Origin of the sequence: Propionivibrio soli, assembly GCF_025770765.1 — a bacterium.
Lineage (GTDB): Bacteria > Pseudomonadota > Gammaproteobacteria > Burkholderiales > Rhodocyclaceae > Propionivibrio > Propionivibrio soli.
On record NZ_JANZKY010000016.1, the window covers coordinates 1 to 57,306 of the forward strand.

Below are 57,306 nucleotides of genomic sequence, written 5' to 3' on the forward strand. Positions count from 1 at the left end.
CAAACCAAACTGCTCGGGCATCTGCGAAGCCTGCAAAAACAGCCTGAACGGATTCGGTCGTACTTCAAACACGAAAAAATTCGCTATGCCGCCTGAGCTGTTTGGTAATTTGTTGCCGGGTTAATAGCAATCATCACCCAGCCCTGTTACACTTCCCTCGGCACGCATGCGTAACTGTGGATAACAGATCAAATAAAGCATAAGCAACATTTCGATTTCATCGGGGGAAGTCGAATGAATAAGGCGCTAAAGCTGCACAAGGGGCACATTCGTGTGGGGAAGCCGTTGCCTTGGGACGTTTACGACAGCGCGGATCAGTTGCTTCTCAGTCGGGGTTTCGTGATCGACAAAGAGAGTCAACTCGAAGCCTTGCTCGATCGCGGCATGTACGTCGACGCGGCCGATCTGGAAGCGGCAGTGGAAAAGCCCCACCCTGTCGCCAACGACCCATTCTGGATATGGGACGATCTGACCGCGAAGCTCGGCTACCACCTCGCCCACCCATATAGCGATAACGGTTTTGCGCGCCGGACCGGAGAACTCGCGCACGCGGTTCAGGCGCTGGTACAGAAGAGCTCGGATGCCACCATTGCGATCATCATGACGACGATGGACCACCGGCGTTATCCGATCGTACATGGGTTGCAGGTTGCTGCACTCTGCGAACTCGTCGCCGCGCGCCTTGGCTGGGAGAAGGAACGCCGGCGTGACCTGGTTTGTGCTGCACTGACCATGAACATCGGCATGCTCGAACTGCAACAGCAACTCACGAATCATCGCGGACCACTGACGCCGGAACAGCATCATGAGGTTCGTGAGCACCCCTTGCGCGGCACTCAAATTCTTCGCGATGCAGGTGTCGAATCGGGAAGCTGGCTGACGACTGTCGAAAACCACCACGAGACGGCCAAAGGTACGGGATACCCGCGCGGAATCAGGGAACTCAATGAAGAAGCGTTGCTGCTGAGAACGCTCGACGTTTATTGCGCGAAGATCAGCCCACGCATGCACCGCAAGCCGATGACCGGTACGCAGGCTGAGCGCATGATCTTCACGGATGCAGAGATGGCCTGCGACAATCCGTTCATTCCCACGCTCATCAAGGAGATCGGCGTTTATCCCCCTGGTACTTTCGTCAGGCTACTCAACGGCGAGATCGCGATCGTCCATAAACGATCAGGCAGCATAAAGACCCCTCAGGTGTTGAGCCTGATCAACGCCAAAGGGGAGCCGCTTATCGAACCGATTCGCCGCGACACCTCGCGCGACGGATATACCGTGAGCAATGACGTGCCGCGCGAAGTCATCCTGATCAGCATCAACCCGGCGAGATTCTGGCAGGAACGTTCCGGTATCGCGGAAATGCGTCACTGGGGGTGACTTCAACGACCTTATGGTCGATTGGCCCCGCTGTGTCACTCGGCTCACCACGTTGATCGCCGCGTAAGCAGTGACTACGGAGACGAGGTGCGCCACAGGGTGCGTTTGTTCATACCCTCTTTGAACGTTAGCTATTAGCTAGTCAAACGCGCTTGGCTGATTCTTCGACTCGCGACGAAAGATGAACCGATTCGGCGCTTTTCGGTCATTACGATGGACGCAATCGAACAAAAGGACTTCATCGAAATGAAACCGGCCAGGGAAGAACCACAGCATTCGGACGCCCTTGTGCTTTTTGGCGTTACCGGCGACCTCGTCTACAAAAAGCTGTTCCCCGCCATCTATGCGATGGCCAAGCGCGGCGCGCTCAACGTCCCCGTCGTCGGCGTCGCCTCGTCAAAATGGTCGCTGCAGCAGTTGCACGAACGGGCGGCCAACAGCATCCGGGACGCCGGAGGCATCGACAACCCGCAAGCCCTTGACCATCTGCTTTCAAGGCTTAAGTACGTCAGCGGCAACTACAACGACCCCAAGACATTTGCGGCGCTTCGCGAAGCGCTCGGCGACGCTCGGCGCCCCGCGCATTATCTCGCCATCCCACCCGCCATGTTCGAGACGATGATCCAAGGCCTTGGCACCTCGGGTCTTGCCGACAATGCACGCGTCATCGTTGAAAAGCCGTTCGGTCGTGACCTGTGTTCGGCCCGAGAACTCAATCGGATCGCGCATATGGTTTTCCCTGAGGATGCCATCTTTCGCATCGATCACTTCCTCGGCAAGGAGGCGATCATGAACATCCTCTATTTCCGGTTCGCCAATTCTTTCCTCGAGCCGATCTGGAATCGGGATCATGTGAGCAGCGTCCAGGTCACTCTCTCGGAGAACTTCGGTGTCGGAAGCCGTGGAGCCTTCTACGAGACGGCCGGGTGCCTGCGCGACGTTATTCAGAACCATCTTTTTCAGATCGTCGCTTTGCTCGCCATGGAGCCGCCGCCTTATCGGGGCTTCGGCGCGGTACACAAACAGACTGCCGATGTTTTTCGGGCCATGCGCCCGCTCTCACCTTCCGATCTCGTGCGCGGCCAATACACCGGCTATCGCGGGGAGCCGGGGATCAAGGCGGACTCAGACGTGGAAACATTCTGTGCGTTGCGCCTCTTTATCGACTCCTGGCGTTGGCAAGGCGTTCCCTGGTATCTGCGTTCCGGCAAATGCCTGCCGGAAACGGCCTGTGAAGTCACGGTGCAGATGAAGCCGCCGCCCCAGCGCCTGTTTGCCGATTCGGCGCCCGAGGATGGCACCGCTAATTACCTGCGCTTCCGGCTATCGCCGAATTCCGCGATAGCGTTGGCCGCTCGTGTAAAGCGTTTCGGCAAGGATTTCATCGGCGATCAGCGTGAGCTGCTGCTTGTCGATGAGCGGCCGGCGGAAGAAACACCTTACGAGCGGCTGATTGGAGATGCAATGGCAGGTAACGGTGCCCTATTCATCCGGCAGGATGCTGTTGAAGCCGCGTGGGAAGTCGTCGACCCGGTGCTGGAAAACCACGCGCCGATCTATCCGTATGCGCCCGGCACCTGGGGTCCCTGTCAAGCCGACTCGCTGATCGCTGTCGACGGTCGTTGGCACAACCCCGTGGTACACCTGGAGACAGGAAAGCCGGGCACAACGACCCGGCCGCTTTGAAAACGAGGCGGAATGGAACGATGCTCTCGCTCCTTCCCGCCCTTGCCGCTATTTTCCTGCTGCCGCGGCCCGCGCGATTTCCTGCGCCTGAATCGCCGTCAACGCGATCGTGAACACGATGTCGTCGACTAGAGCGCCGCGGGAAAGATCGTTGACCGGCTTACGTAGCCCCTGCAGCATCGGCCCGACGGAGAGCACGTTGGCGCTGCGCTGAACGGCCTTGTAAGTGGTGTTGCCGGTATTCAGATCGGGGAAGATGAAAACCGTGGCCTGCCCGGCCACCGGACTGTTCGGCGCCTTCTGCCGGCCAACGTCCGCCACCGAGGCCGCGTCGTACTGCATCGGCCCGTCGAGGACCAGATCCGGGAAGTCCCGGCGCGCGATCTCTGTTGCTTCACGCACTTTCTCGACGTCCTGCCCGGCACCGGAACTGCCCGTGCTATAGCTGATCATCGCCACCTTCGGGGTAATGCCAAACGCCGCCGCGCTATCCGATGTCTGCTTGGCGATCTGCGCCAGTTCTTCAGCGGTCGGGTTCGGATTGATCGCGCAGTCGGCATAGGCCAGCACCTGGTCCGGCATCAGCATGAAGAACACCGACGAGACGATGGACGAGCCCGGCGCCGTTTTGATCAATTGCAGGGCCGGGCGCACCGTATTTGCCGTCGTATGTACGGCCCCCGAAACGAGGCCGTCCACTTCGCCAATCGCCAACATCATGGTCCCGAGGACAACCGTATCCTCGAGCTGAGCGGCCGCCATCTGGGGCGTCAGCCCTTTTGACTTGCGCAGTTCGACCATCGGCGCGATGTACCGCTCGCGGACACTGTCCGGATCGAGTATTTCGAGATTCTTCGACGGCAGCGTAATTCCCTGCGAGGCCGCCACGGTTTCGATCGTTTCGCGCTTCCCAAGCAAAACGCAGTGTGCGATGCCTTTCTCCGCGCAGATCGTCGCGGCGCGAACCGTACGCGGCTCGTCGCCTTCCGGCAGCACGATGCGCTTCTGTTCGGCACGGGCCTTTTGGATAAGCTGATAGCGGAAAGCCGGCGGCGAAAGCTTGATGCTTTCCGGAATCCGGAAAGAAGCCGTCATGGTCTGCGTATCCAGGTGTTCGGCCACCGTATCCAGCGCGGCGTTCATACGTCCCAGATCATCGCGTGGCACAGCATCCGGGATGTGGCTCACCAGCCGCGCCGTGGCATAGCTGTCGCCGCCCGTGCGCAGAATCGGCAAGCCGGTGTTGAGCGCCGGGCCGGCGAGATCCATCACCTGCGGCGAGATGGAGCTGTTATGCGTCAGGAGCAATCCGGCCAACGGAATCCCGCGGCTCGCTGCCAAGGCGACGGTCATCATGATGTCGTCGCGGTCGCCGGTCGCTATCACCAGCGTCCCGGGGCGCAGGCGCGGAATGAAGTTAGCGGCCGAACGCGCGGTGATGATCGTATCCGTCACCCGACGTGTGGCTATCTCGCCTTCGACGATGGTTTCCGCATTAATGTGGCGCGCGACATCAAGGGTACGCGGCGCGCGCAGAAGCGCATTCTCATGCACGACGCCCCAGATGGCAGTATTGCCGAGTTGGCGCTTCGCCGCCTCGACGTCGAAGTCCTCCGGGGCCTTGTTGAAGATCGCGCCGGCGACCTTGCACCCGCTGTTCGCCGCTTGCCGGGCGCCGAGGCGAAGGTCGGCAATGGCCGTGGGAACGGAGGCATCGGCGACGACTATAACCTCGGCATTCAGGCTGCGCGCGATGTCGAGGTTGAGTTGCGACGTAAAGGAGTGTGACGAATCGGAATGCAGCCCCTCAACCACAAGCACGGTGGCGTCGGCGCCCGCCTTCATGCATAGCGCCATCACCTGTTCCAGGAGTTCGCTCCCCTGGTTGGCCGCAATCCGCTCCGATGCCTCCTCGAGCGAAATGGCGTCCGGAACCGGAACCTGGAAGATTTCCCGGGCAAAGAACGTGGAACTGTCGTCCGTCTCCTGAGCGACCGGCTTTGCGAAGCCGACGGCGACCCCGAGACGCTGCAATGCACGCACGATCCCCAGGGACACCGAAGTCAGCCCGACTCCCTGGCGGGCTGGCGTCACCAGGAATGTTTGCGTAAACCGCTGATTCATCTGCTACTCCTTCACGTGAACGGAACCCCGGTGGGCCGGGGATTAGTATTTGTAGTCGTCGTGGGGACTCCATCGGATTGGGCGAAAGCTTGCTCGGGCACCGTCGTCGTCAACCGCATTCGAGGCGGTTCCGGGCCATCCATGCGCCCTGCATGGACAAGGCGCGATTATACTCCGCCCCTCCTACGCAGCCGCATCGCGCGGACAATCTGCGGGGTAGAACGATGGGCCGGCGGCCATCAAACGCCCCCTGCCACCTTCCCATGAACGGTCCGCCGTGTCGCCGTACGAGCCTTGAAGACAGGACGTAGAAACGCAAGAAAGAAGGCGGGCCTTAACGAAAAGACCCGCTGAGCAGCGAGATCGCCCTACAAGGTGAAGCGCTCGCCGGCTTGAGGAAGCCGCACGTTGCCCCACCCGAGCTGAGCGTGGATCGCTTCAGCGAACGCCGCCGACGCCAGACCTTCACCATGCACGACAAACGTGTTGCGCGGCGCCTTATGGAAGCCGCGCAGCCAATCGAGCAACGTGGGTTGATCCGCATGCGCCGACAATCCGCCGACCGTGTAAATCCGCGCACGCACGGAAACCGGCTCTCCAAAGATGCGCACCATTCGCGCGCCGTCCACCAACCGGCGCCCGAGCGTCCCTGCGGCCTGGAAACCGGCGATCAGGATGCTGCATTCGCTACGCGGCAAGTTCTCCCGCAAGTGATACTTGATGCGGCCGGCTTCACACATCCCGCTGGCCGAAATGATCACCGCTCCTGACCGGACATTGTTAAGGGCTCGCGAGTGCTCCACGTCGGAGACGAAGTCGATCTTCACCTTGCCCGGGTTGGCCTCAAGCCAGCGCAGCAGATCCCCGGTCTCTGCGTCGAGCAATTCCGGATGCGACAACGTGATGCGAGTTGCCGTGTTCGCCATTGGCGAATCGACGTAAATGTGTAGAGGACGAAGCCGCTCGCGCCTGACCAGATCGGCTAACACGTAGATGATCTCTTGCGTGCGTCCAACGGCGAACGACGGGATGACAAGGTTTCCGTGCGTCGCCTGCGTTCGGTTGAAGGCGGCGACGATTTCGTCCTCCGTTTCGTGCATCGAACGGTGCTGGCGATTGCCGTATGTGGACTCGATGACGAGAACGTCGGCGTCGGCGATCACCTTTTCGGGGTCCTTGAGCACGGGACGACCGTACATGCCAAGATCGCCCGAAAAAACCAGCTTGCGCGGTTTGCCTTCGTCACTCACCGTGATCTCGATCCACGCCGACCCGAGAATGTGTCCGGCCTCATGAAAACAAACCTTGACCTTTTCCGCCGGTTGAATCGTCTCTCCGCAGCGGACCGCCTTGAGTAGCTTCAAGGCCGCCATGGCCTCTACCACCGTATAAAGCGGCGCATTGACGGCGCGCTCGTCCTTTCCCCGGCGATGCTTATTACGCAATTGCCACTCGGTTTCCTTTTCCTGGATGTGCGCGCTGTCCGGAAGCAACACGGCAAGCAGGTCAACCGTCGCCGGCGTGGCGTAGATCGGTCCCCGGTAGCCGAGCACGGCCAAACGGGGAATCAGGCCGGTATGGTCGATGTGCGCGTGGGTCAGCAACACGAAATCGAGCTGGCGCACATCGAAACCGAAATTTAGCGCGCGCAGGTTCTTCACTCGCGCCTCAGGCCCACCTTGGAACATCCCGCAATCGACCAGGAAGCGTACTCCGCCCGTCTCCACAAGCGTGCACGATCCCGTCACCTCACCCGCTGCCCCCATGAATCCCAGCCGCATTCTTCTCTCTCCCCGGTTTTAGTCGCGGCGTAGCATGAACCGCTTCGCCGTCGAAAGCAAACGTCGCTGAGCAGGCTCACCGCCTGCTCTCGACATACAAAGGTTTGTAACATCTTCTGCTCTTGCGATCCCTCATTCAACGCTTTACCCAAACGGTCGCCTTTTCTTACATGAGGCGTACCGCAGTGTTCGAAGTCACCCTTATTTCGTGAAAACGTTCACGGGAATTGCCCCGTGGCACGTTTTGCGCTTGTTATCCAGCGTCGCATCTTGAGGACGAAACCATGCCTGCCACTATCAGGATTTTCAGTGTCGGCGAAAAGAGTTTCAGCCACGTCATGAACCGGTTCGATGGCTCGGTCGAACTCCATGACGAAAACGACGCCGTTCTACTGGTTTACGACGCCGGCGCCAAGGTTGCCAACGACGCGGGTCGGATGGGCTCGTTTCACGTCGAGTTCCTCGACGATGGGCCGCGTTGGGTTTTCTACGAAACGGGGGTCGAGACACCGACCATCTTCGGCCCCGATCTCATGACGGCTGAGGTGGAGTTGTCGAAACGCTACCTCGCACGCGCGTAATCCCCGGTAGATTTTGCCGGATCGGCGGCAACCGCCGCCACTCGCACAAATTTCGGTCTCCGTAGCAAAGAGCTATGGACGCGGGCGGTCACCCCACTGATTCCTAAGCATTGACCGACCCACCGACTGGATGCGCCGTTCGAGGCAATCGGCGCATTGCCCCGCGTCGTCATCGAGGCACGGCTTTCCATCGTAGAGCGTATAGGCGCGGCGCACATGCGGTGGCGTAACCTGCGGCATGATGACGTTGGCGCCAAAGCGCAACCCTTGTTCCCGTCCGTCAGGAGCGAGAGTTTGCAGAGCGGTGGTAGCGGCGATGTTGATATCCGGCATCGCCAGCCGGGCCGCGGCAATCATCTTGAGCGCCAACGACAATCGGGCTGCAGTGTCGGGAATGGTCGCCGCCCCGCGAAGGGGCGCTTGCGCATGCGGGATGTAAGGCCCCATGCCGATCATGTCGATGCCGAAGTCACGAAAGAACATCACATCGTCGGCGAGATCATCGATCGACTGGCCCGGCACGCCGATCATGACGCCGGTGCCGACCCTGTACCCGATCGATTTCAGCGTATGGAGACAAGCGAGGCGGGCAGCGTGGCTCTGCGATACGGGATGCAGCGTACGAAACAACGTCGGCGATGAAGTCTCGATGCGCAACAGGTAGCGATGAGCACCAGCCGCGAACCATTGCTCGTACGTGGCTGCGTCCTGCTCACCCACGCACAGCGTTATCCCGACGCCCTCGGGGAGTACAGGGGAACGGGTAGCGGCCTTGATGGCGCGTACGGCATCGGTGACGAAACGGGCGAACTTCGGGTCACGCCGCTCGCCCGACTGCAGGACAACCGATCCATAGCCTTTCGCCGCGCTCCACTCGGCTGTCTCGACAATCTCATCGAGATCCAGCGTGTAGCGCTCAATCGCCCGATTGCCTCGCCGTATGCCGCAGTAATAGCAGTTGGCGGTGCAGCGATTCGAAAACTCGATCAACCCGCGCAATCGAACGGTGTCACCACAATGCTCGAGCAGAACACGCTCCGCGGTACGCCGAACGGTTTCCACTTCGTCCGGTTCCCTTACGCCAAGAATGCGTCGGACAGTCTGCCTGTCCAGGGGCGACTGCGTCAGCCGCTCCGCGAACTCGCACGCTACAGGGCGCTCGTCAGGCCCACTCGATGACATGCCGGTCGCGAGCCCGTCTGCGGTAGCAACCCTTGACCGGATTTTCCACTCGATGCGTACCGCTTGCGTCACGTCAATCTCCTGCCATGCCACGTCGATAGGCGTCCAGCGCGGCCGGGAAACATTCGAGCGCACGTTCGATGACGCCTTGCGATACCGAGATCGCCATGCCGTAATTGGTCATCGGCACCTTCTGGCGCGCCGCCCGATACTGGCGCACGAGCATCTGCTTGCGCGTCACCGAGCAGCCGCCGCACTGGACGATCAATTGGTACGGACTCAGGTCCTCCGGAAAATCATTGCCCGCGCGCACGTCGATCTCAAGGCTGCCACCGGCATATTGCCGCAGCCAGCGCGGAATCTTGACCCGGCCGATATCGTCTGCCAAGGGGTGGTGTGCGCAAGCTTCGGCAATCAGCACGCGGTGGCTGGGCCGCAACCGAGATATCGCGCCGGCGCCGGCCGCAAATCCAAGGAAATCCCCCTTGAAGCGCGCCATCAGGATCGAGAACGTCGTCATCCGAATCGCCGACGGCGTATCGGCGGCGACCTTGAGGACGACTTGCGAGTCACAGACAACGAGTTTCGGCGCCTCCGGCATACGCGCCAAGGTCGTCGCGAGCTCACGCTCCTTGACTACTAGTCCCGCAGCGTCACTATCGAGAATGTCGCGCAGCGTCTGCACCTGGGGCAGGATCAGCCGGCCTTTCGGCGCCCCGAGGTCGATCGGCACGACGAGCACGACAAGATCGCCCGGACCGATCAGGTCGCCGACCAGCCGCGGCTCGTCAACGCAGGTTTCCGGCGCCTGCCGGAACAGGGCTTCCTTGACCCGGTCGATGCCCGTGCCTTGGGTCGCGGAAACCACGACGGTCTCTATATCGCGGCTCTGCAATGTAGCTAGCTGCTCCGCTGACGGCGCACCGAGATCGGCTTTGTTGAAAGCGACGACGAGCGGGGTTTCCGCCTCGCACAGAGCGTCGATCAACTCATGCTCGAAGGAACCGAGGCCTTCCGACCCTACAATGACGACGCCGATGTCGGCGCGTTCCAGCACATCCCGTGTCCGCTGTACGCGCAGAGTGCCGAGGGCACCGACGTCGTCGAAACCGGCCGTATCAATAAAGACTACCGGTCCGATCGGCGACAATTCGAAGGTCTTCTCCACCGGGTCGGTCGTCGTTCCCGGCTCCGGCGACACGATCGAAACAGGTTGCCCGATCAGCGCGTTCATCAACGTCGATTTCCCGCTGTTACGGCGCCCGAAAAGGCCGATATGCAGACGCAAGCCTTTGGGTGTGTCCTGCATCGGTGTCACTCCTTCACATAGCCGAGCGCGGTCATCGCGTCGGCGGAAAGCAGTCGATCCAGCACTGCGGGCGCTAGCAATCCCCGAGCGATAACAACGGCACGGACCGTACTGCCGCTGCGTTGTGCCTCTCCCGCAACATCGGCGGCGAGTTCATAACCGAGCACGGGAACGAGCGCTGTGACCTGCGCATGCGAGTGTTCCAGAAGATCGGCACAGCGTGCCTCATTGGCCGAGAGCCCCTCGATGCAACGCTCGCGGAATACCGTGTCGGTCCGAGTCAAAAGTTCGAGATTGCCGAGCAGCGCATGGGCGATCAACGGCAAAAAGGCGTTGAGTTCAAGCTGACCCGATTGAGCCGCCAGCGTCACCGCCAAGTCCTGGCTCATGACCTGCAACGCGGACTGCCCGACGGCTTCGCAAATGACCGGATTCACCTTTCCCGGCATCACGCTTGAGCCGACCTGCATGGATGGAAGTACGACTTCGGCCAGCCCGGCATGGGGCCCCGAAGCAAGCAAGCGCAAGTCCGACGAAATCTTGAACAGATTCACCGCGTGCGCCTTCAGAATGCCCGAGACCTCGACGAAAACGTCGGCATTTTGCGTCGCATCGACCAGGTTCTCTGCACGCGCCAGTCCCAGCTTCGTCACTTCGCGCAATTTTTCGATGACGCGAAAGATGTAGTCGCGCGGCGCCGTCAGCCCGGTCCCGATCGCCGTGCCACCGAGGTTGATGACACGTAGCCGTTCCTCGCACTTGAAGACCCGCCAGCGGTCACGGCCCATGGCTTCGGACCACGCTGACACTTCGCTACCGAGCGTCATTGGACAGGCATCCTGCAATTGCGTGCGGCCAACCTTCACGATTTTGGCAAAGTCCTGTTCCTTAACTTGAAACGCGCTCTGGAGAGCAGCGATCGCCTTTTCCAGGCGGCGCAGGGCTTCGATCGCCGCGATCCGGAGCGCCGTTGGAAAGACGTCGTTGGTCGACTGATGCAAATTCACGTGATGTAGCGGATGCACACGGCGGTACTCGCCACGCCGGCCGCCGAGAATCTCCTCAGCGCGGTTGGCGAGTACCTCGTTGACGTTCATGTTGAGTGACGTACCGGCCCCGCCCTGCAAGGCATCGACGACCACCGCCTCGCGCAACCCGCCTTCGGCCATCTCAAGACTCGCGTCCGCAATCGCGGCGGCCACTTCGGCGTCGAGATAGCCTAGGTCCGCATTAGTACGGGCGCAGGCGAATTTGACGAGCGCGATGCCGCGCACAAGACCCACCGCGCAATGCATCCCGGAGAGCGGGAAGTTGGCGAGCGCGCGTGCCGTATGGATGCCGTACAGCGCCTCCTCGGGCACCGGGAAGGCGCCGAGCGAATCCGTCTCCGTGCGCATACCGGCTCGCCTCAGCAGTAGATATCGCGCCGGCCGGCGCGAATCTTGGTCAGCATCCGCTCGGCCGCACGCCGGGCACGGTCGCTCATGCCGCCGAGTTCGCGCGCGATCGCCTGCTCGCCCGCACAGCGCGCCGACGTCGGCGCGTAGTCGATCAAGTATTCCTGGAACGTCGTAACGGCGTTCGGATCGCACTTGAGCTTGATCAAGCCCGGTTTGGCGAGATCCATGAAATCCTGCCCGGTGCGGCCAAGCCGGTAGCATGCCGTGCAGAACGACGGAATGAAGCCCATCGTCGCCAGCTCCTCGACAATTTCTTCGAGCGTGCGATGGTCGCCGAGTTGAAACTGGCCTGCAGCTGTTTCGCCTTCGCTGTAGCCCCCCGGATTCGTCCGGCTTCCCGCCGAAATCTGGGAGATGCCCAGTGCATAGCATTCACGGCGAATGGCAGCAGATTCCCTTGTCGACAGGATCAGCCCGGTATAGGGAACGGCCAGCCGCAGGATGGCGATGATCTTGCGGAAATCGGTATCGGAGACGGGCGCCGGCGGTGTCATCGAAAGCGGCGATCCGTCGGCCGGTTCAATCCGCGGCACGCTGATCGTATGGCAACCGACGCCGAACACCGCCTCCAAGTGCCGGATGTGCTGCATGAGGCTGAGCACTTCGAAACGCCAGTCATGCAAACCGAACAGCACGCCCATCCCGACGTCGTCGACACCGGCTTCCATGGCCCGGTCGAAGGCGGTGACACGCCAATCGAAATCACGCTTGCGGCCGCTCGGATGCACCGTCGCATACGTGCCGCGATGGTAAGTCTCCTGGAATAGCTGGTATGTACCGATCCCGGCGGTTTTCAGCTGCCTGAATTCCTCAACATCCAGCGGCGCAAGATTGACGTTCAAACGCCGGATGTTCCCTGTCGCATCGGTAACGTCATATACCGCCGCAATCGCGTCGAGGATGTACCGGAAGCCGCCTTTGGATGCCGGATAACCTTCGCCGGCCACGAGCAATAGCCGCTTGTGCCCTTGCCGGACGAGTTCCGCCGTCTCGCGGCGAATACCGTCCATATCGAGCGCTGTACGGGGCAACGATTTGTTCGAACTGCGAAACGCGCAATACGTGCATTCGTTGCCGCAGACGTTGGAAATGTACAACGGCGCAAAGAGCACCATGCGGTGTCCGTAGATTGTTTCCTTAACCGCACGCGCGGTAGCGAAGAGTTCGTCCAACTGTTCGGGCGTGTTCGCCTGGCAGAGCGTGGCCACGTCGGCCATGTCCAACCCCTTCAATTCCTGCGCCTTTTGCAGCACGGCGCGGAACCGTCCGCCGTCGACGTCAGCATCGCGCCCGGCGTTCCGCAGGACCTCATCAACCTCGTCTGAAGGCAACCAATCCACGACTTCCTGACCGCTCATTTCTCCGTACGCCCTCCGCCTTGCGTCTGCAGTTCATCCCACGCCGCGCCGATGTCAGCACCGCTGGTCGACCGGTAGGGACGCGGCGCATAGTGCGTGTGCAACATGTGGTGCGCCTTCTCCGAATGCGGCTCCTCGAGATAATCGGCGTAAAGACGTTTTACCTGCTGGTTGTTGTGCGACTGGCGCACCTTTGTCTTGCGGTCGATGTTGAAGATTGTTTCGCGCCGCTTCATCGCGTACGGCAGATACGACTTCTTCGAACGCAGCGTCCCACCGCCGTCCACACAACCGCCCGGGCAGGCCATGATCTCGATGAAGTCGAAATCCGCCGTTCCGTCGAGCACCGCTTGCACGAGCTTGCGCGTGCCTTTCAGGCCGTGACACATCGCGACCTTGATTTCGCCGTACTGGCCGCCGAGATCGACGTTCGCCGAGCGTACGTTCTCGAATCCGCGCAACTGCGAGATTTCTACGTGTTCGAGTTCCTTGCCGTTAACCACGTAGTACATCGTGCGCACCGCCGCCTCCATGACGCCTCCTGTGGTGCCGAAGATCGCTCCGGCGCCGGAGTACTCGCTCATGAACGGATCGTCGTACGCGGAAGGCTCTAGCGTCTTCAGGTCGATGCCCTCCCGGCGCAGCAACCGGGCGAATTCGCGCATCGTGAGGACGACGTCGACATCGGGAACACCGTTGGAGCCGAGAACTGGCCGCGCCGCCTCCTCCTTCTTCGCGGTGCACGGCATGATCGAAATCATGCGCATCATTTTCGGGTCGAATCCCCGCTTCTCGGCGAGATAGGTCTTGGCCACCTTGCCCATGACGGCCTGGGGCGACCGTGTGGTCGACAGCAACGGCAGGATCTCGGGATAGTGTTTCTCGGCGAAGTTGATCCAGGCCGGGCAACACGAGGTGAACGTCGGCCGTTTCTTTTCGCGCAAGTGGCCGAGCAGCTCGGTACCCTCTTCCATGATCACGACGTCGGCCGCAAAGTTGGTATCGAGGATTACGTCGGCGCCGAGCTTGCGCAGGGCCGCGATAATCTGCCCTTCGACGTTCGTTCCGGGAGGCAATCCGAACTCCTCGCCGAAACCGACGCGGATCGCCGGGGCCGTCTGAAATACCGTAACGATGTCCGGATCGGCGAGGTAGTCGAGCACCTCCTGGACCTGGTCACGCTCGGCCAGCGCACCGGTTGGGCACACCATCACGCATTGCCCGCAGGTCACGCACGGCGAGGCGTCGACCGACCCGCCCTTGAGGCGTATGCCGGCCGTGTTGCCCCACCCGGTCATTTCTAGAGCATCGACGTTCTGCACGTTGCGGCAGACGGCAACGCAACGCTGGCAACGAATGCATCGGCTGCGGTCGTAGATGATCGGCTGCGTACCGGTATCCGGCGGCAGGTCCTTCCAACCTTGCTGATAGCGGAAACGGACATGTTTCAGCCCGACCGATTGCGCCGCGACGAGCAGCTCGCAGTTGCCGGTACGCGGGCACGTCGAACAGTCCTGACGATGGTCCGCCATCGTCATTTCCATCTGCAATTGGCGCATTTCCTGCACCTTGTGCGTACGCGTCAGGATCTTCCATCCTTCGCCGAGCGGTGTGTCGCAAGCCGTGAGGTACGCCGGCCCCGTTTCGCCATCCCGATGCACTTCAACCAGACAAACGCGGCAGGTGCCGGGCGCATGGTCGATGTCGTTAAGCTCGCACAGCGTCGGGATGTGCACGCCATTTCGCCGCGCCACTTCGAGGATCGTTTCGTTGGCCTCAAAGGAGTATTCGGTACCGTTGATGTGCGCCTTCATTGCCGCCTGCCCTGTAACGTTGAACTGGAATGACCACCGTTACCCTCGGGTATGAGGGCCTTCGCGGTGACGACCGAATACATCCGATAGCAGCGCAGGCACCGGCTCGCCTCTTCATACGCCTCGTCCTTCGACATGGCGGTCTCGACCTCGGCAAAGGTGCCGACGCGGGCCGCAGCATCGAGCTCGTGTACCTTGGCGGGTGGTTTCCGGGGTGGAATCTTCCCAAGGCACTCGTTACCCAGCAGCTTGTTGCGCGCGAGGAATCGCTGCATGTACGAAGCCGGCTTGACGTGCACGTCGCCGTGCAGGAGATAGTCACAAATGCTGGCCGCCGCCCGTTCGCCGTGGTCGAGCGCATTGACGAGCGTCAGCGGCCCCAACACGCAGTCGCCACCGGCGAAAACGCCCCGGCGCGAGGTTTCGAGCGTGTCCGGATTGACGACGATGCAGTTCCAGCGATCGAGTTCGATTCCTTCTTCGGGAGACAAAACGGCCTTGTCCACCTGCTGCCCGATCGCTGCCACAAGCAAATCGCACTTCATGAGGCTCTCGCTTCCAGGAATCGCTTCGACGCTGCGGCGCCCGCGGGCATCGAGCTCGGTCTGGCGCATCTGGACCACTTCCACGCCTACGAGCCTGCCGTTTTCCACCACGAGCGCAGAGGGATTCGTCAGGCAGTGAAAGATGATACCTTCATGCTCGGCAGCAACGATCTCGTCGCGCTCGGCCGGCATGTCCTGGACTGTGCGGCGATAGACAAGGTGAACGGAACGCGCACCCATGCGGCGGGCCGACCGCACACAGTCCATGGCCACGTTGCCGCCACCGACGACGATCACGTCACCTGATACCTTGAAGGGCTCTCCGTACTCGACGTGTTTATGAACGTCGAGCAGGAAATCGATGCCTGAGGCATAACCTTCGGGCTTCGGGTTTTCGTTGCGAATGCCGAGCTGCGTTCCCTGGCTGGCACCGTAGGCGAGAAACACCGAGTCATATCCCTTGTCCAGCAGATCGTCCACCGTGAAATCCCTGCCCAACACCTTGCCGTAATGAAACTCGCCACCCAGCTCGCGAACGACGTCCTCGCTCTCGGCTTTCAGCACATCCTTTGGCAACCGGTAGCTTGGGATGCCGACCGACGCCATGCCGCCCGCCGCTCGGTGGGCATCAAATACGTCGACCTGGAAGCCATCGAGCAGCAGCTTGTAGGCGCACGTGATGCCAGCCGGTCCTGCCCCGACGATTGCGATACGCTGATGGCGGCGCTCGGTGCTTTGAGCAAAGCGAAGCTGTCCGCCATGCAGCGCTTGGTCCGCCGCGTACCGCTTGAGCATACGGATGGCGACTGGACCCTCGGCTTGTGCGCGACGGCAAGCGTGTTCGCAGAAACGCACGCACACGCGGCCGCAGGTCGCGACCATCGAATACCGATCGAGAACAACACCGAGTGCGAAGTCGAACTTACCCGCCTTCACGCCATCGACATAGCGTGGAACATCGACCTTCGATGGACAGGCTTCGATGCACGGAGCCGTCGTATAAACGTAGCTGTGCTGAAAAACCGCCTGTGCCGGGGATAAAGGAGTGAAATCGGCGCGGAAGTGGTGCAAGGCGTCAAGCAGGCTGCGAGCGCAGGTCTGGCCCAGGCCGCACAATGCCGTTTGCGTAACCTGCGCCGCGATCTCCTCAACCTCGTCGAGTACTTCGCCACCGGCTTCGCCATCGGCAAAACCCCGCAGCAGATCCCGTATGCGTTGCGTACCGACTCGGCACGGCGTACATCGGCCGCATGACTCGTCAGCGGCGCGGCTCATATACTGGCAGAAAGCCTCGGCAAGGCTTATATCGGGATCGAGAACCAGGAAACCTCGATCAGCAATGAATGCCTTGGTGGTGTTGTCAGGAGCAAATTCGCCAAGATCTGCCAGAGTTACTGCCGAGCCAGAAGAAGCCGACGCGCGCGTGTCGTGCGCGACGCCGTCCCAGACTCCATAAACCGAAGTATTCACGTCTCCCCCGTTAGCTTGATGCTACTCGCGTCGACAGAACCTATCCAGCCAAGCGTCGTCGAAGCCCTCCTGCTCCGCTCGAAGCCCTCATATTGCAGGAGTCGAGCCAACGCACGAAGAAAGTCTATCGAGGCGGATGCGCTATTGATAGTTAAACTTAGTTTGTTTTAGCTTAAGTTTAGCTTGCGAAAAGGCCTGCGTGTCGCCTGCGTTTCTTCTGTGCTTTTTGGCGGTCGCCCAGCTATCTTTATCTCTAGGACGTGCTTCCGCGAACGCTCTCGGGCAACCCGCTTGCCGGCATGACGAATTCGCGAATTTGTTCCCGATACCCACGAAAGCTTTCCAGATCATGCTAAGACTCAACCGCCGCCACACCGAACGTCACCGTACCGAACGCATCGGCTGGTTACGTGCCTCGGTGCTGGGCGCCAACGATGGCATCGTTTCCACGGCCAGCCTCGTCGTCGGTGTCGCAGCGGCAAATGCGGACCACTCGAGCATCTTGATCACTGGTATCGCGGCACTCGTCGCAGGCGCCATGTCGATGGCCGCGGGCGAGTATGTTTCGGTCCACTCGCAAGCGGATACGGAGGCTGCCGACTTGTCGCGCGAGCGTGCCGAACTGGCCAGGGACCCGCTCGCCGAACGCCAGGAACTGTCGGCCATCTACGTCGGCCGCGGCCTTGACCCGACGCTTGCGCAGCAAGTCGCCGAGCAACTGATGGAACGCGATGCGTTGGGTGCCCACGCGCGGGACGAGTTGGGCATTTCCGAAAATACCCAAGCGCGCCCGGTGCAGGCCGCTCTTTCATCGGCGGCGAGTTTCGCCGTCGGCGCCTTGCTGCCCTTGATCGTCGCCGCGCTGACACCCAGCCGAGGGCTGATCTTGGCGGTATCCGGTACATCGCTGGCCTTCCTCGCCATTCTTGGCGCGCTCGCTGCCCGAGCGGGCGGTGCCAGCGCTCGAATAGGTGCGGGAAGAGTCACGTTCTGGGGAGCGCTCGCCATGATCGTCACGGCGGGGACCGGAGCGCTGGTGGGGCCGGTCATTTAACCCCTTTCAGCCCCTTTCAACCCCTTTTCCGTCCTTGGTGCGTCGGGAACCGCTTCCGTACGGACAGTCAAATCTGCGACAATCGGGCGATACGCCGCCATGCGGCACGAACGACGTAGACCGGCATGGCCGGATCGCCTTTTTCGCCACCGACTCGTTGCGGTGTGCATGACCCCACGACTGCATGCATGAACCCCGCCCTTTTCCGTGAACCGCTTGTTTTCGTCGACTTGGAGACAACGGGAGCCAACTTCGCCAACGACCGCATCATTGAGATCGGGTGCGTTGTCGTCGACGAAGACGGCGCGCGCGAGTGGAGTGCGTTGATCAATCCCGAGACCCCGATCTCGCCGTTCATCACCGGCCTTACCGGAATCGACGATGCCATGGTCGCCGATGCCCCAACGTTCGCGCAACTGGCACCGACGATCATGGAAAAGCTGCGGGGACGATTGTTCATCGCACATAACGCACGCTTCGACTACACCTTCCTCAAACGCGAGTTCAAACGTCTGGACATCGACTTCCGCGCCCCGAACCTGTGCACCGTGAAGCTCTCGCGCAAACTGTTTCCCGAACACCACCGCCATAGCTTGGACACGCTGCTCGCGCGCTACAACCTCGTCGTCGACGACCGACACCGGGCGCTGGCCGATGCACGTGCCCTTTGGGATCTCTGGCAGTTGTGGCATGAATTGCTGCCGTGCGAAGACGTACGGCAAGTCATCGACATCATCGTCGGCCGACCGGATCTGCCGGCGCAGATCGATCCGACGATTGTCGACGACCTACCCGAGGCCCCCGGCGCCTATGCGATGTATGCGCAGGACGGAACGTTGCTGCTCGCCAAGCGCGGGATGAACCTGCGTCAAAATGTCCTCGCGCACTACGCCTCGGCCAATCGAGATTCGGCGCTGGTGCGGGACACGTGCCACATCGAATGGCGAGAAGCGGCAGGAGAACTCGGCGCTCGCTTGCGGGAGCTGGAGCTTGCCGCTCCCGCCCGCAAGCCTGGAGAAGATCTGTGTTCCTGGCAATTGGTCCGACACGGAGAAGGGGATTTCCGGCCACAACTGGTTTATGCCCGCGACGTCGATTTCACGATCACCGAGGACCTGTTCGGCCTCTACATGAACCGTCGGGAAGCGACCAACGCTCTACGAAAGCTCGCCGAAGCACACAAGCTTTGCCAGAACCAACTGGGGCTGACGGGCAAATTGGGGGAACCCTGCGCCGCGTTCAAGCAGAAAAGCTGCCGCGGCGTATGCGCCGGCAGAGAACCGATTTCGTTGCATAGCGCGCGGGTCATGGCTGCCCTCGCTAAGTTCCGTATCGCGCCTTGGCCGTACCCGGGGCCGATCGCCCTTGTGGAGCGCGACGAATACGGCATGCGCGAGGAGTATCACGTGTTCGATCGTTGGTGCTATCTGGGCACTGCCCACAGCGAAGCCACGCTCGCCGAACTGCTGGAGAACCGCCACGATACCGCCGGTGGGTTCGACCCGGAAATCTATCGCCTTGTCGGCAAAACACTCAAAACAGGAAAGGTCCGGGTCAAGGAACTGGCCGTTCGCCGGCCGGAAGCCGATTTTTCACTTTGACAGGTCGATCACCATCGATTTGCCTGAACGCCCGCCCGCCGCACGCAGCACCGACTCGATTTCGGTGTTTCGGCTCTTCAACGCCCAGTCGACGGCCGTTTCGCCGTTTTCATTGGTAATCGTCGGATCGGCTTCGTTCTTGAGCAGCAGGTCGACAACCTTCGCATGGCCGTACCGCGCGGCGAAAAACAGCGCCGTGGAGCCATTCTCGGTCTTGGCGTTCACGTCGGCGCCGTGCTTGATCAAGTATTCAGCGACATCGACATGGCCATTGAACGCCGCATACGAGAGCGGCGGCCATCCGAAAAAATTCACGTCGGCGCCGGCATCGACAAGCCGCTTAACGTAGTTCAGCTTGCCCGTATAAGCCGCGATACTGAGGGCGGTTTCGCCGTTCCGATTGCGGATGTTGAGCCGGGCCCGATGCTGCATGAGGTAGTCGAACAGATCCGGAATGTCCTGCCGGATGGCTTGCGTCAGCAGGGTGTTGCCCACGCGGTCAACGGTATTCACGTCAACACCCCGGTTGATGAGGTTGATCACCGCGCTTGCATCACGGCGAATCAGGGCTTCCTCCATGTCTTCGTAAGCACCGGCAGACGCCAACGCGGGTAACAGAAGAGCGAACAGAAATGCAAATGCCTTCATCAACCTGACCTCTCAAGAATCTCAAGCTATGTGTGGGAAAAGGCGAAAGAAGTTCGCCGTCGTCGCCGCAGCGATATCCGCAACCGGTACTTCGCGCAGCCGTGCGATCTCCTCCGCCACGTACTTGACGTAGGCGGGCTGGTTGGTTTTTCCGCGATAGGGAACGGGGGCGAGATACGGCGCGTCTGTCTCGACCAGCAACCGATTGAGCGGAACCCGGCGAGCCACGTCCTTGACGGCGTGCGCGTTCTTGAACGTCACGATGCCGGACAACGAGATGTGGAAGCCGAGCGCCAACGCCGCCTCGGCTGTCTCCCAGTTCTCCGTAAAGCAGTGCATGATGCCGCCCACCCGTTCGGCGCCCTCTTCCTTCAGCAGTCGCAGCGTGTCAGCGGTTGCATCGCGGTTGTGGATGACGAGCGGCTTGCCGGTCTCGATGGCGGCCCGGATATGCACCCGGAAGCGTTCGCGCTGCCACTCGGGCGCATCCTTATGCCAGTAGTAATCCAGCCCCGTTTCGCCGATTGCGATGACCTTCGGATGCTGTGCGAGTCGCACGAGTTCGTCGACCGTCGCCTCACGTACGCCTGTGTTTTCCGGGTGAACGCCAACGGACGCAAAAACGTTGGAGTGAGCCTCGGCGATAGCGATAATGCGCGGCAAATCCTCCAGCGCCACGCCAATGCATACGGCGTGGCCAACGCCGTTTTGCTGCATCAGGTCTAGCAGTGGCGGGAGGTTTTCGGCGAGGTCAGGAAAATCGAGATGGCAGTGGGAGTCGACAAGCATCAGTCTTCGCTTACGTGGCTCTACATGGTATGGGTCGGCCGCGCCGACTGCATCACGCCACCGAGCAGCCCTTCGATCTTGCGTTTGGCTTCGATTCCGCTTTCGTCGCTCTTGAAATGCACGCCAATTCCCTGCGCTTTGCTGTTCTGCGCTCCGGCTGGCGTAATCCAGACCACCGTACCGGCAATCGGCAGCTTCGCCGGGTCGTCCATCAAGGACAACAACATGAAAACTTCATCGCCGAGTTTGTATTGCCGGGTCGTCGGAATGAAGATTCCGCCGTTGCGCAGCATCGGCATGAAAGCGGCATAAAGCGCCGATTTCGAGTTGATATTGAGCGACAGGACGCTCGGGCGCGCCCCGCCGGTCACCGGCGGCTTCGAATCACCGAGTTCTGCCATAGGGTTTCAAACGTCTCAATGGGTTTCAAACAGCGCTGCATAGCGAAGAAAAAAGTCTTCCAGAAACAGGCGGCTGTTCAACGGTTGCTCACATTCCATTCGGTATTGTATCGCTTTCCGGCTGAAGGCCAAGACTCCACCGACATCGGATGACTTCGCCAACTCCCGCAGCACCTTATGTTGCGTCTGAAAATAGCGCGGCGCCAGGTCGACGCTTACCAATGCGAGATCGAATACCCACTTCTGTACCCATTCGACCAGCCGCTTCAACGGCGCCGGTCGCGTCTCCGCCTTCACCGCCCGATCCAGAATAACCGCCGCGGTCAACGGTTCGATACCTGGACCGCGCGCCAATTCCTTGATCAAGGCATCGACCAAGCCGCGCTCTCCGTCCCCGCCCAACTCCTCGGCAAGTAATGGTGCCCCACCCGCGAGCGCCAACCAACGGTCAGCGTCATTGACCCCGACATCCTGGAGCCATGCCATGGCGCGATCATGCGGGGGAAGCGCCGCTACGACGACTTGGCACCGGCTACGGATCGTCGGCAGCAAGCGCTCGGGTTCGCTCGTTACGAGGATGAAAACGGTTCCCTCCACCGGTTCTTCAAGCGATTTCAGAAGCGCGTTCGCCGTCGCCCGGTTCATCGCCTCGGCGGGGTTGATGAGGATTACGCGGACGCCCTGTCGATGCGTCCCGACATGGAGGAAATCGTCCAGCGAGCGTACTTGCTCGATGGTGATCTGCTGGCTCGGTTTTTTCTTGCTCGCGGATTCGGTAACGACGCTGTCATCCTCGGACAAAGCGTCGGGCTGGACCAGGCGAAAATCGGGATGGTTGCCCTGGGCGAGCCAACCGCAGGCGAGGCAAGCCCCGCACGCCACGTTATCTTGCCCGGGGTTCTCGCACAGCAACGACTCGGCGAAACGTCGGGCCAATTCCGATTTGCCGATTCCCCGCTGTCCGGCGATGAGCAGTGCGTGCGGCAACTGCGCGCGTCGCCGTCCGAGCTGATCCCAGGTTTCGCGGTGTAATTCGATTGCGTTCATACGTTTATAGGTAACGGTTGGCGATCGTTCCCTGCACCTGCGCCTTGATCGCCTCAACGCTTTGACCGGCATCGATGACACAGATTCGCTGCGGGGCGGCGGCCGCGCGTTCGAGGTAGGCCTCGCGCACCCGGGCGTGGAAATCGGCACGTTCTTGTTCAAACTTGTCGAGGTCGCGGCCTTGTGCAGCGATCCGCTCGCCGGCAATGGCCGGGGCGAGATCGAAGAGGAAGGTGAGGTCGGGATGCAGGTGACCATGGACCCACTGTTCGAGCGCTTCGAACTTTGTCTTGTCGAGCCCGCGCCCCCCCCCTTGGTAGGCGTACGTCGCGTCGCTGAAGCGATCACAGACCACCCACTCGCCACGCGCGAGTGCCGGTTCGATAACCTCCGCGAGGTGTTCCCTGCGTGCGGCAAACATTAGCAGCGCTTCGGTCTCAAGGTGCATCCGTTCGTGCAGCAGCAACTCGCGGAGCTTCTCCCCCAGCGGTGTCCCGCCCGGCTCGCGCGTACACACGACGCTGTGGCCATGTTGGCGGAGAAGCTCCGCGGTCCCGGCGATATGAGTACTCTTGCCCGCGCCGTCGATTCCTTCGAATGTGATGAACCTGCCTCGTTTTTGCAACGTATCTTCTCCGAGATAGCGGTCAGCGGCGTTATTTAGCCGATTTCTGGTAACGATTAACCGCCTGATTGTGCTCTTCCAGGGTACGCGAAAAGTGGCTGCTGCCATCACCCCGGGCAACAAAGTACAGTGCCTGGCTCGGCGCCGGATGAAGGGCGGCCTGCAAGGAGGCGAGACCCGGCATCGCGATCGGCGTCGGCGGCAGTCCTGCTCTTACATAGGTGTTGTACGGCGTGTCCTGCAGCAAATCGCGCTTGCGCAAGTTACCGTCGAACTTTTCACCGATCCCGTAGATAACCGTCGGATCGGTCTGCAGCAGCATACCCTGCCGCAACCGGTTGATGAACACGGCCGCAATCAACGGCCGGTCCTGGACGCGACCGGTTTCCTTCTCGACGATCGACGCCAGTGTCAGTGCCTGATAAGGATCGGCAAACGGAAGTCCGACCGCACGGGTCTCCCATTCACGCGCTAGATGGCGCTCCATCGCACGGTACGCCCGGGCGAGGATATCGACATCGCGACTCTGCTTGGCAAACAGATAGGTATCGGGGAAGAAGAGACCCTCGGCAACGTTCCGAGTGGCACCGACAAGTCGCATCACCTCGGCTTCCGGCAACCCCTTGGTGTCATGCCGTACATCGGGATGTGCGTCGAGTCGCTCCCGCATCTGGCGGAAGGTCCAGCCCTCGATGAAGACCATCTCTGCCTGGGACACATCCCCACGGGTCAGCTTGCGCAAAAGCTCCAACGTCGTCACACCGCGAGTGATCTCGTAGCTCCCCGCCTTGATCGAAGTTTCCGCCCGCAGCAGTTTGCCTAGCACGATCAATGCCCAAGGACGAACCGAGACTCCCGCGCCTTGAATATCGTTTGCAGCAGCCCGCATCCCGCTCCCCGGCATGATGTGGAACTCGACACGTTCGCTAATCAGCGACAGGGGCGAAGAAACGTACCAATAGAAGCCGCCAGCCAGGGCGGCCATCACGAACAGTCCAAGGGCGATGAGTTTTCTTATCATTTTCGGTAGTGAGCTGTCGCGGCAAGGAAGCGCGGACCCGGACTGAGGTACGGCGGCGGGTGCGGGTGTCTATATAATATCCGAAAGCGTGCCTATGAACCGCGCATGCGGGTCGCCGGTCGAAGCTCGGCTTGCAGGGCTTTTCCTGCGGACAGGCATCGCCGTCGGACCTGGACTGAATCCCCCGGCCGCCTTCGATCTCGTTCAACTCTTACATCACGGAAAATCACCCAACGATGAACTCCAGTTGGCAGGAACACCTCAAGGGCTTGGGAGCCCATATCGAAAACGATTTCGTCGGTGACTTTGGGGATCCGGCCGCCGAACGCCTCGCCGCTCGCGACGGAACCGTGATCGCGCCGCTCGTCCATCTCGGTCTCCTTGAGTGTTCTGGCGAGGACGCTAAGGAGTTCCTGCATAACCAGCTCACAAGTGACGTCAAGCACCTCGGTGCCGGGGCGGCGCAGCATTCCGCGTGGTGTACCGCGAAAGGTCGAATGCTCGCTAGTTTCGTTCTCTTCCTCAACGGTCCGGACTACCGCGCCTTGCTCTCGGCCGATCTGCGGGAAGCGATTGCCAAACGGCTACGCATCTATGTGTTGCGCTCGAAGGTGAAGATCGCCGATCTGACCGCGAACTACGAGTTCATAGGACTCTCCGGACCACGCGCTGAAGCGGCCCTGCAAGGCATCGACCTGCCGGTACCGACGGCGGCGCTCGGCGCGACGCCGTTCTCCAATGGCACCGTAATCCGCCTCGGCGGTTCACGCTTCGCCATCGTCGCCGCCTCAGAAGCTGCGCCTGGCATCTGGTCAGGACTCGCCGAAAAGGCGCGCGCGGTGGGCACGCCGGTTTGGCACTGGCTCGATGTGCAGGCGGGCGTTCCGTTGATCAGCGGGCCGACGAGTGAAGCTTTCGTGCCCCAAATGGCGAATTTCGACAAGATCGGCGGCGTCAGCTTCCACAAGGGTTGTTATCCAGGCCAGGAAGTGGTTGCCCGCACCCAGTACCTGGGCAAGGTCAAGCGCCATCTTTATCGCATTCACACCACAACGCCGGTGGTCCCGGGTGCGGCTATCTATCTCGCGCAAAACGCCGAGCAGGCCTGCGGCATGGTGGCGAACGCGGCGCCCGCCCCGGGGGAAGGGACCGACGCTCTCGCCGTAGTACAAGAAGGCTTCAGCAGCGCCGCCGATCTCCGGCTAGAAGGCGCGGATGCACGCTTGGTGTCGATCGAACCTGTGGTGGTGTAACCGACACTCCACAGTCTTGGGGAGTTTAGTCCTCGGTAATTTCGACCGGGGTGTAGGGCGGTGTGAGATCGAACAACTCGATGATGTCGGTGTTACGCATTCGAATGCAGCCATGCGAACCCGGATCGCCCATGGCCGCCGACTCTGGAGCGCCATGGATGTAGATGTAGCGGCGCATCGTATCGACGTCCCCGAGGCGGTTTCTTTCCGGCTCGCAACCGGATAGCCAAAGAATTCGCGTAAGAATCCAGTCGCGCTCGGGATAGGCGGCCCCCAGCGCCGGCGTATAGATTTCTCCCGTGGCGCGCCGACCAGCGAAGACCGCATTTTCCGGCAGCCCATTCCCAATCTTGGCACGCACAACGTGTTTGCCACGTGGCGTCTGGTAGCTCCCGCGCCGTTCGCCTGCACCTTTAAGTGCGGTGGAGACGGAGTATGTACGTACGGCCGACCCTGCGTCGTCGAATAGCGTCAAGACTTGGCGCGCAAGCGAGATATGGATGCGCACGGTTACACCCCCGCCTTGACGCGCCGGCTGGCGAAAAAGTCTGACAGCAATTGCCCGCATTCATCGGCGAGGATGCCCCCCACCACCTCCGTATGATGATTCAAGCGTTCGATCGCAAAGAGATCGACGACGCTGCCGTGGACGCCGGTCTTTAGGTCGCGCGCTCCATAGATGACCCGAGCGATCCGGGAATGGAGAATCGCGCCTGCACACATTGCACAGGGTTCGAGCGTCACGAACAACTCGCAGCCCGGAAGGCGGTAGTTTCCCAGTCGTCGCGCAGCATCGCGCAGAGCAGCAATTTCAGCGTGGGCGGTGGGATCGCTCTCACCGATCGGCGAATTGAATCCTCGGCCGATGATCTCGCCGTCGCGAACGACTACGGCGCCGACCGGGACTTCGCCGAGGCATTCCGCCGAGCGGGCCAGCGACAGGGCTTCGCGCATGTAAAACTCATCCTGCATCGCCGCCCCCTTTGCCGTCCGCTGCCCCTCCGATCTGAAACCGCCGGATGACGGCGTCAATCTCCGGCTCAATGCCGACAATCGCGACGCCGCGGTCGCGCAAAGCCAAGAACATCTCGACTCCGCTGGAGTCGACCGACGTGCAGCCTTTGAGCGATAGACGCGCGCGGTCGGCGCCTTGTGCCGCATTTCGGTTGCGCTCGTCTCCACTGAGCGCGCGCAATGCCGAAAAAATATCGTAGGCAAGCGCCGAGGAGACGTGGCCACCCACCACGACTTCATTTTCCGCCGTCGTGACCCGGCCGAGCGCGCGCTTTTGCTCTTGCTCCTGAATCACCTCGCCGACGACGTTGGTACTCTCCGCGTCCATCGCACCTCGGTCCCACGCAAACGCGAGGGCAACGCTGCCGCGATACTTGTCGACCCGCATGATGTTCCCGAACCCGGAAGCCGTTCGCCCAGCGTAGATGATCTCACCATAATCGCTGTCGCCCTGTATGACGAGGGGCTTTTTTGGCGCTTCGGCAAGACGCAGGTAAAAGCCGCCAGCGGACAGATTGAGAACCGTACCGCGGTAACGTTGCCCCTCCTGTTCGACGACTCCGGTCAGCGGCTTAGCCAACTGGTAACGGGGGAAACGGCGTTTTTCCAAAGGAACTCCTGCTCGACGGAAACCCGCTACAGACGCTGAGAGCGCATGGGGAAGCGGTGAAAAAGTGGACGGCAATATTATCAGTTGTGAGCAGCCTGAAACCGTGGCAAAGGTGTTTCGTTACTGCTATTTAAGGTAATCGCCTCAGCCCACCGAGTTTGTGCAACACAGTTGCATTTAGCTCTAGTTTCCGGCAGCATGAGGGCCTCTGATCCTCGCCATCGGAGATCCGTCGCGATGCCCCTGCATCATTCCTACCCACCGTCGACCTCGTCTGCCATGCCCGGAAGCGTTCTACGCTCAGGCCTGGCTGCCCGGCTCACTTGCGCCGCGGGGGCGCTCGCCCTGTTGTGGATCACAATTCTGTGGGCGCTCGCATGAAAGCCGACAACGCGGCGATCGTCCGTTTCGAGAATCTGACGCTCGGGTACAACCACCATCCAGCCGTGCACCATCTCCATGGAGAGGTTGCGCCCGGAACGCTGTTGGCGATCGTGGGCCCGAACGGCGCCGGGAAATCGACGCTGCTCAAGGGGATCGCTGGTGAGTTGCGCCCATTTCAAGGAACCATCCATCTTCACGGTGTGCGCAAGGAAAACATCGCGTACCTGACGCAACAATCGACGCTTGATAACACGTTCCCGATCGTCGTCCAGGATTTCGTCGCCATGGGTCTCTGGCGACACTTCGGTGCCTTCCGGCGGTTCGATGCGACGGCCGAACGACGTATCGCCGAGTCGCTGGCGGCTGTGGGCCTGACGGGACTTGAGAATAGGCCGATCGGTCAGTTGTCCGGCGGACAATTGCAACGTGCACGGTTTGCCCACGTCATGCTGCAGGACTCGCCGCTCGTTCTGCTGGACGAACCCTACAGCGCGATCGACGCCAATACTGTCCATGATCTCGCTGGACTCGTACGACGCTGGAACACCGAAGGCCGTACGGTCATCAGTGTACTCCACGATCTAGAACACGTTCGTTCAGAATATCCCGAGACGCTGCTGCTGGCGCGCGAGGTCATCGCACGAGGCCCGACCGAGGCGGTACTTACGGCGGAAAACCTCAAGCGCGCGCGGCAATTGGCCGAGGAACAGGGCGAACTCGTCGGTGCGCCCGTCTGCGCGGCTGACGAGGACGCGGAACAGGCTATCCATGCTCACCTGGGACACAAGCACGGATGAGCCTCGTCGATACCTTAGCAAGCGTTCCTGTTCTCTCACCGTTCATCGAGTTCGCCTTCATGCGGCGCGCGCTGGCCGGTTGCCTTGCCCTGTCGCTAGGCGCAACGCCCATCGGGGTCTTTCTGATGCTCCGGCGCATGAGCCTCGCCGGTGATGCGATTTCTCACGCCATCCTGCCCGGCGCCGCGATCGGTTATCTGTTGGCCGGCCTCTCGCTGCCCGCGATGACGATCGGCGGATTGGTGGCCGGTGTCGCGGTGGCCTTGTTGGCGGGCGGCGTCGCACGCAATTCGGTCATCAAGGAAGACGCCAGTCTGGCGACCTTCTACCTGATCTCGCTTTCCGCCGGTGTTCTGATCATCTCGATGCGCGGAAGCAGTGTCGATCTATTGCACATTTTGTTCGGCAGCGTTCTGGCGCTAGACGATACCGCGCTGCTGCTGCTCGCCGCTTTCGCCTCGCTGTCGATCGTCGCCATCGCCGCCGGACTGCGCCTCATCGTCCTCGAATGTTGCGATCCGGCTTACCTCGCGCGGATCAGCCACCTCGGTGCGGTTGCGCATTACGGGTTCATGGCGTTGGTCGTTCTCAATCTGATCGGTGGGTTTCACGCGCTCGGCACGCTGATGGCCGTCGGCATCATGATTCTGCCATCGGCTGCCGCCCGTTTCTGGGTGCAAACGATCGCACCGCTGATCCTCGTCGCGATCGCCCTCGCCTTTGCCGGGTCAGTAGTCGGGCTGCTTCTCTCGTACTACGTCGACTTGCCGGCCGGGCCGGCAATCGTCCTCACGCTCGGCGGACTTTATTTGCTCTCGATGATCGTTGGGCCACTCGGGCCGCTGGTCAGCCGGCGTCGCCCACGCTGGCATTTCACGCGCTGAAATCAAAGGAGAAGATCGGTGCAAAGAGGTCATTCAGTTTCCCGTCGTCCGTCGTTTGCAAAGTTGCGGAAAATTTTGCTTGCCGTCGCAGGCCTGTGTGCAGTCATCGGCAGTACCCAGGCATTGGCCGAGACACTGAACGCAGTGGCGACTTTCAGCATCCTGGGCGATATGGTTCGGCGCGTGGGCGGCGACCGCGTGCAGGTTCACAATCTTGTTGAAGCAGGAAATGATGCGCACGTTTTCCAACCGACGCCGGCCGACGCGAAGAAGATCGCCGGCGCCAACCTCGTTGTCGTCAACGGTCTTGGCTTCGAAGGCTGGATCGATCGGTTGATCAAGTCTTCCGGCTACAAAGGCCGGGTCGTGGTAGCCACGACCGGCATCAAGGTTCTGAAACAAGCTGAAGACCACGAAGAATCGGCACACGAGGGCCACGCTCATGGGGCCGTTGACCCGCACGCCTGGCAGGATCTGGCCAATGCCGATCGTTATGTCGCGAACATTGCCCAGGCACTGAGCGAGGCGGACCCGGCGGGTAAGAACGTTTACGAGGCCAATGCCGCTGCCTATCGAAAAGAACTTGGGTCGCTGGACACCGAGATCAAGGCAATCTTCAACGCGATCCCGAAAGAACGGCGCAAGGTCGTCAGTTCACACGATGCCTTCGGTTACTTCAGCCGAGCCTATGGCGTGCGGTTCGTTTCCCCGGTTGGCATCAGCACGGAGGCGGAACCTTCCGCCGCAGGTACGGCTCGCATCATCAAACAAATCCGCGCCGAGAGGATTCCCGCCGTCTTCATGGAAAACATCTCAAGCCCGCGTCTGATCGAACGGATTCAAAAAGAATCCGGGGCCAAGGTAGGCGGCGTACTCTATTCGGACTCTCTCTCGCCAGCCTCCGGACCGGCGGCGACCTACCTCGATCTGATGCGACACAACGCACAAGTGATCGGCGACGCCCTGAGGCCCTAACTAGCCGTTGCGGCAGGATACAAGCGCGCCACGGATCCCGATTTGTCAGACAACCGGGCCACCGCAGTAGTTTTTGCAGGTAAAATCCCAAGGAATTGTTTCCTGGGAGAGTCTCAATGACAAAAACAGCAGTCCGAGCGTGTCTTTCCATCCTCGTCTTAGCCGGGTTCACCTCCCCCGCTTGGGCCGGCGAACTCATAGTGGTCGGTGGAATACCGCTCGATTTCATCCTTTTTGCCCTTACTCTGCTGGGCGTCGCGCTTTTTCATAACCATACGCTCTACGTCGGTCTCACCGGAATGGTGACGATCGCGCTTTACAAGCTGATCTTCACGGGCTTCAAAACCGGTGACGGATTTCAAGGACTCTCCCTCCATTTGCAGCACGAATGGGTTGTTCTCGCCAACCTGTTCTGCCTGTTGATGGGTTTTGCCCTGCTCTCCCGGCATTTCGAGAAGAGCCACATCCCCGTTGTTCTCCCCAAGTACCTGCCGAACGACTGGAAAGGTGGTTTCGTACTGCTGGTCATGGTTTTCGTCCTATCGAGCTTCCTCGATAACATCGCGGCCGCACTGATCGGTGGCGCCATGGCGCACCAGCTATTCAAGTCCAAGGTGCATGTGGGGTACTTGGCGGCCATCGTCGCGGCCTCGAATGCCGGCGGCTCTGGATCGGTCGTAGGCGACACGACCACGACCATGATGTGGATCGACGGTGTCAGTCCGCTGAATGTCTTTCATGCCTACGTGGCGGCCGCCGTCGCCCTCTGCATTACCGCCTACTTCGGCGCCAAGCAGCAGCACGCCTATTCTCCGATGATCAAGCATGCGCACGAGAGCACCCGGGTCGATACCGCCCGGGTTGGCATCGTTGCCTTGATCCTGATCTTCGCGATCGTCACCAACGTCGTGATCAACGTCAAATTCAATCATCTGGCCGATCTCTTCCCCTTCATCGGGGTTGGCGTCTGGGTCGCGATTCTCCTTTCCGTTCCGGTGCGCCGGCCTGATTGGGAGGTCCTGCCCGACACCTTCAAAGGGTCGGTCTTCCTGCTCTCGTTGGTAACCTGCGCTTCGATGATGCCGGTGGAAAAATTGCCGCCCGCGTCCGCGATGGCGGCGCTCACGCTCGGCTTCGTCTCCGCCGTATTCGACAATATTCCGCTTACAGCCCTGGCGCTCAAGCAAGGCGGCTATGACTGGGGTGGCTTGGCTTATGCCGTGGGCTTCGGCGGCTCGATGATCTGGTTCGGCTCTTCGGCCGGCGTCGCGCTTTCGAACATGTTCCCCGAGGCCAAATCAGTTGCAAACTGGCTCCGGCACGGGTGGCACGTTGCCCTCGCTTACGTCGTCGGCTTCTTCGTCCTTCAGGCGACCTTGGGCTGGAATCCGGAGGCGCCTCACAAATCGGCCCCGGCTGCCGCGGTTGAATTACCCGCGGTTCAGGAGTCGGGCGCCGCACAGTGATTGCTTAGCGGAAGCGTGCTTCCACTTCCCTTCCCGGCCGACAAAGCACAACGCCACCTTTCGGTGGCGTTGTCATATCTGGAAGCATAAAGCACCGCGCTTCCGGGCGCGCTTGTCCGAGTCCCCGGAATTCAATCAGTTCGGCGGCCGTGACCTATTCGGGAATCCGGTCGTCCGGTTCCTTCCGCGCTCCCGGCTTTCTTCCGCGCGCGGGCGCGGGGAGATCGCATGACAGCCGGCAACTGGTACCTTCGATCTTCTTGCCGTCAATGAACCGCGTGACTTTGCAGCAGATGATCTCGCCCGACGCCGCCAGTTCGGCGACCAGATTCGTGAGTTGCCCCATCGGGATGCGGAGCGCCTCCGAAATCTCGGAATCAAGCTGTTCGCCATTGGCTCTCAAGTACTTAAGGATGGATGCGTTCATCGACTACCCCGAAATGCGTCTGTGAAGATGCGGTGAAAAACGAGGCGTAGTTTGCCGTGGTTTCCCTGCCGTTGCAAATGAAGCGTCATCGCCGCGCGGCAACCCCCGACTGGAAGCTGATAAAGGGCCGCGCGACACAGGGCAATACGGCTTCTCAAATCCAACGGCGGCCTTATCTGCGGCCGGTCAGTTCAGCGTCGAGAGCGGGCGAGGCGCGATACCGTCAACGGTTCCGGCCACGAAGGGCTCGGACCACCAATTGCCACTATGGCAAGCGCGAAGGCTCTCTATCTCATTCGTTCAAGAAGCTACGCTATGAATGCCAAGGCGGTCGCGTTTCGCTCACTGGCAGTAATTCTGCTGGTCGGCCTCGTCCTCGCTTGGGTGATTCTTTTCCTCGGCAGCCCGGTCGATTTCGCCGACGTGAAGAGTCGGCAAGCTGACTTGGTTGCGTGGGTTAACCAGCACCCACTGAGCGCGCCCGTCACGTTTTTCGTCGCCTACACCGTATTTTCCGCCCTCTCCATACCGGGCGGCGCCGTGATGACGCTTCTCGGTGGAGCCCTGTTCGGCGTTGGCTGGGGCGTCCTCCTCATTTCGTTTGCGTCGACACTCGGAGCGACGATCGCCTTCCTCGCTTCACGCCACGGCCTCCGGCGTTTGTTCGAGCATCGGTTCGCACTGCGTTTGCGCGGCATCAACGCCGGCATTGAGAAAGACGGGGCTTTTTACCTGTTCTCGCTGCGCCTGGTTCCAGTTTTTCCATTTTTTCTGGTCAACGTGCTTCTCGGCCTCACGCGTATGAGGTTACGCACCTACTATTGGGTCAGCCAGCTTGGAATGCTGCCGGGAACGATCATCTACGCGAACGCGGGCGAGCGGCTCGCCGAACTTGCCTCCCCGTCCGATATCCTCTCCCCGGCTACGCTTGCTTCTCTCGCCTTGATCGGCCTCCTTCCCTTGCTGCTGCATAAAGGGCTGGCGGTCGTCAGAAAACGCCGAAGACTCAGACAACGAGGGTGACCCGTCCCCAAAAAGGTACAAATACTCGCCGTCCGACGGCGGAATCATGCACCTCTGTATCGTCATCCTGGCGGCACTCAACACCGCTTTCTGAGAACACGCCACTCGGATTAAACTTGACGCCAGCACAAGAAAAACGCCGCCGGATCGATCCATGCTCGTTCCGGGCACCGAAGGGGGATGCCCGTCTTCGGAAAACCGTTTGCCCGAGCGGCAGACAAAGAGATCAACAATATGTAATCCGAAAGTGTGGAGGAAGTTATATGAAAAAGAGATGGGTATCCGAATTGTCGACGTTTGCCCTTGCCGCGATGCTGGCCGGCTGTTCGAACATGCAGATGGGGTCGGCCGACGCGAAAACCGAGGCAACCGGCTCGGCCGGCGGTTCGGAAAGTCAGAATGCCAACAACAAACTCGAACGCTGCGACGCGACGCTCGGAACGATCACCGTCGTCGAAGATACGTCGGCGCCTTGGTACGGCATCCTGACCGGGCAATACCACCTGGGCTCGACGACCCCCGTGCTCAAGCTGATGATCCAGCAGTCGAACTGCTTTGTGGTCGTCGAGCGCGGCCGCGCGATGAACAACATGATGCAAGAGCGCGCGCTGAATCAGGCCGGCGAGTTGCGCACTAACTCGAACTTCGGAAAGGGGCAGATGGTCTCGGCCGACTATTCGCTGTCGCCCTCGATCACCTTCTCGAACCAGAACGCGGGCGGTCTTGGCGGTGCGATCGGCGGGCTGTTCGGCTCTGTCGGCGCGGCAGTCGGCGGCAGCCTGAACGCGAAGGAAGCGAGCACGCTGCTGACCCTCGTCGATAATCGCTCGGGCGTGCAACTCGCTGCATCCGAAGGTAGCGCCCGCAACTGGGATTTCGGCGCCGTTGGCGGCATTCTTGGCTCACACTTGGGTGCGGCTGGGGGTGGCTACGCCAACACCGCCGAAGGCAAAGTGATCGTCGCAGCGTTGATGGACTCATACAACGGCGTCGTGCGCGCCGTGCGCAGCTACAAGGCGCAAACCGTCAAGGGTGGCCTGGGCACCGGCGGGCAACTGGCGGTACAAGGCGGCAACACCCCGGCGACACCGAGCGCGTCGCCCATGACCGTTCTTGAAGCGCAGACAAAACTGAACGAACTCGGATTCAGCGTCGGCAAGCCAGACGGCAACATGGGACCGCGCACCAAGGCGCAGTTGAGCAAATTCCAGCAATCCCGCCGCCTCCCGGTGACTGGAATGTTGGACGCGCCAACGATCGCCGAGTTGTCGCGATAGATCGATAGTTGCGCCGCGAAAAGCGGCACGTGCAGCACAAGAACACGCTTTGCTAACGAAGGTCGGCACCAGCCGGCCTTCGTTTATTCACGCCCCGCCCGCGGCGCGTCTGGAGGTCTGTCGCCAGTAGGTCGCGAATAATTCCCGCCTTCATTCTCCCGTGGAAGCTGTGCCGCTTCGCACGAGGAATTCCGCCGCTCGCCCTCCCCGGCAACCGCTCGCCGCGCTTGACGACCGTTCGCAAAATAACCGAGGAGCGACTGAAACGAATTCCTCAGACCCGCTATCTGAAGCGGTGCTTCATCACAAGACCGGAGGAGTCATGAATCTCGTTTCCAAACATCTGATCTGGTGGTTATTAACCGCCGTCGGCGTCTTTTCGCTCGGGACTGTCGCCCTCTCGCGCGGCGAGACCATCAACGCGCTGTGGATCGTCACCGCCGCTGTCTCGATCTATCTCGTCGCGTATCGCTATTACAGCCTGTACATCGCCCAGAACGTGATGCAGCTCGACCCGACGCGGATGACGCCTGCGCTGCGCCACAACGACGGACTCGACTACGTTCCGACCAACAAACACATTCTCTTCGGCCATCACTTCGCGGCGATCGCCGGCGCCGGGCCGCTCGTCGGCCCGGTCCTCGCCGCGCAGATGGGCTACCTGCCGGGAACGTTGTGGATCATCGTCGGTGTTGTACTAGCCGGTGCAGTACAGGACTCCATGGTGCTCTTCGTCTCAACGCGCCGCGACGGCCGCTCGCTTGGCGATCTGATCAAGTCCGAACTCGGCAATGTACCCGGGATCATCGCGTTGTTCGGCGCTTTCATGATCATGGTGATCATTCTCGCCGTCCTGGCGCTGATCGTCGTCAAGGCGCTCGCCGCCAGCCCCTGGGGAACCTTCACCGTCGCGGCAACCATCCCGCTCGCCATGTTCATGGGTGTGTATCTGCGCTTCATCCGCCCCGGGCGCGTCGGCGAAATCTCGGTTATCGGCTTCGTGCTGCTGATCGCCGCCATCATGCTCGGCGGCCAGGTCGCCGAAAGTCCGACGTGGGCACCGGTGTTCACGTTCGATGCGAAAACGCTCACCTGGATGCTGATCGGCTACGGATTCATCGCCTCGGTCCTTCCCGTCTGGCTGCTCCTTGCGCCGCGCGACTATCTGTCAACCTTCCTGAAGATCGGCACCATCGTTTGCCTGGCGGTTTCCATTGTCTTCGTCGCACCCAGCCTGAGCATGCCGGCCGTCACGCAGTTCGTCGACGGCACCGGCCCCGCGTGGTCGGGCAGCCTGTTCCCGTTCATCTTCATCACCATCGCCTGCGGCGCGGTTTCGGGGTTCCACGCATTGATTTCGTCAGGGACGACGCCGAAGCTCATCGACAATGAGAAGAACGTGCGCTACATCGGCTACGGCGGCATGCTGATGGAGTCGTTCGTTGCCATCATGGCGATGGTCGCCGCGTCGGTGATCGACCCGGGCGTCTATTTCGCGATGAACAGCCCGCCCGCCGTGATCGGCGCGACCGCCGCGAACGCCGCGCAGGTCATCTCGCAGTGGGGCTTCGTCATCACGCCCGACGTGTTGATCCAGACGGCGAAGGATGTCGGCGAAACGAGCATCATCTCGCGCGCCGGCGGCGCGCCGACTCTCGCCGTCGGCATGGCGCAAATCTTCTCGCACGTGATTGGCGGCAAAGCGATGATGGCGTTCTGGTACCACTTCGCCATCCTGTTCGAAGCGCTCTTCATCCTCACCGCGTGCGACGCGGGGACGCGCGCCGGACGCTTCATGTTGCAGGACCTCCTTGGCACTTTCGTGCCGGCGCTCAAATCCACGCGCTCCTGGCCGGCCAATCTCATTGCCACCGGGCTTTGCGTTGCCGCGTGGGGCTACATCCTTTACCAGGGCGTCATCGACCCGCTGGGAGGAATTAATAGCCTGTGGCCGCTGTTCGGCATTTCGAACCAGATGCTTGCCGGCGTGGCACTCATGTTATGCACCGTCGTCCTGTTCAAGATGAAGCGGCAAAAGTACGCCTGGGTAACCATCCTGCCGACCGCCTGGCTCCTCGTCTGCACACTGACGGCCGGTTGGCAGAAGATCTTCCACGCCAGTCCGAAGATCGGGTTCCTGGCGCTCGCCGACAAGTTCCAGGCGGCACTCGACAAAGGCGAAGTTCTGGCACCGGCGAAGAGTATCGAGCAGATGCGGCAGATCGTCTTCAACAACCAGCTCGACGCCGTACTGACGATGTTCTTCATGTTCGTCGTCGTCAGCATCCTGTTCTACACCATTGCCGCCTGCCTCAAGGCCTTGCAGGAAGGCGCGCCGACAAGCCGCGAAGTGCCTTACCAGGCAACCCCGGCCGTCGAGGTGTAACGGTGTTTAGCGACCTTTCAAAGGTTGGGAAGTATCTCGGGCAGGCGGCCAGACTCATGGTCGGCTTGCCCGACTACGCCACCTACGTCGCACACATGCGGGCCACGCACCCCGAGCGGCCGATCCTCAGCGAGGCGGAGTTTTTCCGCGACCGCCAGGAAGCGCGTTATGCCTCCGGTCGCTCCGGTGGTTGTTGTTGAAGTACCGCCTCACACTCGTCGGATTGAGAAAGAGATGAACGCCGCACCTTCAGTTGCCCCGATCCCGGTCACCCTTCTTTCCGGTTTTCTCGGGGCCGGCAAGACGACTGTCCTCAACTATCTGCTGGCCAATCCGATGGGACGACGCTTCGCGATCGTCGAGAACGAGTTCGGCGCCATCAACATCGATAGCGGGCTGATCTCCGATCGACGCGGCGGGGTCGTGGAGCTGACCAACGGCTGCGTGTGCTGCACGATCAACGCGGACCTGGTACGCGGGCTGCAGGAGCTTGCTCGGCGTCGGACAGCCGGTGAATTGTCGTTCGACTGGATCATCATCGAAACGACGGGTTTGGCCGACCCCGGCGCCGTCGCTCAGACATTCTTCGCCGCGCCGGAACTGCGCGATACCTTCCTGCTCGACGGCATCGTGGTCGTCGTAGACGCGCTTCATGGCGCCGGGCAACTCGATACACGCCTCGTTGCTCAACGGCAGGCCGGCTTCGCCGACCGGTTGCTGCTCGCGAAGAGCGACCTCGTCGATGAAGGTGCGGTCGCCACGCTGTCGGAGCGGCTTTCCAGTATCAACCCGCGCGCGCCGATCAGCGTTCTCGATCGTGGCCGCGTCGACCCGGGCCTGTTGCTCGGAATCGGCGGTTTCAACCTCGACGCGTCATTGCTCGCCGCCGAAGCCGCCGATCGTGAATCCGTACGTTATCGTCCGCTTTCGATATCCCCATCTGGTGTCTTCCATAAACGTAACAACGCGACCGACGCCATCCGGGCCTTCGTCGTGGAGATGGGCGAAATCGATCTCAGCCAGATGAGCGACGCCATGCAGTCGATGATCGACGAGTTCGGCGACAAATTGCTGCGCTACAAGGGCATCCTCGCCGTCGGCGGAGAAGATCGCCGCCTCGTCTTCCAGGGCGTACAGCGCGTCGCCGGTTTCGACTTCGACGCACTGTGGGCCCCCGACGAGCCGCGCGTCTCACGCCTGGTGGTGATTGGCGAAAACCTCCCCGAGGCATCGCTGCGGCAGCGTTTGCTCGCCTGCGCTATCTCCCCACGGAATGAAACCGCCCCCGCCTGCGGCTAACTGTGGGTAGCCGCGGGCAGCAACATCCACCCGAGCCAACGTCTGAGGGCTGAAACCGTCGCGCCGCCCAAGTTGGCGGCATCAGGCCGGACGACCACCCTTTTTCGCGCAGACTCGTACAATCTCCGTTAGTCGTTTTCCGGACCCGCTACATCATGCTCGAAGAAATCAACCACTTGGCGTTAATCGGCAGCCTGGTGCAGCAGATGTGCGTCTACCTCGTCGTTGCCTATCTGCTGAGCAAGACGCCGCTGTTCGCGCCTTTGATGCAGGTCACCGTGCGCCTGCCCGACAAGCTCGTCTGCTACCTCGTCTTCTCCGGTTTCTGCATCATGGGCACCTACCTCGGTTTTCAGATCGAGGACGCAATCGCCAATACCCGCGCCATCGGGGCCGTACTCGGGGGCATTCTCGGCGGACCGGTTGTCGGCCTCGCAGTCGGACTCACCGGCGGCATCCACCGTTATTCGATGGGTGGTTTCACCGCCTCGGCGTGCGCCGTGTCGACCACCGTGGAGGGACTCATCGGTGGCCTGTTTCACTTTTACCTGCTGCGCCGCCATCGTGCCGACCGCTTGCTGAGTCCATTGTTCGCGCTCGGCGCCACCATGCTCGCCGAAATGACGCAAATGCTCATCATCCTCGCCATGGCGCGGCCATTCGACCACGCGGCGCGGCTTGTCGCACACATCGCGCTGCCGATGATCGTGGCCAACTCCATCGGGGCCGGTTTGTTCATGCGCCTTATCCTCGACCGGCGCGAGACGCTCGAAAAATACTCGATCGCCTTCTCGGCGAAGGCCTTGCGCATCGCCGAACGCTCGGTCGGCGTATTGATGCAGGGTTTCAACGTCGACAATTGCACGCGCCTCGCCAAGATCATCCGCGAGGAAACCGGCGTCGGCGCGGTGGCCATCACCGATTGCGAGAAGCTGCTTGGCTTCGTCGGCACCGGCGCCGACCACCATATTCCCGGCACCCCTATCTCGTCGCCGCACACCTTCTACGCCATCAAGAACAACGAGGTCGTCTATGCCGACGGCGTCGACATCGTTTATTCGTGCGCGGTTTCGAAGGACTGCAAGCTCGGCTCCTGCCTGGTCATCCCGCTGCGCGGCGAGGAGAACCGCGTCATCGGAACGATCAAACTCTACGAACCGAAGACCAAGTTTTTCTCGTCGCTCAACCGAACGTTGGGGGAAGGTATTGCCCGCCTGCTCTCCAACCAGGTCCTGGCTGGCAAGATCGAGGAACAGAAGCGCTTGCTGGCGCAATCGGAAATCAAGTTGCTGCAGGCGCAGATCAATCCGCATTTTCTGTTCAACGCGCTCAATACACTGGCGGCCGTCATCCGACGTGACCCGGAGGCCGCACGCCAGCTCGTCCTCTACCTCTCGACCTTCTTCCGCAAGAGCCTGAAGCGCCTCGGCAACGAGGCATCGCTTGAAGATGAAATCGAGCACGTCAACGCTTATCTTCAGATCGAACTGGCACGGTTCGCCGACCGGCTCGAAGTGGTGATGGCCATCCCGGACGAGTTCATGCACTTGCGACTGCCCGCTTTTTCGTTGCAGCCGATCGTCGAGAACGCCATAAAATACGGCATCTCGCAAATGATCGAGCCCGGGCGCATCACGATCAGCGCTCAACGCACTGACGGCGTGCTCTCGATCTTCGTGGAAGATTCCGCGGGCCTTTACCAGCCCGCGGCCGAAAGGAACGGACTGGGTATGAGCCTCGTGGATCGGCGCATCAAGATTCGCTACGGCGCCGCCTACGGCATCGACGTGGCGTGCGAGCCGGAAACCTACACGCGCGTCGCCATCCGCGTCCCGGTCGAAGAAGAACTTGTGCCATGCTGACCGCTCTGATTGTCGACGACGAGGCGCCGTCCCGCGAGGAACTCAAAGCGCTGCTCGGCGAGGCGCCGGACGTCGAAGTCATCGGGGAATGCGCTAACGCCATCGAAGGCCTGTCGGCGATTCATCGGCTGCGGCCCGACGTCGTCTTTCTCGATATCCAGATGCCGCGCATCAGCGGGCTCGAGATGGTGGGGATGATCGAGCCCTCGGCGCTTCCGCACATCGTTTTCGTCACCGCCTACGATCAGCACGCGCTCAAGGCTTTCGAGGAGCACGCCGCCGATTACCTCGTCAAACCCGTCGACCCGGAGCGTCTGGCGAAGACGCTCGACTGGCTGCGTTCCGGTGCGCGCCCCTCGACGAAGGCGTTTCCCGGGGCCGACAGCAGGCTGCAACAGATCCCCTGCATCGGTCGTAACCGCATCTTCCTCGTTGCCCTCGACGAGGTCGAATACGTCTACACGGATATCTGTGGCGTCAACGTCGTTGCCAGCGAACGGCAAGGAGTCACCGAACTCACCCTCAAGCTCCTCCAGGAGCGGACGCCGCTCGTTCGCTGCCACCGTCAGTACCTCGTCAATCTCGACCGGGTCGCCGAAATCGAACTGCTCGAAAACGGGGCCGCGGAGATCATCACCCAAAGCAGCAAGCGCGTCCCTGTCAGCCGGCGACACCTCAGAGAACTCAAAGACCGGCTGCTGATCGTCTAGCCCGAGCTGCCGCTCGCCCACCTCCCCAACCGCTCGTTCGCGCTACCGACCGTTGGCCGGAAAACGCGCACCTGGCACTCGCCTTATGCGATCGTTATCCTGCGGCGCGGTCAGCGTGAGAGCCAAGACCGACCCCGGCAGCATGTACCAGGCACCTGTCGAACAACAATCACTCGGGGAAACGACGATGCAGTTTTCTTGCGGCCACCGCGGGTTAGGCAATCAATTCAGCCATCTATATCGGTCGACAGAGGCTACGAGTCCCTACGTCTTCGTACGCCGTTTCGCCGCGCTTCTCGTATTCGCATCTGCGCTCGCGTCCACGGCCTACGCTGCGGACACGATACGCGTCGGAGTTTCTTGCCCGATGAGCGGTGGATCGTCGGACATGGGTATCAGCCTGCGTAACGGCGTCCAGCTGGCGGCCGACGAGATCAATGGATGGGCAGGCGGCGCACTCGGCAAGAAGATCGAACTCGTCATACGCGACGACAAGGCGGACAACGCCATCGGCAAACAAGTGGCGGAGGATCTTGTGCGCGAACAGAAAGTCTCGGCGACGATCGGCATATGTAATGCTGGCGTCGGCCTCGCCAGCCTGGACGCTTACCAGAACGGCAAGGTGCCGCTGCTGATCGCCGTCTCGGCAGGAACTCCGTTGGCCGAACGCTTGGCGGCGACGCCCGATTTTTACGTCTTTCGCAACGCCCCGCGCGATGAAATCCAGGCCGAGTTTCTGGTGCGCGAAGCCCTTAAACGCGGGTTGCGAAGAATTGCCGTGTTTGCCGACACGTCGGCCTACGGCGAGTCGGGTCTGAGCTACGTCAAAAAAGCGCTTGCCGAACAGAAGCTGGCTCCGGTTTCCGTGCAACGTTTTCCGATCGGTGTTACGTCGCTGGCCGAGCAGGCGACTGAAGCAAAAGCGTCCGGAGCCGACGCGGTGCTGGCCTGGACCGTGGGGCCGGAAGCCGCCGTCATCGCGAAAAGCGTAGCGCGACAAAAATGGCCGGTGCAGATCTTCGGTAGCTGGCCGCTATCGTGGCGCAACTTCATCGACGGTTCGGGCCCGGCGGCGGAGGGGACGCTGGTCGCCGTGTCGTTCGTTCAGCAGGCCGGTTTTCAAACGCGTAACGCGTTCATCCTCGCCTATCAAAAGAAGTATGGCACCGGCGTTATCCCGGCCCCGATGGCCGCCGCGCAAGGTTACGATGCGATGATGATCGTCTATCAGGCGATTCTGCAGGCGCGTAGCGACGAACCGGTGAAGATCAAAGCCGCGCTCGAGAATCTTGACCGGCCGATTGCCGGCGCGGTCACGACGTACCAGACGCCATTCTCGAAAACCGACCATGACGCAATCAGCGAGAACATGCTGGTGCTCGGTATTGTCCGCCAAGGCCAGATCGACTACGCCAACCGGGAAGATGCAATGAAAACGTTCTCGGTGCAGCGAAAATCGGTTCGTCCCGCCATGTAGACGGCCGCCTACTCGCGCCAGATTCCCGATGCAACCCCACCGCTTACCCCGTTAAGCGGCCGCTTAATCCGGCCACCGACCGCTTGCAGGATTCCAAGCCCCTTCACGAAGGGGCGGCGTTAGATTGGCATAGCGGACTCCCAGGCGAGCAGCCGGAAATCCGTCGAGACCGGGGGCACGAAACAAGAAGAAGCGCGGCGAACCAGGGGGCTTCGCCAGAGAATCCGGATTCAAAACCAACCTAAGGGGAAGTTGATGCATTCATTAACCATGATCTTTGCGGCGGCGTGCGTATTCGCCATAGCCTACCGCTTCTACGGTCTATTTTTGGCCAACAAGGTTCTCGGCTTAAAGGCGGAACGGGATACGCCAGCCGTCACCATGGCCGATGGCCATGACTACTTGAAGACCAACAAGTTCGTTCTGTTCGGTCACCACTTCGCCGCCATCGCGGCCGCCGGACCGCTGCTCGGTCCGGTTCTCGCCGCGCAGTTCGGCTACATGCCGGGCGCTTTGTGGATCCTCGTGGGCTGCGTGCTGGCCGGCGGCGTCCATGACGCGGTCGTGCTGTTCGCCTCGGTACGTCACCGGGGCAAGAGCCTGTCGGTCATCGCGGAAACCGAGATCGGCAAACTTACCGGCAAGATCGCCTCTGTCTCGATCCTGTTCATCCTGATCCTGACGCTGGCCGGTCTTTCGATCGCTGTCGTCAACGCCATGTTCAACAGCCCGTGGGGCACCTTCACCGTCTTTGCGACGATCCCCATCGCGATGGTCATGGGCGTGTATATGCAGAAGGTCCGCCCGGGTGACATCAAGGGCGGCAGCATCATCGGGGTCGTCCTGCTGGCGCTGTCGATCATCGTCGGCCCGCACGTGGCCGCCAACCCGACGCTCGCCGCGATGCTGACCTTCACCAAGAAGGAACTCGCGATCATCATTCCCGCGTACGGCTTCTTCGCCTCGGCTTTGCCGGTGTGGTTCCTGCTCGTTCCCCGCGACTACCTGTCGACCTATCTGAAGATCGGTACGATCGGCGCACTGGCCATCGGCATCATGTTCGTCAACCCGGTCATGCACATGCCGGCTATGACGGACTACGTCTTCGGCGGCGGCCCAGTGATTCCAGGAGCGCTCTTCCCATACTTGTTCATCACCATCGCCTGCGGCGCGCTGTCCGGCTTCCACGCCATCATCGGTTCGGGAACGACACCGAAGATGATCGCCAACGAGCGCGATATCCTGTTCGTCGGCTACGGCGCGATGTTGACCGAAGGCTTCGTCGCCATCATGGCGCTGATCGCTGCTTGCGTGCTCGTTCCGGCTGACTACTTCGCGATCAACGCAGCGCCGGCGGCCTTCGCCAAACTGGGGCTGAGCACGGTCAACCTGCCGGAACTTGCCGCACAGGTCGGTGAGCAAGTGCAAGGTCGGCCAGGCGGCGCGGTCTCGCTGGCCGTGGGCATGGCCTACATCTTCTCTTCAGTGCCGTTCATGAAGGGGATGATGGCTTACTGGTACCACTTCGCGATCATGTTTGAAGCGGTGTTCATCCTAACCGCCGTCGATGCCGGCACCCGCGTCGGCCGTTACCTGCTCCAGGAAATGCTCGGTCGCGTCTACAAGCCGTTCGCTGACAACTCCTGGACGCCAGGCGTGATCATCTGCAGCGCATTGTTCACCTCTGCTTGGGGGTACCTGGTCTACACCGGTGACATCTCGACGATCTGGCCGTTATTCGGCATGGCGAACCAACTGCTTGCTTCGTGCGCGCTGATCGTCGGCACAACGATGCTCATCCGCCTCGGCAAGGCCCGCTACGCCTGGGTCACAGCTACTCCGGGGCTGTTGGTGTACCCGACCGTGATGTGGGCGGGATACCTGAACATCACGCTGAACTACATGCCGAAGCAGCTCTACTTGCTGTCGACGATGTCGGTCATCCTAATGGTCCTCATCACCGCGGTCTTCATCGGCGCCTTCAGCCGTTGGAGTTCTCTGCTGAAGATCGACCGACTGATCACCGACAAGGACGGCGACGAAGTTCTCGCCCTCGTCGAAACCAACTGATTTCGTACTCGGCAGCTCTTGGCGCAATCCGCCTCACGGCGGGTTGCGCCTTTTCTTTTCAGGAACGAGTGAAGGAGAATTGGCGAGTTCAGAAAACAATGCCGCCGGGCTTCGTTGGGAGAGCGCTGCCGTACGTGAAGGTTGGAAAGACGATCAACGGAAGCCGCGCATTTAGCGCCGGCCCGGATAGAGTTCCCGGCCCGCGTCCTTGATGTCGCGCCGCAACTGCTGACGCTCTTCGGGCGACAACCTCTCCCCTCGCTGCGCATCGCGCCCCTGATCGCGCTGATAGTACTGACGCCGATCGTCATCCTGTCTGGAAGCGCGCTGGTTCTCATACCCCGCAGGCCCGGGTCCGTTGCGACTCCAGCCGTTTCTCCATGGGCTGTCGGCTTGCACGGCCGGCGCCGACAAAGCCAAGGCGAGCAGGACCGCGAGCGTGCTCCTCATCCGTTTGCCCAGTCGAACCACAGCCAACCTCCTTACCCCTTCAATTCAATCGCCCGCCCCACAGCGCGCATCGACGCGTATTTTGCCCTGACTCGAGCCGCCAGGAAACGCTTCGCCGCTACTCTTGGACGCAAGTCTGCGCCAAACTTGTTACCGTGGTTTATTCAAATGGTGGGAAGTTGTAAGAATTGGTTTCCGGAAGGGATCTCCGGCCACCATTAACTCACGTTCAGCGCCATAGCGCTGAACGACCGAGCAAGACAATCGACGGCCTTGTTCCATGGAGCGGCAGGCCTGAACCCGCGATCTCATCCGCCCATCCACAGACGAGGCGGGCGAAGCGAGACAGACTGCTTCCGCTCAAAAACCCAGCCTCCCATCCTCAAACCTCGAACCGGTAATCCTTGAGGAGATTGAAGAAAGCGTCGGCCGCTGGAGACAACGTGCTCTTTTTTCGTTTGGTCAGCACGACCTTCCGTTTTACGACGGGTCCAACAAGGGGAATGCGCCTGATGCCCTGGCGATCGCCTTCTTCGAGCGTAGACGCGGGCAGTATGGCGCAACCGACGCCGGCGGCCACCAGACTGATGGCCGTGGCGTGGTGCCGGACCTCGTACGCTCCGCTCAACCTGATACCTCTTTTTGCCAACTGATAGTCCATGACGACTCTGGTCGCCATCATGTTGCTCACGACGATCAAGTCCGCACGACTCATGTCCGACCAGCTAACAGAGCTCTTGTTGCTGAACGGATGCGAGTCTCGGCAGAAGAACATGAGGCGATCGTCGAACAGCGGGATTTCGGCGAGCTCATCGTTGCGTTCGCCCATGATGCATATTCCAAGTTCAGCGAAATTGTTGAGCACCGCATTCCGGACCTCATAGGATGTCGCGTCAAGCAACCGGATTCGATTGCCCGGACAGATGTCGGCATACTGCCTGATGAACTCCGGCAGGATGTGCGCGCACATGCTGGGAACGCAGGCGAGCGTAAAGCTGCCATGCGATCGTTTGGACATGTCCTTGAGTCCCTCGATGGACCGCGTCACCTCTCCCACGATAACCCTTGCCTGAGGCAGAAAGTCGCGACCGACGGCCGTTAGTTCGACATACCGAGTGGTCCGGTCGAACAGTTTCAGCCCGAGGTAAGCCTCAAGCTTCTGCAGTCGCCGCGTCAATGCCGTCTGTGTGACGTGCAGTTGCTCGGCGGCTTTGCCAAAGCCCCCCAGCTCGGCAATCGCAACAAACGCCTGAATCCCGTCGAAATCTACCTTCACTGCGTCTCCTTACGTCCGAAATCTGGTTGGTTCCACCGTGATTGATTCATGCACAAACAGCAATAATCAAACAATTTATTGCATTTCTACCGCAAACCGAAAGTACTTACCATGGGTCGCAAAAAACCAGCCGTTCGCTGGCGATAAAAAGGCCCTGGCCGAAAAAACCAAACGCTTTCGGAGCAAGACATGCAGATGGAGTTCGTGAAGATTCCGGCCGTTTATATGCGGGGCGGGACAAGCAAGGGGGTTTACCTGATGGAGAAGGATCTACCCTCAGATCCTGCCGCGCGCGATCGCGTTATCCTCGATATCTACGGTAGTCCCGATGTTCGCCAAATCAATGGAATGGGCGGAGCTGACCCTCTTACCAGCAAAGTTGCCTTGTTGTCTCCCTCTCGTCGCCCCGGGGTGGATATCGACTATACGTTCGGTTATGTCGGCATCAAGGAAGCCGTCGTCGACTACGAGGGGAACTGCGGCAATATCTCTTCGGGAGTCGGTGTCTATGCCATCCGCCAAGGGTTGGTGAAGGCCGTCGAACCGGTCACGAAGGTGGTCATCTTTAATACCAACACCAGCAAGATCATCGAAGCGCTCATACCAGTCCGGGACGGCGAAGTCACCTTCGAGGGCGACTATACGATCGCGGGCGTTCCTGGAAAGGGCGCAAGGATCGTAATGAATTTCCCGAACTCGGCTGGTTCGAAAACCGGCCGGCTGCTTCCAACCGGAAACGTGCAGGACACCATGGCGCTGAACGACGGACGCTCAATCCGGGTCAGTCTGGTGGATGCGGCAAACCCATCCGTGTTCGTCAGAGCCAGCGACATCGGCCTGACCGGCAAGGAGTTGCCGGAAGACTGCGAACGCAACCCGAGCATTCTCTCCATCATGGAGGAAATCCGTGTAGCCGCCGGCGTCATGATGGGGCTGGCAAAGAACAAGGACAAGGTCGGTCCGGCTGTTCCGAAAGTTGCCTTCGTCGCCCCCGCGCAAGACTATGTTTCGAGCGAAGGTTCGCTGATCGGATCCGATGAAGTCGATCTCCTCGCCCGGACAAAGGCCATGGCTCAGATGCACAAGACGTATGCCGTGACCGGGGGAATCTGTATTGCCACCGCGGCTCGGATCGAAGGCACCGTTGTCAATGAAATCGCATCGGCGCGTGCCAAGGCCACAGGGGAAGTACGCGTTGGGCATCCATCCGGAGTACTCGAGGTTTTTGTCGGGATTGAACGATCTGAAAACGGGGGCTGGAACCTCTTGCAGGCTGGTGTCTGCCGCACCGCTCGCCCGATCATGGATGGAGAGGTCTATGTTTCGCGCAAGGCTTACCTGTCGCCGTAATCTGTTCCGAGGGAAGAGAGTCGGCGCATCTATAAGAATGGCGATTTCCAACAAATATTCGATTTTTACTCGGAGGAGTCAACAATGAAAGTACGAGGCATCGCGATGGTGGCTGTAACGGCCATCCTGGCTGCACTGAGCAGCGGGGCGGCCGCTCAGAACTACCCGAAACGCCCGGTCGAAATGGTCATTCCGTTTGGCGTGGGCGGCGCGAGCGACATCTTTGCCCGCCAGTACTCGCAGATCGCCGAGAAATACCTCGGCAAACCGCTGGTCGCCGTCAACAAGGGCGGCGCCGGTACCATCGAAGGCTTGCTGCACGCGTTCGGCGCACCGGCCGACGGATACACCATTCTCGAAATCACGCCGTCGCTTCTGATCGTCGAGGCCCAAAACAAGAGTTCGGTCAAGTTCCGCAAGGAATTCGAGCCGATCATGAAAGTGCAGTCCGATGTGGTGCTCTTCGGTGTGTCCGCGAAGAGCAGCTACAAGACGCTCGACGACCTTCTGGCCTTCGCCAAGGCCAACCCCAAGAAGCTGAAGATCGGCGGTCTGTCGCCCGGCGGGTTGGACGATTACATCGCCAACGGTTTTGCCCGGGCAGCTGGCATCCAATGGACCTATGTTCCCTACAAGTCCGGTTCCGAACTCAAAGCCGCCGTTCTCGGTGGCGAGTTGGATGTCTATCAGGACAAGCTGATTTCTTTCATGAGCCTGATGTCCGGCGGCGACGTGCGGCCGGTGGTGGTACTCAACGACAAGCGCCTTGACGTTCCGGCACTGAAGGATGTTCCAAGCTCAGTCGAGAAAAAGATCAACTTCACTCAAGGGTCGTGGCGCGGGTTCGTGGTCAAGAAGGGAACGCCGGAACCGGTCAAGAAGATCATCATCGAGGCATTCCAGAAGGCTTACGACGATCCGGCCTACAAGGAAATGGAAAAGAAGGAAATGACCAACCTCGTTCCCGGCTACATGAAGGCAGACGATTTCCGCAAGTCGTGGGATGCAGAATTTGAAGGGTACTCAACAGTCTTCAAGGAACTTGGGCTGGTCAAACAGAAATAGCACCAGGCTTCTGGCAACTAAGAACGACCAGGGGCCCCAGGTTTCGCCCCCAGTCGTGCAAATCAGATAGTTCAAGAGGGGGCGTCATTTCATGGCAGCAGAAATCGTATTCAACATACTTATCGGGCTGGGCGTCCTGTTCTATCTGGCGCAAGCGATACAACTCCCGGCCACGGACAACCCGGCTGACGTGCTCGGTGCCGGGGGGTTCCCGATCATCATAGGCGTCATCGCTCTGATCGGCCTGGCGATGATCACCATTCACACCATCAAGGAAAAACGCAAGGTCGACATTCCGATGCTGAACCTGCGCTCCGTCGACGGGCGCATGGTGTTCATCAACGTGTTGGTATTGGCCGCCTATGTCGGACTGCTCGACGTCATCGGGTTCGTACTGGCCACCTTGATCTACCTTGTGGTTGCACCTCTTTCCATGGGATACCGCAAGCCCGCGGCACTCGCCGTCTTTTCAGGCGTCACCACCGCCGTCATGGTCGTCGTATTCGGGATCCTGTTCTATGTTCCCCTGCCGCGCGGCGCGGAGCTCTTCCGTGATTTGAGCTACCTGATCTACTGACCGAAGGAAACCAGTCAATGGATATCATCATTCAATCCCTGGTCGCCGTGTACAACCCGATGACCTTTCTGCTGGTTTGCGTCGGTATGCTTTTCGGCATGATATGCGGCGCACTTCCCGGCCTCAGCACGTCGATGGCGATCATTCTGCTTCTACCTTTCACCTATTCGATGGACCCGATCATGGCCATCATCCTCATGGTGTCGTGCTACGTTGGCGGCTCCTGCGGCGGATCGATTTCGTCGATCCTGCTCAAGACCCCGGGCACTCCGGAGGCGGTTGCGACTACGTTCGATGGTTACCCGATGGCGCAGAAGGGCAAGGCCGGAGAGGCGTTGGGGCTGGCGGTCACCGCGTCGTCTTTCGGTACCATCTTCTCGGCCTTCGTCATGCTTTTGGCGTCCCCCATGCTGGCACAGGCCGCGCTGTCTTTTCAGAGCGCTGAGTACTTCGGCTTGGGCTTGATCGGTCTAAGCTGCATCACCAGCCTCGGCGCCAAGAACCAGACCAAGGCGGTCGTCTCCGTGATGATTGGCCTGATGATTGGCACCATCGGGATAGACAGCATCAACGGCGTCGAACGCTTTGCTTTCGAACAACCGTCGTTACTTAACGGAATCAACTATATATCGGTCATGATCGGAGCATTTGCGGTTGCGGAAGTCTACAAGAACATCGAGGAGTACCGTCACGTCGATACGTCGCTACGCTCCGAGCATAAGGTCAAGATCAAGCTCCTGAAATTCTCCGAGATGGCCAAGATGTGGTCCAGCTTCATCCGAGGCTCGGTCATCGGCACGATTATCGGCATCATTCCCGCGGCGGGCGGCTCGATCGCCAGCCTGATAGCCTACGGCTCGGAAGCCCAGAATGAGAATGCCAATCCGAAGTTCGGTGAAGGCAATCCGCGCGGAATCATCGCCCCGGAGTGTTCACACAATGCGGCCGTCGGCGGCTCGATGGTTCCCACGCTGACGCTCGGCATCCCGGGCAGCCCGGTTGCCGCGGTCATCATGGCCGCCTTCTTGATCATCGGACTGACACCTGGACCGATGTTGCTTCGGGAACAGCCGATCATGCTCAACGCCATCTTCCTGGCCTTGATCACGGCCGCGCTGTTGCTGTTCGTGGGCGGGCGATTCGTCACCAGCCAGTTCGGACACATCCTGAAGCTGCCCTATCCGCTGCTCGGTTCGCTGATCATCACGCTCGGCCTTGTCGGCGCCTACTCGCTCAAGAACAGCTTCTACGACGTCCTGATCATGTTCGTGTTTGGCCTCGTTGGCTATTTCTTTGACAAGTTCAAGTACTCCAACGCCGCGGTGATTCTTGGCCTGATCCTTGGCGAAATCATCGAAAATTCGTTGCGCAAGCAGATCATCATCGGCGATGGCAGCGGCATGGGTTTCGTAACCCGCCCGGTGTCCGTCCTGGTTCTCACGGTGGCCGTCCTGACTTTCCTGTGGCCGATGATGAGCAAGAAAATCAAGAAAAACAAGTTGGCCAGACAAGTCAGCCAGTAGCTTCGAGAGTCGTCGAGGCGTAAGCGAACCACCATCCGCCACCATGAGTATCAAGCCAGCGACAGGATACTTCCTGAAGAGGTTTGGTGCCCTTGGTGGCTTTTGGCGCGCTCTCATCCACGCAGCACCACTGGCATTCGCTACACAGCGGCGACATCGGACGCCAACTTAATCTCGGATTGCGCAAGCAGAAACAAGAGGGAAGAACCCGCCGTCGTCCAAGTTCTTCTGCACGACTATCCCGCCGATGTGCGCCACCGCCGTCTGGCGCAAACACTGCCGAAGATTATTCATAACGTAGGAGGAAGAACGATGTCATCGATCCGTGGGCTATTGGTTGCCTGCCTGTGTGCGTTGCCGTTCGTGGCTACCAAAGGCGTGGCCGCCGAAGTGGTCGTCATGAGTTCGGGTGGCTTTTACTCGGCCATGGAAGAACTCGGGCCGGCCTTCGAGAAGGCGACGGGACACAAGATCGTGCTCATCTCCGGTTCGTCTATGGGCTCGTCGCCGACGGCAATCCCGGCTCGTATCCAGCGCGGCGAAGCAGCCGATCTGCTGATGATGGCCGGCACCGAACTTGACAAGCTGATCGAGCAAGGTTTCGCCATTCCAGGCAGCCGCGTCGATCTCGTGCATTCGAAGATCGGCATGGTGGTGAGAGCCGGGCAGCCGAAGCCCGACATCGGTACCAAGGAAGCTTTTGAGAAGGTGCTCCTCGATGCCAAATCGATCGGCTATTCCGCAAGTGCGAGCGGCGTCTACCTCTCGCAAGAGGTCTTCCCCAAGATCGGCGCGGAAGGCCGGATCATGAGCAAGGCCAAGGAGATCGTGAAAGATCGTGTCGCCACCTGGGTGGCACGCGGAGACCTCGAACTCGGATTCCAACAGGTGAGCGAACTGCTGCCGATCCCGGGAGTCGATTTCGTCGGCGCAATACCTGAGCCGTATCAGAAGGTGACGGTCTTTTCGGTCGGTGCGGCCAAGACGTCGAAGGAACCAACCGCGGCGCAGGAACTGGTCAGGTTCCTGATATCGCCGGTCGCCTATCCGATCATCGAAAAGCAGGGCCTCGAACCTGCGGCTCTCGCCACCAAGAAATAAAGCACAGCGAAAGCAGAGCGCCCGGTTCGCCGGGCGCTCTGCTCACCCCGCAGCCAGAACGGCCTGAACCGGGGTTTCCGCATCGACCGGTGCAATCTCCGCCCCGGCGGTTAGCCAGCCAAACGCGATACCCAGCATGTCGGCGACGCCGCCAATCGTCAGGTTCCGGCTTTTGTACTCGCGGTTGAGTTCTTCGAGATACGGAATGAATTCGCCACCGTCGGCGATGATCCGTTCGAGTTCGCCCCCATCCCGCCGTACGCGCATCAAACCCTCTGGTCCGCCGCGGTGCAGCGTGGTCGTATCGTCGACCGTTTGCATTAGCTGCGCCATCATGGCAAACGATGCCGTAGTCATGCATCCGCTCTGTGCGAGAGTCTGACGGAACACCGGCAGCGCAGTATCGAACAGCGACGGATAGCCCCCTGTCGCCTCGCGGATAATGCCACCCGCCTTGAACTGACGACGGGCCCTGGCACCGTTGGAGTCGGTGTCGACGGCCGAGTGGAAAAACACTTCCGAGATCGACGATAGAGAGACACGCACCGACGCCTCATCGCTTCCATCGGCATGATAAAACGCGATCAGCAGCATACCGCTGAGGAAGATGTACCCTTTGTGCGTATTCGTTCCAAGCTCTCTGTAAAGCCGCTGCTCGGCGCGGATGGCAATGGCCTGCTGACGCAAGAACGGCTCGCCGGCGATGAGTGAGGCAACCAGTTCTCCTAGGTAATCCTCGACGATGCCGATTGATCGCTCCATGATCGGAACCGAGAGATCCGGGTGCGAACCGTTGTCCATGAGGTCCACGAGACCGGGCTTCGGCGTTAGGTAGAGTTCCATGCTCGCCCCTCTTCCCAGGGCGATAGCCAAGCGCTCAAGCTCGGAATGGCGCGAGGAGTTCATGGACTTTTCCGATCGTTTGTTCAAAAGCATGGCGCTTGCTGCGGATGCAGTCGACAGCGCGCTCGTTGCATAGGAGGCAGGTACGACTAGGAAGGCCCAGCGCCGCACGGTCAACCTGCACTCCACCAACGGCGTAAACGTCGAGATCGACGAGACGCGCCGATGGCCGTAGGGCCTCAAGCTCCACGCAGCGACGCTTGATCGACTCTGGCTCTCCGTCGATGCCGAGAATGGAATACGGTCCAAGCAAATCGCATGCGGCGATAAGTACGACACGTCGCGGGAAAACGGATGCAATCTCACCGAGCATCCACGAAAAAAGCGCCTCCGCACCGGGAGGCGTCTTTTCTTGTCCTGGAATGTTGAGCGACATGAACAGCGTCGCTCGATGCCCCGCGCTCAAGGCTTGAGCGAGGGCATCCTGGCGGCTGTCCCGCGCGTCCAGGTAATTACGGCTTGACCTGGCGGACGACGTCAATGATGGAGCCGTCACGGTACTCGATGAGAGCAACGATCTTGTCCTCGAACTCAACCGGCTTCGGAATACCGGTAACCGAGTAGATCTCATCGCGGAGCTGGCGGATATCCTTCACCGGCGCCCCGCGCTTGATCAGTTCGGCCTTGAGGTCGGGCAGATTGTCGTTTACGGCGATGCCGCGTTCCGTGACGATGACGCCGACGGTTTCGCCCGGCGTAGTAATCGTCGTCACTTCGTCGCGGACGATCGGCAGACGACCGCGGATCGACGGAGCCACAACGATCGAGACCTTGGCACCGGCCGCGACGTCGCAGTGGCCGCCTGTGTTGTGCAACAGGTAGCCCATCGATTCGGTATTGACGTTGACGTTGAAGTTGACGTCGATTTCAGTCGCGCTAAGGATCGCGCAGTCGAGGCGATCGACCACGGAACCGCAGTTGAACGGGTTGGCGTACGTGCCGGCCGTCATCTCGACGTGCTTCTGGTTGCGCCCGATCGACTCGACGGCCTTGAGGTCGAAGCATTGAACGTCGAACAAGGCCTCGAACAGGCCCTCCTCAAGCATGTCGACGAAGTAGCCGGTGATGCCGCCGCAACCGAAGCTGCCCTTGATGTTGCCCTTGCGCATCATGTTGCGTACGTGTTCGGCCACCGCCAGCGAAATGCCGCCGGTTCCGGTCTGGAACGAGAAGCCGGTCTTCATGTAGCCCGATGACTCGATCACCATCGCCGCGTACTTGGCAATCTGCAGGCCGATCGGATCGGTCGTAACCTTGGTCGTCGACGACACGATTTTCTTCGGATCGCCGAGGCGCGGCACCTGACAAACGAAATCGACCACGGTTTGCGGAATGCCGACCGGCACCGCGGGGAACGGTACTAGGTTGTCGGTGACGGCGACCACCTTGTGCGCATGCTGCGCATCGACCAGCGCGTAACCCAAGCTGCCGCAGGCCGACGGGCCGTAGAAGCCGTTGAAGTTGCCGTACTCGTCGCAATACGGAGCGGCGAGGAAGGCGACGTCGACGGGCACTTCGCCGGTGATCAGGGAACGCGCGCGGCCGCCGTGCGATCGCACGATGATCGGGCAATCGAGTTCCCCCTTCGACACGAGTTCGCCGATCGGGCCGTTGACGCCGCATTCGAAGGCCGTGATGACGCCCTTGCGAATGTAGGGAATCAACTCCGCGTGCACGATATGCACCGAACTCGACGCGATCTTGATGTCGCGAATGCCGAGCGCATCGATCTCCTTGACCAGTTCATTCAGCAAGTAATCGCCGTTGCGCAGGCTGTGGTGCGTCGAAATCGTCATTCCGTCCTTGAGCCCCGACGCGATGATCGCATCGCGCAGGCCGCCGACGAGTTTGCTGCCGTTATGTGTGAGCCGCCGAATCGCCCGTGTCGAACGTTCCGCATGCGGCTGCAGGGACCAGGGATCGCTGTACGGGATGAGTTTCTTGCCAGCAAATGTCTCCGGGATCTCCCGTCCCACGCTATTCCGTGCCATTGATGTCCTCCTCGTTGATGACGATATCGACCATGCCGTGGGCACGGGCGGTGTTCAGCACGCGCGCGGCGCGCACAACCACCGGTCGGTCGATCATCTTGCCCTTCAGTGAAATGACGCCTGTTCCCATCTCGCGCGCACGCTTGATGGCGTCCATCACCTCCAGTGCGTAATCAACTTCCTCCTGCTTCGGCGCGAAAACCTCGTGGATGATGTCGATCTGGCGCGGGTTGATCATGCATTTGCCGGTAAAGCCGAGCTTCTTGATGAGTTCGGTTTCCTTGCGCAGCGCCTCCATGTCGTTCACATCGGCGAAGATCGAGTCGATCGCCTGAATACCGGCTGCCTTGGCGCCCCACAGCACGTTCATCCGGGCGTTGAACAATTCCTCGCCGGTCTTGGTGCGGTTGATTTCCATCGTCGCCGTGTAGTCCTCGGCGCCGAAGGCAAGGCCAATCAGGCGGTCGGACGCGCGCGCGGTTTTTGGCGCGTTGAGCACGCCTTCGGCAGTTTCGATCGAGGGCAGAATCTTGAAGTGACCGACGCGCAAACCGAGTTCTTCTTCGTATTCGGTCAACAACGTATCGAGGTGCTCGACAACCTCCGGTGTATCCGCCTTCGGCAGGCGAATACCATCCGGTTTCGCCGGCAACACGGTCTTCAGATCATCGAGAGCCCACTTGGTGTCGAGCCCGTTGATACGCACCAGGATCTCCTTGTTGCGCACCTTGTAGTTGTCGAGGAAGCGGCGCACCAGAATCCGCGCGGCGTCTTTCTCGGACAATGGCACGGCGTCTTCCAGGTCGATCTGAACGGCATCGCACTGGAACAGCGGAATGTTCTGGAGCATCGAGGGCATGTTGCCCGGCACGTAGAGCAGCGAGCGGCGCAGTTTGAAATCGGCCATGGTTATTCCTCCGCAAAGTAGATGGTTGCCGTACCGCCGCTTTGCGACTTGTGGCGTTCGACGCCTTCGACCATCAACTCGACGAGGACAATTTCGCAGGTCGCAAACACCTCGGCGTCCTCGAGCTGTCCACCGACCACGTCGCCCGATGCCTTGCCGGCGATTATATGCAAATGGCAATCCGGTTGGTGATCTTCCCCGGGAATGATATTTCCGGTCAGGCCGAGCAGCTCGAGCGGCCCTTCCAGTTCATGGGGCGTGAGGCGCGCGCGCGTGATCGGCAGCTTGGCGCCGCTCTTGATACCATTGATGCGCACTTTGCGGATCGAACCAAGCGCTGACAGGATGACCGCGGACTTCACGCTCTCCTTCACCACCAGCTTCTTGATGTTTTCGACCAGCGATTGGCCCGGCAGGATTTTGAGCAGGAAACGACGCCCCTGCTTGTATTCCTTGTATCTGAATGTCGTGTTCTCGTTTTCCATTACGCTCCCCCTGCCCGCTGCAACGCGGCTTCCAGACGCGCCTCAATCGCGTAATCGAGCGCCCCGCGATCGCTGATGCTTACCTTGCCGGATTTGACGGCATTCTTGGCCAGCACTTCCTCGAGTTTGGCGCGGATCAGATGCTCAAACTGCTTCTTCACCGTCGACTCGATCTCGATCAAGAGTCGGTCGGCCGGCTCGACAGTGACCATCAGGTCACTGGACTGCATCGTGCCCGCCTGTCCTTTCTTCAGTATTTCCATACGTTACCTCCTATTGTCATACCGCAATGTGTTCCGAATCGGTTCCGCTTCGTCGCTCGTGAGGAAATCGAGGGTAGTTTGAGGCACGTAGTCCTTCAATTGCCCTACATCGTCGCTAAGCAATAGTTCACGCACCTTCGATGCGCTGATTACTCCCGTTGTCGCCTGTTTGCGCTCGATCTCGACGAGTTCGATCCCATACTCGGGGAGCAACCGCTTCATCGTTTCGTTGTAACCGTTCGTCAGACGGCAGTTGGGTTCCGTCCCCACGAAACGGCGCGTGATGCCGAAGTAAGGTGCAATCCGCGAAGCGAAAAGAATGACGTCCAGTTCCATCTGGATGCGCGCCACGGGATCGTCCTTCTTGAGGAAATAGGTCGGGAACGTCGCACCGCTCACGATATAGCGCGACGTATCGAGGAGGATTACGTTCGCGAGATCGCGTACGCCCTCTTTCACCAGCCGGAAACGGACGTCGAACGGAAACACGGACCGGTCTTCGCGCACGACGAAAACGTACAGATTCTCGACGGCCTTTGCGGCACTTTCGATGACGTAACGATGCCCGAGGGTAAACGGGTTACAGTTGACGACAATCGCGCCGTTCAGTCCTGGTTTCACCAGAGCGCTGTTCGAGGCCAGCCAACACTTCAGGCCTTTGCCGTACTCAAGCAGGGCGACCTTTCCCTGATTGGCGAGCAAGGTGAAGTTGAGCGATTGGAACGTCATCGCATAGGCGGGCTTGGTGAATACGAATAGAGACTCGTACCCGGCTTCCAGCCCGCGGGAAACGAGTGCCGTAACAAGCTCACCGAGCAAGGAGCCGCCTTGATGCGAGGGCTCCACGGCAAGCATTTTCAGGATGTTGCCTGCCCGCGCGCCAACGGCGACGAGCGTGCCGCTCTCGTAAATGCCGAACAGCTCGTCGTAACCTTCCTCGAAGGAAAGCTCGTTGCGCTCGATCAGTTCTCGTGCCGAAGCAACGTCGGATCGGGATACCAGCTGTGCGATCACCCTGTTCGCTTCCCTGTTTTCTTTCTCGTAATGTCGCCGGCCCGCCCTCCGCCCCACCCCGGGAACGAGGGGGCGGCCGGAGTCCCCCTTTTAATCAAGCTCAGTTAAACAAGTACTGCCGCTGCCTCACAGTGCATCGATGATGGCGTTCAGCGTCGCGCTCGGGCGCATCGCCTTCGACACTTTCCCGAACTCCGGCAAGTAGTAACCACCGATGTCAACCGGCTTACCCTGTGCTCCGATCAACTCCGCGTTGATCTTCGCCTCGTTTTCCTGCATGGCCTTGGCCACCTTGGCGAAGCGCGCCTGAAGTTCGGCATCCTTGCTCTGCGCGGCCAGACCTTCGGCCCAATACATCGCGAGATAGAAGTGGCTGCCGCGGTTGTCGATCTCGCCTACCTTACGCGCCGGCGACTTGTTGTTGTCGAGGAACTTGGCGATCGCTACGTCGAGCGCGTCGGCCAGAACCTGCGCTTTCGGGTTCTTGAAGTTGACCGCCAGGTGTTCCAGCGAAGCGCCAAGAGCCGAGAACTCGCCGAGCGAGTCCCAACGCAGATAGCCTTCCTTGAGGAATTGCTGGACGTGCTTCGGTGCCGAGCCGCCAGCCCCCG

Annotated in this window: 53 protein-coding genes (1 of these 53 only partly in view); 24 read left to right on the forward strand and 29 right to left on the reverse strand. The window is 60.5% G+C overall.

The window, feature by feature from the left end; all coding sequences use genetic code 11:
• Nucleotides 1–234 precede the first annotated feature (234 nt).
• Together NZ453_RS17875 and zwf are read left to right on the forward strand one after the other, a co-directional pair.
• On the forward strand, nt 235–1,380 hold the full coding sequence (locus NZ453_RS17875; protein ID WP_263772172.1) for an HD-GYP domain-containing protein: 1,146 nt from the start codon (nt 235–237) through the stop codon (nt 1,378–1,380).
• 213 nt (nt 1,381–1,593) lie between these two features.
• The gene (zwf, locus tag NZ453_RS17880; protein ID WP_263772173.1) at nt 1,594–3,066 is read left to right on the forward strand and encodes a glucose-6-phosphate dehydrogenase; all 1,473 of its coding nucleotides are present in this window, start codon (nt 1,594–1,596) and stop codon (nt 3,064–3,066) included.
• 48 nt (nt 3,067–3,114) lie between these two features.
• Here zwf and pta read toward each other — a convergent pair whose 3' ends face one another.
• Entirely contained in the window at nt 3,115–5,190 is a 2,076-nt protein-coding gene (gene pta, locus NZ453_RS17885; RefSeq protein ID WP_263772174.1) for a phosphate acetyltransferase, read from the reverse strand.
• A 368-nt stretch (nt 5,191–5,558) separates the two neighbouring features.
• Nucleotides 5,559–6,971: an MBL fold metallo-hydrolase RNA specificity domain-containing protein gene (locus tag NZ453_RS17890; protein WP_263772175.1), complete on the reverse strand. Its 1,413-nt coding sequence runs from the start codon at nt 6,969–6,971 to the stop codon at nt 5,559–5,561.
• A gap of 284 nt (nt 6,972–7,255) precedes the next feature.
• On the opposite strand from NZ453_RS17890, the gene NZ453_RS17895 reads away from it, so the two are divergent.
• A complete protein-coding gene (locus tag NZ453_RS17895; RefSeq protein ID WP_263772176.1) occupies nt 7,256–7,552 on the forward strand; it encodes a hypothetical protein in 297 nt (98 codons plus the stop codon).
• 72 nt (nt 7,553–7,624) lie between these two features.
• On the opposite strand, the gene hydE is transcribed toward NZ453_RS17895, so the two are convergent.
• The 6 genes from hydE to NZ453_RS17925 are packed head-to-tail and all read right to left on the reverse strand — an operon-like array spanning nt 7,625 to nt 16,690.
• Nucleotides 7,625–8,806, reverse strand: coding sequence for a [FeFe] hydrogenase H-cluster radical SAM maturase HydE (hydE, locus tag NZ453_RS17900; protein ID WP_263772177.1), 1,182 nt, complete (start codon nt 8,804–8,806; stop codon nt 7,625–7,627).
• A 1-nt stretch (nt 8,807) separates the two neighbouring features.
• Nucleotides 8,808–10,043: a [FeFe] hydrogenase H-cluster maturation GTPase HydF gene (hydF, locus tag NZ453_RS17905; protein ID WP_263772178.1), complete on the reverse strand. Its 1,236-nt coding sequence runs from the start codon at nt 10,041–10,043 to the stop codon at nt 8,808–8,810.
• A 5-nt stretch (nt 10,044–10,048) separates the two neighbouring features.
• On the reverse strand, nt 10,049–11,440 hold the full coding sequence (locus NZ453_RS17910; protein ID WP_263772181.1) for an aspartate ammonia-lyase: 1,392 nt from the start codon (nt 11,438–11,440) through the stop codon (nt 10,049–10,051).
• A gap of 11 nt (nt 11,441–11,451) precedes the next feature.
• Nucleotides 11,452–12,861, reverse strand: coding sequence for a [FeFe] hydrogenase H-cluster radical SAM maturase HydG (hydG, locus tag NZ453_RS17915; protein ID WP_263772183.1), 1,410 nt, complete (start codon nt 12,859–12,861; stop codon nt 11,452–11,454).
• Nucleotides 12,858–14,675 (reverse strand): 2Fe-2S iron-sulfur cluster binding domain-containing protein, encoded by a 1,818-nt coding sequence (locus tag NZ453_RS17920; protein WP_263772185.1) that lies wholly within the window; start codon nt 14,673–14,675, stop codon nt 12,858–12,860. The genes hydG and NZ453_RS17920 overlap by 4 nt, the downstream gene beginning before the upstream one ends.
• Nucleotides 14,672–16,690: an FAD-dependent oxidoreductase gene (locus tag NZ453_RS17925; protein WP_263772186.1), complete on the reverse strand. Its 2,019-nt coding sequence runs from the start codon at nt 16,688–16,690 to the stop codon at nt 14,672–14,674. Before NZ453_RS17925 ends, NZ453_RS17920 begins: the two co-directional genes overlap by 4 nt.
• A 349-nt stretch (nt 16,691–17,039) precedes the next feature.
• Between NZ453_RS17925 and NZ453_RS17930 the strand changes: the two genes are divergently transcribed.
• Nucleotides 17,040–17,744 (forward strand): VIT1/CCC1 transporter family protein, encoded by a 705-nt coding sequence (locus NZ453_RS17930; RefSeq protein WP_263772188.1) that lies wholly within the window; start codon nt 17,040–17,042, stop codon nt 17,742–17,744.
• A 67-nt stretch (nt 17,745–17,811) separates the two neighbouring features.
• Here the strand turns inward: NZ453_RS17930 and NZ453_RS17935 are convergent, their stop codons facing one another.
• Nucleotides 17,812–17,934, reverse strand: a complete 123-nt coding sequence (locus NZ453_RS17935; protein ID WP_263772190.1) for a hypothetical protein — start codon at nt 17,932–17,934, stop codon at nt 17,812–17,814.
• Between NZ453_RS17935 and NZ453_RS17940 the strand changes: the two genes are divergently transcribed.
• Nucleotides 17,933–19,345, forward strand: a complete 1,413-nt coding sequence (locus NZ453_RS17940) for a 3'-5' exonuclease family protein (protein WP_263772191.1) — start codon at nt 17,933–17,935, stop codon at nt 19,343–19,345. The genes NZ453_RS17935 and NZ453_RS17940 overlap by 2 nt on opposite strands.
• Here the strand turns inward: NZ453_RS17940 and NZ453_RS17945 are convergent.
• Genes NZ453_RS17945 through mltG form a run of 6 tightly spaced genes read right to left on the reverse strand, consistent with a single transcriptional unit; the run spans nt 19,337 to nt 23,876 of the window.
• A complete protein-coding gene (locus NZ453_RS17945) occupies nt 19,337–19,993 on the reverse strand; it encodes an ankyrin repeat domain-containing protein (protein WP_263772193.1) in 657 nt (218 codons plus the stop codon). The genes NZ453_RS17940 and NZ453_RS17945 overlap by 9 nt on opposite strands.
• 21 nt (nt 19,994–20,014) lie before the next feature.
• Nucleotides 20,015–20,782, reverse strand: a complete 768-nt coding sequence (locus tag NZ453_RS17950) for a TatD family hydrolase (protein WP_263772194.1) — start codon at nt 20,780–20,782, stop codon at nt 20,015–20,017.
• A gap of 20 nt (nt 20,783–20,802) precedes the next feature.
• Entirely contained in the window at nt 20,803–21,183 is a 381-nt protein-coding gene (locus tag NZ453_RS17955) for a PilZ domain-containing protein (protein ID WP_263772195.1), read from the reverse strand.
• Nucleotides 21,184–21,198: 15 nt separating this feature from the next.
• The gene (gene holB, locus NZ453_RS17960; protein ID WP_263772196.1) at nt 21,199–22,230 is read right to left on the reverse strand and encodes a DNA polymerase III subunit delta'; all 1,032 of its coding nucleotides are present in this window, start codon (nt 22,228–22,230) and stop codon (nt 21,199–21,201) included.
• Nucleotides 22,231–22,234: 4 nt separating this feature from the next.
• On the reverse strand, nt 22,235–22,855 hold the full coding sequence (tmk, locus tag NZ453_RS17965) for a dTMP kinase (protein ID WP_263772197.1): 621 nt from the start codon (nt 22,853–22,855) through the stop codon (nt 22,235–22,237).
• A gap of 31 nt (nt 22,856–22,886) precedes the next feature.
• A complete protein-coding gene (gene mltG, locus NZ453_RS17970; RefSeq protein WP_263772198.1) occupies nt 22,887–23,876 on the reverse strand; it encodes an endolytic transglycosylase MltG in 990 nt (329 codons plus the stop codon).
• Between the two features lie 236 nt (nt 23,877–24,112).
• On the opposite strand from mltG, the gene ygfZ reads away from it, so the two are divergent.
• Complete coding sequence (ygfZ, locus tag NZ453_RS17975; RefSeq protein WP_263772199.1) at nt 24,113–25,129, forward strand: CAF17-like 4Fe-4S cluster assembly/insertion protein YgfZ; 1,017 nt, start codon at nt 24,113–24,115, stop codon at nt 25,127–25,129.
• A 25-nt stretch (nt 25,130–25,154) separates the two neighbouring features.
• Here the strand turns inward: ygfZ and NZ453_RS17980 are convergent, their stop codons facing one another.
• The 3 genes from NZ453_RS17980 to NZ453_RS17990 are packed head-to-tail and all read right to left on the reverse strand — an operon-like array spanning nt 25,155 to nt 26,753.
• Nucleotides 25,155–25,637, reverse strand: coding sequence for a L,D-transpeptidase family protein (locus NZ453_RS17980; protein WP_263772200.1), 483 nt, complete (start codon nt 25,635–25,637; stop codon nt 25,155–25,157).
• 2 nt (nt 25,638–25,639) lie between these two features.
• Entirely contained in the window at nt 25,640–26,101 is a 462-nt protein-coding gene (gene tadA / locus NZ453_RS17985; RefSeq protein ID WP_263772201.1) for a tRNA adenosine(34) deaminase TadA, read from the reverse strand.
• Nucleotides 26,091–26,753: a PilZ domain-containing protein gene (locus NZ453_RS17990; RefSeq protein ID WP_263772202.1), complete on the reverse strand. Its 663-nt coding sequence runs from the start codon at nt 26,751–26,753 to the stop codon at nt 26,091–26,093. The genes tadA and NZ453_RS17990 overlap by 11 nt, the downstream gene beginning before the upstream one ends.
• Nucleotides 26,754–27,130: 377 nt before the next feature.
• Here NZ453_RS17990 and NZ453_RS17995 point away from each other — a divergent pair, with 377 nt between their 5' ends.
• From NZ453_RS17995 to NZ453_RS18010, 4 genes are all read left to right on the forward strand, one after another.
• The gene (locus NZ453_RS17995) at nt 27,131–27,934 is read left to right on the forward strand and encodes a metal ABC transporter ATP-binding protein (RefSeq protein WP_263772203.1); all 804 of its coding nucleotides are present in this window, start codon (nt 27,131–27,133) and stop codon (nt 27,932–27,934) included.
• Nucleotides 27,931–28,818: a metal ABC transporter permease gene (locus NZ453_RS18000; protein WP_263772204.1), complete on the forward strand. Its 888-nt coding sequence runs from the start codon at nt 27,931–27,933 to the stop codon at nt 28,816–28,818. Before NZ453_RS17995 ends, NZ453_RS18000 begins: the two co-directional genes overlap by 4 nt.
• Nucleotides 28,819–28,893: 75 nt before the next feature.
• A complete protein-coding gene (locus tag NZ453_RS18005; protein WP_263772205.1) occupies nt 28,894–29,793 on the forward strand; it encodes a metal ABC transporter substrate-binding protein in 900 nt (299 codons plus the stop codon).
• A gap of 116 nt (nt 29,794–29,909) precedes the next feature.
• Nucleotides 29,910–31,259 (forward strand): citrate transporter, encoded by a 1,350-nt coding sequence (locus tag NZ453_RS18010; RefSeq protein ID WP_263772206.1) that lies wholly within the window; start codon nt 29,910–29,912, stop codon nt 31,257–31,259.
• Between the two features lie 154 nt (nt 31,260–31,413).
• On the opposite strand, the gene NZ453_RS18015 is transcribed toward NZ453_RS18010, so the two are convergent.
• Nucleotides 31,414–31,686, reverse strand: coding sequence for a hypothetical protein (locus NZ453_RS18015; RefSeq protein WP_263772207.1), 273 nt, complete (start codon nt 31,684–31,686; stop codon nt 31,414–31,416).
• Nucleotides 31,687–32,001: 315 nt separating this feature from the next.
• On the opposite strand from NZ453_RS18015, the gene NZ453_RS18020 reads away from it, so the two are divergent.
• The 9 genes from NZ453_RS18020 to NZ453_RS18060 all read left to right on the forward strand — a co-directional run bounded on the left by NZ453_RS18020 (nt 32,002) and on the right by NZ453_RS18060 (nt 43,790).
• Nucleotides 32,002–32,709 (forward strand): TVP38/TMEM64 family protein, encoded by a 708-nt coding sequence (locus tag NZ453_RS18020; protein WP_263772208.1) that lies wholly within the window; start codon nt 32,002–32,004, stop codon nt 32,707–32,709.
• A 263-nt stretch (nt 32,710–32,972) separates the two neighbouring features.
• Nucleotides 32,973–33,986 carry a peptidoglycan-binding protein gene (locus NZ453_RS18025; RefSeq protein ID WP_263772209.1) on the forward strand — a complete coding sequence of 338 codons (1,014 nt, stop codon included), beginning with the start codon at nt 32,973–32,975 and terminating at the stop codon, nt 33,984–33,986.
• A 322-nt stretch (nt 33,987–34,308) separates the two neighbouring features.
• Nucleotides 34,309–36,372 (forward strand): carbon starvation CstA family protein, encoded by a 2,064-nt coding sequence (locus tag NZ453_RS18030; protein ID WP_263772210.1) that lies wholly within the window; start codon nt 34,309–34,311, stop codon nt 36,370–36,372.
• Between the two features lie 2 nt (nt 36,373–36,374).
• Entirely contained in the window at nt 36,375–36,572 is a 198-nt protein-coding gene (locus tag NZ453_RS18035; RefSeq protein ID WP_263772212.1) for a YbdD/YjiX family protein, read from the forward strand.
• 34 nt (nt 36,573–36,606) lie between these two features.
• Complete coding sequence (locus tag NZ453_RS18040; RefSeq protein WP_263772214.1) at nt 36,607–37,671, forward strand: CobW family GTP-binding protein; 1,065 nt, start codon at nt 36,607–36,609, stop codon at nt 37,669–37,671.
• A 155-nt stretch (nt 37,672–37,826) separates the two neighbouring features.
• Nucleotides 37,827–39,533 carry a sensor histidine kinase gene (locus NZ453_RS18045; protein ID WP_263772215.1) on the forward strand — a complete coding sequence of 569 codons (1,707 nt, stop codon included), beginning with the start codon at nt 37,827–37,829 and terminating at the stop codon, nt 39,531–39,533.
• The gene (btsR, locus tag NZ453_RS18050; protein ID WP_263772216.1) at nt 39,527–40,243 is read left to right on the forward strand and encodes a two-component system response regulator BtsR; all 717 of its coding nucleotides are present in this window, start codon (nt 39,527–39,529) and stop codon (nt 40,241–40,243) included. The genes NZ453_RS18045 and btsR overlap by 7 nt, the downstream gene beginning before the upstream one ends.
• 115 nt (nt 40,244–40,358) lie before the next feature.
• Nucleotides 40,359–41,720 (forward strand): ABC transporter substrate-binding protein, encoded by a 1,362-nt coding sequence (locus NZ453_RS18055; RefSeq protein WP_263772218.1) that lies wholly within the window; start codon nt 40,359–40,361, stop codon nt 41,718–41,720.
• Between the two features lie 255 nt (nt 41,721–41,975).
• Nucleotides 41,976–43,790, forward strand: coding sequence for a carbon starvation CstA family protein (locus NZ453_RS18060; protein ID WP_263772219.1), 1,815 nt, complete (start codon nt 41,976–41,978; stop codon nt 43,788–43,790).
• A 171-nt stretch (nt 43,791–43,961) separates the two neighbouring features.
• Here the strand turns inward: NZ453_RS18060 and NZ453_RS18065 are convergent, their stop codons facing one another.
• Both NZ453_RS18065 and NZ453_RS18070 read right to left on the reverse strand, forming a co-directional pair.
• Nucleotides 43,962–44,240: a hypothetical protein gene (locus NZ453_RS18065; RefSeq protein ID WP_263772220.1), complete on the reverse strand. Its 279-nt coding sequence runs from the start codon at nt 44,238–44,240 to the stop codon at nt 43,962–43,964.
• 382 nt (nt 44,241–44,622) lie between these two features.
• Nucleotides 44,623–45,516: a LysR family transcriptional regulator gene (locus NZ453_RS18070; protein ID WP_263772222.1), complete on the reverse strand. Its 894-nt coding sequence runs from the start codon at nt 45,514–45,516 to the stop codon at nt 44,623–44,625.
• Nucleotides 45,517–45,705: 189 nt separating this feature from the next.
• Between NZ453_RS18070 and NZ453_RS18075 the strand changes: the two genes are divergently transcribed.
• The 5 genes from NZ453_RS18075 (at nt 45,706) to NZ453_RS18095 (ending at nt 51,132) form a co-directional block, all read left to right on the forward strand.
• Nucleotides 45,706–46,866, forward strand: a complete 1,161-nt coding sequence (locus tag NZ453_RS18075) for a 2-methylaconitate cis-trans isomerase PrpF family protein (protein WP_263772223.1) — start codon at nt 45,706–45,708, stop codon at nt 46,864–46,866.
• A gap of 84 nt (nt 46,867–46,950) precedes the next feature.
• Nucleotides 46,951–47,931 carry a tripartite tricarboxylate transporter substrate binding protein gene (locus tag NZ453_RS18080; protein ID WP_263772224.1) on the forward strand — a complete coding sequence of 327 codons (981 nt, stop codon included), beginning with the start codon at nt 46,951–46,953 and terminating at the stop codon, nt 47,929–47,931.
• Between the two features lie 91 nt (nt 47,932–48,022).
• A complete protein-coding gene (locus NZ453_RS18085) occupies nt 48,023–48,508 on the forward strand; it encodes a tripartite tricarboxylate transporter TctB family protein (protein WP_263772225.1) in 486 nt (161 codons plus the stop codon).
• Between the two features lie 17 nt (nt 48,509–48,525).
• Complete coding sequence (locus NZ453_RS18090) at nt 48,526–50,031, forward strand: tripartite tricarboxylate transporter permease (protein ID WP_263772226.1); 1,506 nt, start codon at nt 48,526–48,528, stop codon at nt 50,029–50,031.
• 312 nt (nt 50,032–50,343) lie between these two features.
• Nucleotides 50,344–51,132, forward strand: a complete 789-nt coding sequence (locus tag NZ453_RS18095) for a substrate-binding domain-containing protein (RefSeq protein ID WP_263772227.1) — start codon at nt 50,344–50,346, stop codon at nt 51,130–51,132.
• Between the two features lie 42 nt (nt 51,133–51,174).
• Here the strand turns inward: NZ453_RS18095 and NZ453_RS18100 are convergent, their stop codons facing one another.
• From NZ453_RS18100 to NZ453_RS18135, 8 genes are all read right to left on the reverse strand, one after another.
• On the reverse strand, nt 51,175–52,038 hold the full coding sequence (locus tag NZ453_RS18100) for a triphosphoribosyl-dephospho-CoA synthase (protein WP_263772228.1): 864 nt from the start codon (nt 52,036–52,038) through the stop codon (nt 51,175–51,177).
• On the reverse strand, nt 52,010–52,606 hold the full coding sequence (locus NZ453_RS18105) for a citrate lyase holo-[acyl-carrier protein] synthase (RefSeq protein ID WP_263772229.1): 597 nt from the start codon (nt 52,604–52,606) through the stop codon (nt 52,010–52,012). The genes NZ453_RS18100 and NZ453_RS18105 overlap by 29 nt, the downstream gene beginning before the upstream one ends.
• The gene (gene citF / locus NZ453_RS18110; RefSeq protein ID WP_263772230.1) at nt 52,488–54,026 is read right to left on the reverse strand and encodes a citrate lyase subunit alpha; all 1,539 of its coding nucleotides are present in this window, start codon (nt 54,024–54,026) and stop codon (nt 52,488–52,490) included. The genes NZ453_RS18105 and citF overlap by 119 nt, the downstream gene beginning before the upstream one ends.
• Nucleotides 54,013–54,933: an HpcH/HpaI aldolase/citrate lyase family protein gene (locus NZ453_RS18115; protein ID WP_263772231.1), complete on the reverse strand. Its 921-nt coding sequence runs from the start codon at nt 54,931–54,933 to the stop codon at nt 54,013–54,015. Before NZ453_RS18115 ends, citF begins: the two co-directional genes overlap by 14 nt.
• Before the next feature lie 2 nt (nt 54,934–54,935).
• Nucleotides 54,936–55,418: a PPC domain-containing DNA-binding protein gene (locus tag NZ453_RS18120; protein ID WP_263772232.1), complete on the reverse strand. Its 483-nt coding sequence runs from the start codon at nt 55,416–55,418 to the stop codon at nt 54,936–54,938.
• Nucleotides 55,418–55,681: a citrate lyase acyl carrier protein gene (citD, locus tag NZ453_RS18125; protein WP_263772233.1), complete on the reverse strand. Its 264-nt coding sequence runs from the start codon at nt 55,679–55,681 to the stop codon at nt 55,418–55,420. Before citD ends, NZ453_RS18120 begins: the two co-directional genes overlap by 1 nt.
• Before the next feature lie 3 nt (nt 55,682–55,684).
• Entirely contained in the window at nt 55,685–56,695 is a 1,011-nt protein-coding gene (gene citC, locus NZ453_RS18130) for a [citrate (pro-3S)-lyase] ligase (protein WP_263772234.1), read from the reverse strand.
• Nucleotides 56,696–56,821: 126 nt separating this feature from the next.
• Nucleotides 56,822–57,306, reverse strand: the end of a protein-coding gene (locus NZ453_RS18135) for an NADP-dependent isocitrate dehydrogenase (RefSeq protein ID WP_263772235.1). It continues 1,741 nt past the right edge of the window; only the last 485 of its 2,226 coding nucleotides appear in the window; its start codon lies beyond the right edge, outside the window — the gene reads right to left on this strand; its stop codon occupies nt 56,822–56,824.

Excerpts from the sequence above, each read along its gene's own strand:
- NZ453_RS17875 (WP_263772172.1), top strand. The coding sequence starts at position 235 with ATGAATAAGGCGCTAAAGCTGCACAAGGGGCACATTCGTGTGGGGAAG.
- zwf (WP_263772173.1), top strand. The coding sequence starts at position 1,594 with ATGGACGCAATCGAACAAAAGGACTTCATCGAAATGAAACCGGCCAGG.
- pta (WP_263772174.1), bottom strand. The coding sequence starts at position 5,190 with ATGAATCAGCGGTTTACGCAAACATTCCTGGTGACGCCAGCCCGCCAG.
- NZ453_RS17890 (WP_263772175.1), bottom strand. The coding sequence starts at position 6,971 with ATGCGGCTGGGATTCATGGGGGCAGCGGGTGAGGTGACGGGATCGTGC.
- NZ453_RS17895 (WP_263772176.1), top strand. The coding sequence starts at position 7,256 with ATGCCTGCCACTATCAGGATTTTCAGTGTCGGCGAAAAGAGTTTCAGC.
- hydF (WP_263772178.1), bottom strand. The coding sequence starts at position 10,043 with ATGCAGGACACACCCAAAGGCTTGCGTCTGCATATCGGCCTTTTCGGG.
- NZ453_RS17910 (WP_263772181.1), bottom strand. The coding sequence starts at position 11,440 with ATGCGCACGGAGACGGATTCGCTCGGCGCCTTCCCGGTGCCCGAGGAG.
- hydG (WP_263772183.1), bottom strand. The coding sequence starts at position 12,861 with ATGAGCGGTCAGGAAGTCGTGGATTGGTTGCCTTCAGACGAGGTTGAT.
- NZ453_RS17920 (WP_263772185.1), bottom strand. The coding sequence starts at position 14,675 with ATGAAGGCGCACATCAACGGTACCGAATACTCCTTTGAGGCCAACGAA.
- NZ453_RS17930 (WP_263772188.1), top strand. The coding sequence starts at position 17,040 with ATGCTAAGACTCAACCGCCGCCACACCGAACGTCACCGTACCGAACGC.
- NZ453_RS17940 (WP_263772191.1), top strand. The coding sequence starts at position 17,933 with ATGAACCCCGCCCTTTTCCGTGAACCGCTTGTTTTCGTCGACTTGGAG.
- NZ453_RS17935 (WP_263772190.1), bottom strand. The coding sequence starts at position 17,934 with ATGCATGCAGTCGTGGGGTCATGCACACCGCAACGAGTCGGTGGCGAA.
- NZ453_RS17945 (WP_263772193.1), bottom strand. The coding sequence starts at position 19,993 with ATGAAGGCATTTGCATTTCTGTTCGCTCTTCTGTTACCCGCGTTGGCG.
- NZ453_RS17950 (WP_263772194.1), bottom strand. The coding sequence starts at position 20,782 with ATGCTTGTCGACTCCCACTGCCATCTCGATTTTCCTGACCTCGCCGAA.
- NZ453_RS17955 (WP_263772195.1), bottom strand. The coding sequence starts at position 21,183 with ATGGCAGAACTCGGTGATTCGAAGCCGCCGGTGACCGGCGGGGCGCGC.
- holB (WP_263772196.1), bottom strand. The coding sequence starts at position 22,230 with ATGAACGCAATCGAATTACACCGCGAAACCTGGGATCAGCTCGGACGG.
- mltG (WP_263772198.1), bottom strand. The coding sequence starts at position 23,876 with ATGATAAGAAAACTCATCGCCCTTGGACTGTTCGTGATGGCCGCCCTG.
- ygfZ (WP_263772199.1), top strand. The coding sequence starts at position 24,113 with ATGAACTCCAGTTGGCAGGAACACCTCAAGGGCTTGGGAGCCCATATC.
- tadA (WP_263772201.1), bottom strand. The coding sequence starts at position 26,101 with ATGCAGGATGAGTTTTACATGCGCGAAGCCCTGTCGCTGGCCCGCTCG.
- NZ453_RS17995 (WP_263772203.1), top strand. The coding sequence starts at position 27,131 with ATGAAAGCCGACAACGCGGCGATCGTCCGTTTCGAGAATCTGACGCTC.
- NZ453_RS18000 (WP_263772204.1), top strand. The coding sequence starts at position 27,931 with ATGAGCCTCGTCGATACCTTAGCAAGCGTTCCTGTTCTCTCACCGTTC.
- NZ453_RS18010 (WP_263772206.1), top strand. The coding sequence starts at position 29,910 with ATGACAAAAACAGCAGTCCGAGCGTGTCTTTCCATCCTCGTCTTAGCC.
- NZ453_RS18015 (WP_263772207.1), bottom strand. The coding sequence starts at position 31,686 with ATGAACGCATCCATCCTTAAGTACTTGAGAGCCAATGGCGAACAGCTT.
- NZ453_RS18020 (WP_263772208.1), top strand. The coding sequence starts at position 32,002 with ATGAATGCCAAGGCGGTCGCGTTTCGCTCACTGGCAGTAATTCTGCTG.
- NZ453_RS18025 (WP_263772209.1), top strand. The coding sequence starts at position 32,973 with ATGAAAAAGAGATGGGTATCCGAATTGTCGACGTTTGCCCTTGCCGCG.
- NZ453_RS18030 (WP_263772210.1), top strand. The coding sequence starts at position 34,309 with ATGAATCTCGTTTCCAAACATCTGATCTGGTGGTTATTAACCGCCGTC.
- NZ453_RS18040 (WP_263772214.1), top strand. The coding sequence starts at position 36,607 with ATGAACGCCGCACCTTCAGTTGCCCCGATCCCGGTCACCCTTCTTTCC.
- NZ453_RS18045 (WP_263772215.1), top strand. The coding sequence starts at position 37,827 with ATGCTCGAAGAAATCAACCACTTGGCGTTAATCGGCAGCCTGGTGCAG.
- btsR (WP_263772216.1), top strand. The coding sequence starts at position 39,527 with ATGCTGACCGCTCTGATTGTCGACGACGAGGCGCCGTCCCGCGAGGAA.
- NZ453_RS18060 (WP_263772219.1), top strand. The coding sequence starts at position 41,976 with ATGCATTCATTAACCATGATCTTTGCGGCGGCGTGCGTATTCGCCATA.
- NZ453_RS18065 (WP_263772220.1), bottom strand. The coding sequence starts at position 44,240 with ATGAGGAGCACGCTCGCGGTCCTGCTCGCCTTGGCTTTGTCGGCGCCG.
- NZ453_RS18075 (WP_263772223.1), top strand. The coding sequence starts at position 45,706 with ATGCAGATGGAGTTCGTGAAGATTCCGGCCGTTTATATGCGGGGCGGG.
- NZ453_RS18080 (WP_263772224.1), top strand. The coding sequence starts at position 46,951 with ATGAAAGTACGAGGCATCGCGATGGTGGCTGTAACGGCCATCCTGGCT.
- NZ453_RS18085 (WP_263772225.1), top strand. The coding sequence starts at position 48,023 with ATGGCAGCAGAAATCGTATTCAACATACTTATCGGGCTGGGCGTCCTG.
- NZ453_RS18090 (WP_263772226.1), top strand. The coding sequence starts at position 48,526 with ATGGATATCATCATTCAATCCCTGGTCGCCGTGTACAACCCGATGACC.
- NZ453_RS18095 (WP_263772227.1), top strand. The coding sequence starts at position 50,344 with ATGTCATCGATCCGTGGGCTATTGGTTGCCTGCCTGTGTGCGTTGCCG.
- NZ453_RS18100 (WP_263772228.1), bottom strand. The coding sequence starts at position 52,038 with ATGAACTCCTCGCGCCATTCCGAGCTTGAGCGCTTGGCTATCGCCCTG.
- NZ453_RS18105 (WP_263772229.1), bottom strand. The coding sequence starts at position 52,606 with ATGAGATCTACTCGGTTACCGGTATTCCGAAGCCGGTTGAGTTCGAGG.
- citF (WP_263772230.1), bottom strand. The coding sequence starts at position 54,026 with ATGGCACGGAATAGCGTGGGACGGGAGATCCCGGAGACATTTGCTGGC.
- NZ453_RS18115 (WP_263772231.1), bottom strand. The coding sequence starts at position 54,933 with ATGGCCGATTTCAAACTGCGCCGCTCGCTGCTCTACGTGCCGGGCAAC.
- NZ453_RS18120 (WP_263772232.1), bottom strand. The coding sequence starts at position 55,418 with ATGGAAAACGAGAACACGACATTCAGATACAAGGAATACAAGCAGGGG.
- citD (WP_263772233.1), bottom strand. The coding sequence starts at position 55,681 with ATGGAAATACTGAAGAAAGGACAGGCGGGCACGATGCAGTCCAGTGAC.